Genomic DNA, 57,671 nt, shown 5'->3' on the forward strand with positions numbered 1-57,671 from the left:
TTGTATAAATACCTAACAACTCGCTGCAAAAACAATCTCGAAAGATCAACAGCCCCTCGCTTATTCGTGTCAGTCTTTGCTGGCGTTTAAACTGAAATAGTAATTCTTGGTAACGCTTCAGCTGAACTGTCAATTTTTGGTGTGCACAGTAATAAACGTGCAGACTCAATATTACCTTGTTCGATAAGGTAATCTTTTAATGCGCTGGCTCTTTCATTACCTAATGCGGTTAAACGCTTTTTATTGCCTTTGTCAGTAACTTTTTCACCGTTAGGTAAGCCAATGTCAGCTGGTATTGTTACTGCACATAGATTGACACGTGTGCTTTTTTTCTTCTGCATTAACTCAATAAATTGTGTTAAGTACACTTGTTGATCTTCACCGGGTGCTATTTGCGTTGCACTATAAGGTAAGTCGTCAAAGCGTAGCTTTAAGGCAAATTCTCCCGCAGTCATCGCGAGCGATACTATATTTGCATACGGCACAAAGGTTTTCACTAAGTAATCTTGGGTGGCACTCATAATTGCTTTTTGCGTAATTAAGGTCACGATACTACTAACACCAAATTTAGGGTCGTCGGTTGAGCCACTTAATGGTAAGCCAAGCTCTACATTACCGTCACCATCTTTTAACATACCCATCGCAATATTAAGCGGCAATGCACCTTGAGCCAATATACTGTCAACTTCATCGTCATCAACAATAGCTGTTTCTAAGCCTTGTAATAACAATGTGGTATCGCCTTCAAGTATATCGCCAGTTAATAGTACATCCAGGTTGATATTTAATTGTCCTGTTTTAACTTCTAAACCTGTTGAGTCTTTTAAGTAAGACGAGATAGTTGGTAAAGATAGCTCCTTAAAGTCACCTGAAATTTTATAGATTGGTGTTGTAGCAAAGGGTTGAATAAAGCCCGTTAAGTTGAAGTTGGTATATTTATTATTACGGCCTTTAAAAACAAAAGGGCTTGGCTGAGATTGTTTCTCTTGATCGTTACTTAAGTGCTCAAGAGTTAAGGTATCAATAAAAAAATCAGAGTTGTAATGAGGATCAACACTATGATCAATAAAGAATATTTCATTGGTATTAACGAGCTGAAATTTATTTAGGCTAAAGATAAAATTAGGTTGTGCTTTTTCTTCAGGCGAAGGTGTCGCAATGGTTTCTCCTTCAAGAGTATTTTCGTTAGGCGCTTCAATTGCGTGCGCTACTTCATCAACTTGCTCGCTACTGGCTAAATTAACGAGGTTTATTAGCTCTTTTTCTTTATTGATAATGACATGGCTTAGCAAGCTATCGAGGGTGATAGTGTCAATTGATAATCGTCGTTCATTAAGATTGATGTCATCAATTACTAATTGTTTTAGCTTAACAATTGGCGGTAATTTTTCGTTGTTAACAAGCTCACTAGTTTCATTAGTCGTTGAAAAAACTAAGTTATCGAAAATAATATCGGCTATTTTTATACTTGGGTGTTCTTCACGATGATAAATAATATTATCAATTGCAAGCTTCTCGGCGCTGAATACTTGCTGATGTTTAACGGTGTCAGCGGTTTTGCGTACCGTAAAGTGATTAAATGCGATAGACCCCGTACCGTCTAATTGCGCTATTTCACCATTATTGATTGTTAATATTAAATCAGTAATTGAATGCTGAACATTATCTAATGATACTCTTTGCTCTGGTAAAACAACGATTAAATTATTATTAGCAATATTTGCCTGCTCGATATGTAAAGCGATCCCTGACGCTTGTAAAGTAAGTTTTTGTTTAGCGTTTAATGAAAGCACGCCACTTAATTCGTTAAGTTGTGGTGCATAACGTAGTAGTCGTTCAATCGGGTAATTATCCAGAGTAATTTCACTGTTTATATCACCAAGGGCATTATCAAGGTTTGCATCAACTTTTAACTGTAAGGCAGTTGTATCTAACAATGCGTTGATAAATAGTTGCCCTTGTTGATGTTTTTCAGTGGCTTTTACATCACGTAAGGCAAAGTCGTTAATGGTAATTTCATGAGGAATATCGTTATTAATAATATCTAGATGAAATTGAGAAATTAAAAATTCGGGTAAAATGATTTGATAAGGTAGCGGTGCTGTTGGCTCTGAGGTTTCAACAGGCTCAACAGGGGTATTAGGGTCTGTTGCTGGTTTACTTTCGGGTAATTCCACGCCGGCTATTGTTAATTTCCCTTGATTATGAACAATCTTAATATAGCTGTCATTTAGGGTGAATTCTTCAATGAGTACATCATCAAATAGTACTTCCCACAAACGTAATTGTAGGGTGAGTGAGCCAATAGAAAATACCTTTTCTTGAGATGCTTGGGTAGTTAGTGTGAAGTCGCTGATATGCAGCTCAGTCATAAACGGGTTATAGCGGATACTACTGTCTTGTGAAAGCACCAAGCCGTATTCATGTAAAACAGGTTCAAGATAGTGTTTAGTAACGGGGGATGATATCGCCCAAATAAGAAAATAAAGAGAGAGATATAACGCTAAAATTACTTTGAATATAGTGTGAGTTAACACTGAACGTACGCTGGCCATTTTAACAATAGTTCCTTGATTGGTCGGGGCGGTAGAGTATGGCTTAAGGTGGTAAATATATTTACACATTTTAACAAAAAGCATACAATTGTAACTTGGTCGTTAGGTTGATTACTAACGTTAATTTAAAAAGTTAAGGATACCATTATCAATGGATATTAGCATCGAGCAAGTAGAAGGTTATGCCGCTACATTAAGTGAAATGGCAGTGCAATACGGCGTACAGCTTTTAATGGCTATTGTTGTCTATATTGTTGGCAACATTATTATCAACAAGTTAGTGAGCTTAGTTGAGTTAGCGTTAAAGAAAAAACAAGTAGAAGCGACATTACACCAGTTTTTATTAAGTATTTTACGTACTTTATTAAAAGCAATTCAAATTATCGTTTTTGCTTCAATGATAGGTATTGAAACGGCCTCACTTATTGCGATTTTAGGTGCTGCTGGTTTAGCGATTGGTTTAGCACTGCAAGGTAGCTTAGCTAACTTTGCTGGTGGCGTTTTAATTTTATTATTCCGTCCATTTAAAAACGGTGATGCGATTAAAGCACAAGGCCATGTTGGCTCAGTTGAAGAAATTCAAATCTTCAATACCATTTTAAAAACCTTTGATAACCAACGTATTATCATTCCAAATGCTTTATTATCTAATGGCTGTGTAACTAACATTAATGTTAATGGTACTCGTCGTGTTGATATGGTATTTAGCATTGGTTATGACGATGATATTGCTAAAGCAAAAGCACTATTAAAAGCGATGATTGACGCTGACGATCGTATTTTAAAAGATCACTCAAATGATATTTGGGTTGGTGAACATGGTGATAGCTCAATTAATTTATTCGTTCGCCCTTGGGCAAATGCTGCTGATTACTGGGGCATTTATTTCGACTTTATGGAAAATGTTAAACTTGCTTTCGATAAAGAAGGTATTTCAATTCCATTCCCTCAAAGAGATGTTCATCTTCATCAAGCACCGAGTGCTTAATCGTTGATAGCTATGATATAAATCATTTTATATCACATTTTAAAGCCTATTTTAGCCAATGAAATAGGCTTTTTTATTGGCTAAAATAAAGTGAAATAACGAGATTTTTGAATATGGTGGTTTTTTTTACCGCAACCATAAGTGATAGAAAAGTACCATAAGATGATTGAAAAGTGCACCAATAGCTTTTTTTTAAAGGCAGAATAGAGCAGAGTGAGGAAAAATCAAACTGGCTTCATAATGTAGACAAGCTCCCTATGACTTTAATAATGTGTGTAACATTATTTACTTGATAGTGTTTTGGTGATTCACATTAGAACTTCAGTTATTTGATATGCTAATAAATATAATAATCAGAGGCTTATATGAAAACCAATACCGTTGCTGTCATTTTAGTACTAGTGACATTCTTTGCGATTTCTTTTATTACCAATATTATGGCGCCAATATTTCCTGCGTTAGTGAAAGACTTTGATATTAGTTTAGCGCTTGCGGGGTTTTTACCTTTTTCATTTTTTGCCGCTTACGGCATTATGTCTATTCCTGCGGGGCTTTTAGTTGATAAATATAGTGAAAAACCTGTATTAGTCGGTGCTTTTGTATTGTCTGCTATTGGTTCATTACTGTTTGCTTTAGTGCCAAGTTTTTTAATGGCAATGGCATCACTATTTTGTATTGGTACAGGTATGGCGATGTTGCAAGTGGCAATTAATCCGTTATTACGTGTTAGTGCAGGTAAAGATAACTTTGCTTTTTATTCAGTATTAGCGCAGCTACTTTTTGGCGCTGCAGCAACGGTTAGTCCTTTAGTTTATTCAGGCTTAGTCAAAGGTATGAGCGAGTCAAACAGTACCGGTGTGATGGCACTTTTAAGTGACATTGTTCCTCGCAATATGACTTGGCTCTCTATGTATTGGTTATTTGCCCTCGTTTCAGTGGTAATGTTAGCGCTGATCTTTTTAATTAAGCTGCCTAAAGTTGAACGCAATGAAGCAGAGTCGGTTGGCGCGTTGGCGGTTTATCTTGAGTTATTTCAAAATAAAACGGTTATCTTATTTTTTATTGGTATTGCTGCCTATGTGGGAACAGAGCAAGGGGTAGCTAATGCAATTTCATTATTTTTAGAGCGCTATCATCGTTTAGATCCACTGACCGTAGGAGTAAGTACCGTCAGTGATTTTTGGCTAATGCTAACTTTAGGCTGTTTTTTAGGGTTGGCTTTATTAAAAGTACTGGATAGTCGTTTGGTATTAAAACTATTTTCAGCGGGCGCGGCAATTTCATTAACTTGCGCCTTATTCGGCAGTGCCAATGTTGCGCTTATTGCTTTCCCATTAGTCGGTTTCTTTTTATCTATTATGTGGTCAGTTATCTTCTCATTAGCGTTAAATTCATTAGCGGAACATCACGGTTCTTTTGCCGGTATATTATGTACAGGTATTGTTGGTGGCGGTTTAGCATCACCACTGGTTGGTTTACTTGCGGACTTTAGTGGTGACTTACGTGTTGGTATGGTGGTAGTTTATCTCACAATTGCGTATATTTTTGCTATTGGCTTTTGGGCTAAGCCACTAGTTAACAATAAAACCATTAATTTATTTAAAAAAGAGACTAAAGCCTCAGCATCGGTTACCAATAGTTAACCGTTTTCATTCACTTAATGTAGTACCGTATATGAATAATAAAAAGACACTATTAGCGTTAACATTAACCACAGTATTGTTAAGCGCCTGTGAAAAAGAACCTTCACAAAACCCTAATACTAGCACTGTTGAAAAACCTGAGGCTATGAGTCCGCAGCAACAGCTCAATGAATTAGCTAATAAGCTAGTGGTTAAATATAATTTTTTAAGTAATATCGAAACTGACTGTCCTGATTTTGAAGGTAAGCCTTTAGACACTTGCTATGGTGCTGAAATATTATTGAGTGTGCCAGAGGGTACAACTAACAACTTAACGATTGATACACCATGGCAGCTTAACTATTCACAGGTATATCCTGTATATGCTAGTGAAGGTAGTGATTTTGAGTTGGTGCATTTAAATGGTGATATTCATGTTATTTCGCCAAAAGATAGCTTCGCGGGCTTTAGTGCCGGAGAAACCCAAAAAATAAAACTATGGGTTAAAAGTACCTTAATTACTGAGTCGGAATTAATGCCTAATTACTGGCTTTCAGCTAATGGTTTAGCACCAGCGGTTGTTGAAAGTACTAAAACGTTAATTGATAAAGAGACTGGTTTAGAGGTACAGCCTTACGTAGTGCCTTTTAGTGATACTGTGAAACAAATTAAGTCTGCACCTGATGATATTAACCAATATGCGTCAGCCGCTTGGCTTTACCAAAATGAGCCTGAATTAGCACCAGCTGATAAAAAAGCGCTTGATTTTGCTATTATCCCTACACCTAAATCAATGCAGGTTATTGATGAGTCAGCGCGTTTGTCATTGGCTAACGGCATTAAATTGAACTTAGTGGGAGAAGTCACTTACCCAGAGTTATCGGCGGCACTTGAGCGTTTAGCTCTATTGGGGATCAACGAAAGTTCAGAGAGTAATAATGCCGTTTCGGTTAATATCAGCTTAAATGCTGAAAAACCAGCAGACTGGCAAGCTGGGCATTATCAATTGCGTGTTAGTGAAAACAGTATTGCTATCGCAGCGCAAGATGCCACAGGAGCTTTTTATGCTCTACAAAGTTTAGCGAGTTTAGTGACTTTAGGTAGTACTGATATTCCTTTAGTGGTTATTGATGATCAACCGCATTACGAATATCGCGGCCAGCACATTGATGTAGCGCGAAACTTTCAATCAAAAGAGTTTATTTTTTCGTTAATAAGGCAAATGGCAGCTTATAAAATGAATAAGCTACATTTGCATTTAGCTGAAGATGAAGGCTGGCGTTTAGAAATGCCAAGCTTGCCTGAATTAACGCAAGTTGGGGCTAAACGTTGTTTAGATTTATCTGATAAGAACTGTTTACAGCCACAATTAGGTGGTGCTGGTGCTACTGAGCGTGATGGTTACTATAGTGTGGCTGATTACCAAGAAATTTTGCAGCTGGCCACCAAACATCACATTCAAGTGATCCCTTCACTTGATATGCCAGGTCACTCTCGTGCAGCCATTAAAGCAATGGAAGCACGCTACCATCATTACATGAAACAAGAAAACGAAGCTGAAGCTTTGCGTTACTTGTTAACAGACTTTGATGACAAAACGGTTTATAGCTCAATTCAAAATTATAACGATAACACTTTAAATATTTGTATGGAGTCAACATACACCTTTGTTGATCGCGTACTTGAAGACTTAAAATTAATGCATCAGCAGGCAGGTCATCCACTAGCGCTTTATCATATTGGCGCAGATGAAACCGCAGGTGCGTGGGTTGACTCACCAGTATGTAAAGCGTTAATTGCCGATGACAGTAATGAATTTAATGACAGCAAGCATTTAGGTGCGCATTTCATTGAACGTGTCTCGAATATGGTTGTAGCCAAAGGTATTGCTGTTGGTGGTTGGAACGACGGTTTAAAAGAAACCCAAGTAGATAAAATGCCAAGTGGTGTGTACTCATATATTTGGGATGCGCTACCGTGGGGAGCTCATAAGCAAGTAAGTGAGCAAGCGCATAGAAACTGGAACATTGTTTTATCAACACCCGATGTACTGTATTTTGATTTTCCATATCAAATTGATCCTAAAGAGCGAGGCTACAAATGGGCCTCTAGACGTGTGACAGCAAGAACAATCTTCAACTTTATGCCTGACAACTTACCTATTCATGCTGAGTTTCGCCGTGACACTTTAGGTAAAACTTTTACTGTTAATGATGAAGTACAGCGCGATGAACAAGGTAAGGTAACCCACCAACCTTTACCTAAAAACTTTACCGTAAAAGGAATACAAGGGCAGATTTGGGGTGAAACCATGCGAAGCCGAGAGCAAGCAGAATATATGCTTTACCCGCGTTTATTCTCTTTAGCGGAGCGAGCATGGCATCAAGCAAGTTGGCAAGTGCCTTATAACTATCAAGGACAAAGTTTTAGTCCTACCTCAGGTGTTTTCACCGAGCAATTAAAGCAACAGCGAGATGAACAATGGTTGGCTTTCTCAGCGGCTTTAGGTGAAAAAGAGTTACCTAAACTTGAGCTAGATAATGTTTTCTATCGTGTTCCTACGGTTGGAGCAGTTATCGAAAACGGTAAGTTAATTGCAAATACCGCGATTAAAGGTTTGCCGATTGAGTACCGAGTTAACGGCGCAGCGTGGCAAATATATCAAGCGCCAGTGGAAGTTGATGGCAATGTAGAAGTGCGCGCACGTACTCGTGACTCAAAACGTGCGGGTCGTATTTTACCGGTTGTTGAATAGCCATTAAGTCTGTTTATTACAATATATTTTATTGTGATTTTCACGCCTATTAAGTTAAAGGCATTAAGCTAAACATAGTTATAGCTTAATGCCTTTTTTATTACTTTTCTAAACCTGTACCTACTCAGGTAAATATCACAATCAAAACTTTGTTCTTTTGTACTATTTTAAGGTGTCAACCCCGATAGAATAGTACTTTAATGTGATAGATAAATATGCGTATAGAATTGAATTTACGGCAGAATAGCGCACTATACTTATTGTTCTGCCTCTTATGCATATCAGTAACTTACTGTACGTATAAATAAATTTATGGTTTTTTATGAAGCAACTTTCTATCGTCGCAATTGATCTTGGCGGCACAAAAATTAACTTGGGTCTTTATCGAAATGGCGTTATTGAACGCAAAATTTATAAGCCATTCGATGCACAAATGAACTTGCCAGACTCAATAGCATTTATTAAAACCTGTATTGATGAAATTAAGGTTGAAGACACCTATGCCATTGCTATCGGTGTGCCTAGCATAGTCGATGTGAAGCAAGGCATAGTATTTGATGCCGTAAACATTAAGTCGTGGACCACTGTCACATTAAAGAGTGATTTAGAGGCTCTAACTCATTTACCCGTCTATGTTAATAATGATGTTAACTGTTTTGTTAAGGGTGAACACTTACTTAAAGTGTCAAGTGGTGTTGAGGACATGATTGGACTGTGTTTAGGGACAGGTCTGGGCTCGGGTATAGTTTTGCAAAACAAACTTTATGAAGGCCATAACGGCTGTGCTGGGGAAGTGGGTGGTATTCCCTACCTTGATGGCACATTCGATGAGTATTGCTCTGGTAACTTCTTCAAAACCCATTATCAAGAGTGTGGCAGTGTATTGGCAGAAAAAGCACGCCAAGGCGATACACAAGCACTACTTGCTTTTGATGAATTTGGTCGACATCTCGCAACAGCGATTAGCCATTTATTACTGCTTGTTGATCCACAAGTTATTGTTTTAGGCGGCTCTGTTGCTAAATCATTTGATTTATTCATTGAACCGTTATGGCGTAACTTGGCTGGATTTCAATACAAAAGTGTTATTGATAATTTAATCATAATACAAAGCACACAAGAAGATAGTGCATTAATTGGCGCAGCGCATTTATATATGGATAGCATTACAACGGCGCTGTTGTTAGAAGCGGTTTAACGAGCACAACTAATATAAATAATTAAAGCGCCATTATTGCACTTTGGTTGTTTATATTTGTTAAGTTGAGCGCAGGTTAATTAGCGTACTTGCTTAAGTGCGTTAGTTATTTCAAGTTCAAATTGCTTTTGTTTTTGCTGATTAAAACCAACATGTGAGCTGATTTTATTACCTTGTCGGTCAAATAAAAAGCTGCTTGGCATACCTTTGATTGCAAAAGGTTTGACTAAGCTACTTTTGGGGTCATAAATAATAGTGAATTTAGCGGGGACTTCCTGTAAAAATTTTTCAGCAAAAGACTTTTCGTTATCAAGATTAACACTTATCACCATAAATCCTTGTGAACTATATTTTTCTTCCATCTCATTTAACCAAGGGAAAGATTTTCTACAAGGAACACACCATGATGCCCAAAAATCTAAATAAATGACTTTACCTTGGTGCGTTAACATTAGCGCTTCTAGTTTATTTTCAACAGTTTCGCTTCTCGCGTTCTGACAAAAAACAAGTAAGCCGAAAGTTATCGCTAGCAATATATAAATATTTCGATTAATCATAGAGTTTCTAACATTTTTCCAACATAAGTTAACTATACTTAGCTTTATGCTTAATGCACAATACCCTTATTAAATTAAAAGAATTAGGGAGAAATCCTACTATGAATATACTTTCATTAATGTTGATCTTGCTATTGGTACTCTCGTCATTATCAGCTTTTGCATCAGCGAGCAGTCCGGCAGCAATAGGCAGTCAGCAAAGTGAAGCGGCGCATAATGCTTGGTTAAAAGACAGGTTCAAAGAACAGCACCGAGAAATCATTCCGGTTGTTGCCGTAGCTGATATATTTTTCATGTGTAATAAAGAGCGCAAAGTTGATAGTGCCGACTATAGCTTGAGTGACCTAGTTACTAAGCTTGACCGAGATACTTTAGCTGAAAAACTCATTCTTTGTTTACAAGAAGATACGATGCAGTCGGACACTGCCTTGAATTTTGGCTTACTGGGTTGTTTTCATGAACAGCTTTCTCACTTACCCGATGAAGAACGCCAACAAAAAATGCAGTTTGTTAGAAAAGCAATTAACAACTTGTCTCATGCTGAGCGCAAAAAAAGCTTCACGCAATGTGTAACTGAGCAAGCTATTCACTACCTCAAATAACCTTAGCTATGTTAAGTGTTGAGTAATTTGGCTGTTTTTCATGTTTAATTCATAAATTGTAACAAATGGCGGCTAGGATTTACTTTTGCGACTTTCTCTTTGTTAGCAATTTCACTTATAGTAACATTAATTTTTTAGCGTTTATTAAGCGTTCACTATTTTTAAACAGTGTGGCTTTAAGCGATTTTCATCATAAGTAAAGTGAGTAAAACATGATCCAAGAAACACCTAAAATTCTCGTTGTCGATGATGATATGCGTTTACGCTCTTTACTCGAGCGGTACCTAGTTGAACAAGGGTTTACGGTGCGTAGTGCAGCTAACTCAGAACAAATGGATCGCTTACTTGAACGAGAAAACTTTCATTTATTAGTGTTAGATTTAATGTTACCTGGAGAAGATGGCTTATCAATTTGTCGCCGTTTACGCCAAAACTCGAATAACATTCCTATTGTAATGCTTACTGCTAAAGGGGATGAAGTAGACCGTATTATTGGTTTAGAGTTAGGCGCTGATGATTATATGCCTAAGCCATTTAACCCGCGAGAATTACTAGCACGTATTAAGGCGGTATTGCGTCGTCGTGTTCAAGAGGCGCCAGGCGCTCCTTCCCAAGAAGAAAATATTATTAGCTTTGGTGGCTATGAACTTAATTTAGCAACACGAGAAATGCAAAAAGATGACGTGAATATGCCGCTCACCAGTGGAGAATTTGCGGTATTAAAAGCGCTGGTTACTCACCCAAGAGAGCCACTTTCTCGGGATAAATTAATGAACTTAGCGCGTGGTCGAGATTATTCAGCCCTTGAGCGTAGTATCGACGTACAAGTTTCTCGCTTGCGTCGTATGTTAGAAGACGATCCCGCTAAACCTCGCTATTTACAAACAGTATGGGGCTTAGGTTATGTCTTTGTGCCTGATGGCCTTACTGCGTAATAAGTAATCGCTAACGCCGTGAATATTTTTATTCATTCTCGGCGCAGACTTTTACATAAGTTCGCTTGAATTGAGTTGCAATGAAAATATTACCTCGTAGTGCTTTTGGGCAAACCGTTTTATTAATCGGTGTGCTTCTTTTTATTAATCAGCTGGTTTTTTATGGTGCCTTTGCTGCTTATGTTTTTGAACCACACCAACAACAAATCAATCAATTATTAGCCAAACAAGTACGTGTTGTATTTATTGATATTGAAGATGCAGAGTTGAGCCCTAAAATGGCTGAAGCATTTCATAATGAAACCGGTATTGGCGTTTATTATGAGCAAGATGCATTGCAGCTTGGTTTAGCCACTTCTGCTTATTACCCTTATCGTTCTGAGCAAATGTCTGCCTTACTCGGCGGCCCTACCGAAGTGAGAGTATCAATAGAAGATGAGCACCTTTTTTGGATTCGTGCGCCACAAGCACCACAATTATGGGTTAAAATTCCTTTATTAGGCACCGAAAAAAGTAACTACTCACCGTTAATTATATTTTTGGTTATTATTGGGCTGTTGAGTGTAATTGGTGGTTGGGTTTTTGTTCGCCAGCTGAATAGGCCTCTAAAATCATTACAAAATGCTGCTGAAGATGTTGGACGTGGTGATTTCCCTGAGCCTTTAGCGGAGCGTGGAACCTCTGAAATAATTGCGGTAACACAAGCCTTTAATCATATGTCAAAAGGTATTAAGCAGTTAGAGCAAGATCGAAACTTACTCATGGCTGGCATCTCTCATGACCTGCGAACACCACTGACTCGTATTCGTTTAGCAAGTGAAATGATGCAAGAACAAGATGCCTTTTTGAAAGAGGGGATAGAGCAGGATATTGATGATATGAATAATATTATCGATCAGTTTATAGACTACTTGCGTCACGACTCTAAAGACAAAGCTGAGCTTGGCGATCTTAATGTGTTAGTCGCCGAAGTGCTAAACGTAGAAACGCCGCCAGATAGAAACATTGCTTTTTATGATGGAGAATGTCCACAACTACCTCTTAAACATGTTGCAGTAAAACGTGCTATTGCAAATTTAGTGCAAAATGCGCTGCGTTATACCCAAGGTGATATTGAAGTTTACACAGGTGTTGCGAAAGAAAAAGGTTATGCACAAATCATTGTGAGCGACAATGGTGTTGGTATACCTGAAGCAGATATTGAGCGTTTATTTCAACCTTTTACTCAAGGTGATACTGCAAGAGGCACTGAAGGTAGCGGCTTAGGTTTAGCAATTATCAAGCGTATTGTTGACACTCATGGTGGTAAAATATCGTTATCTAATAAGGAAACTGGCGGCTTGCAAGCTAAAATACTATTACCTCTAAAGAATACCTTTAAAGCTTAAATAAGCCCCTAGCGATTCAGAAAAATAATTTTGTTGCTATTCAATTTGTTAAATCGCTCTTAAATTGAGTTTAGATTAGCTAAGTTTATTTATTGAAAAAGCCATCACTATCTTCAATGATGGCTTTTTATTATCAGCAATAGTTTTAATTCGCTGGATTGTGCTGACCAATAAATTGCTCAATGGCTTGAAGTATTTTTAATCTGCTTTGCGCTTTAAGCAAATTGTGCCCTTCATTTTCAAGTTCCACGTAAGTGACATTCTTATCTTCATCTTCTAACGCGCTATACATTCTTGAAGACTGCTTAGGGCTGACTACTTTGTCAAGCTCACTCGCAATTAATAAAACAGGTACCTTAATGTTATCAACAAAGTTAATGGGTGAAATCGTTTCGAAGTAATCATCGGGTAAGGTTTTAGTACGTAATACATCGTCCCAGTAAGCAATGACAGAGTGTTCTTTGCCATAAGTATCTCGGTCATTTTTCATCATAAAATCAATATCACTTACCCCATTGATGGCAATTGCACATTGATACACCTCTGGAGTAAAAGCCGCACCAGCTAGTGCGGCATAACCACCGTAACTTGAGCCAACGATACAAACTTTATTGGCATCAATCTCTCCCATGGTAATTAATTGATTAACCGCATCAGTCAAATCATCCTGCATTTTTTTACCCCACTCACCTCTACCTTTTAAGGTAAACTCAGCGCCAAAGCCTTTAGATCCTCTAAATTGTGGCTGTATTACTAAATAACCACGACTAGCAAAGTATTGGCTAAGCCAATCAAAATCACTAGTGTCATAAGACTCAGGCCCTCCATGAGGTAAAATAATTGCCGGTAACTTTTCGGTACTATTAACCGCACTGTTTGGAATGGTAAGCAAGGTTGGAATGACTAAGCCATCTCTTGCTTTAAATGAAAATTCAACAACATTATTGACAGCTTGCCAGCTGATATCTGGGCGAATAGAGCCAACATGTCCCAGTTGCCCGTCTTCTAAATAAAGATAGTCGCCGACCAGACCGTCACCTTCAACATGAAAAATAACCTTTTTCCAGTCGCTAGTGTAGTCACTAATATAAATAGAGCTGTTAGGGAGTTCTTGCTGTATTAGTTGTAGTTTTTTCTGGGTGTTTTCATCAAAAAAGGCATAGCTTGGTTTGAATCCAGCATATCGGACACCAGCCACTACTCTATTAATATCGCTTAAAGTTGCTGCGATTTCACTACCTTCTTTAAGAAAAAGTGGCTTAGAGAGTTTGCCAGTATTTAATGAAAGTAAATAATACGCGCTACCTTGAGTTGTACTATTTTTTAACATGACTAAAGACTTGCCGTCAGCGGTCACTCCAGTAAAGCTCTTTTTAGTGTATTCAGTACTTTCTTGAAAGACTACCTGCCACTTATCATCTTTGCGTACCTCAATGGTATGCAGGTCATCATCATTATTAAAACGCTCACGTGCCAGTACTTGGTCAGTATTTGGCTTTATAAAGTAATCTATGGTGTCCTCGGTGCCTCTAATATGCGTTCTGGGCTTTCTACCGGGGTTTTGTAAGTTTACCGCCATTAAATCATATCTAAGTACAGCACCAGTTTTACCTGTTAAAGCAGGCATGTAAGCCCAGTTACCATCAGTAGAAATACCAATGACATTGCCTAAATCTGTTTGGCCAGTGGCAATACCATCACCTGGGCGTAATAAAGGGCTTAGCTTTTCATTGGCAATGGTATAAATAAGAGCAGTGTTAACATTATACTTTCCTTGGTAACCGTAAAGCCTTCGGTGTTTAGATACTACAAACAATAACTGTTCATTATTAATAAAGTAAACTTGCTCAGGCTGAATTTCTGCGATATTCAAACCGCCGATGAGTTTTTGTTTTACGGTATCAACAATAACAAAGAGATCTTGTTTATCGTCAGTCATTCTATAAGCAAGCATTTTCCCGTTAGGGGATACAGTCAACATACTTTTGTGAGGGAGGGCACTATACACTTCTAAAGGCAGTGGCTTGTGGTTTTCTGCTGGTTTAGCGTGAGCGCTAGTGCAAACAGCTAAGATAATAAGTGTAAAAACAAACTTCATCGAGGTGATCATATTTATGTCCTTATAATTTATGGCGTTAACCTAAGGTAATTATCAAGGGCAGTCAAGTTTGCTTTATTTGTATTTAAGATAAGGGGTGTAAGTATGTGATTGAAGTATAATGATAAACTTCAGCCTACCGCTTAGAGTGAGTTTGTGGTATAAAAAAGCCACTAACTATAACGGTTAGTGGCTTACTTTTGCTCATGAAACTTACCGCAGTTTCATACAACTAATTACAGCTGCGGTCCTGCTGCAACTAATGACTTACCATTGTCTGTATCTGTAAACTTATTGAAGTTTTTAACAAAACGGTTTGCTAAATCGACTGCTTTGTTATGCCATTCGTTACTGTCTTCATAAGTATTACGAGGGTCTAAAATATCACCTTCAACACCGGCAACACTGTTTGGAACTTCTAAGTTAAACATTGGGATAATTGTGGTTTCTGCTTCATCAATTGAACCGTCTAAAATAGAGTCGATAATAGCGCGTGTTGCTTTAATAGAAATACGTTTACCTGAGCCATTCCAACCGGTGTTAACTAAATAAGCTTCAGCACCAACGGCTTGCATACGCTTTTGTAATACTTCAGCATATTGTGTTGGGTGTAAGCTTAAGAAAGCTGCACCAAAACAAGATGAGAAAGTTGGGGTTGGCTCTGTAATACCACGCTCTGTACCTGCTAATTTTGCAGTAAAACCAGATAAAAAGTAGTATTCAGTTTGCTCCGGCGTTAATTTTGCTACGGGTGGTAAAACACCAAAAGCATCAGCGGTTAAAAAGATAACTTTTTTAGCATGTCCTGCACGAGAAACTGGCTTAACAATATTATCAATATGATGAATAGGGTAAGACACACGGGTATTTTCAGTTTTTGAGTTATCGTCAAAATCTATTTTGCCATCAGCATCAACCGTTACATTTTCTAATAATGCGTCACGACGAATGGCATTATAAATATCTGGTTCATTTTCTTTGCTTAAGTTGATTGTTTTTGCGTAACAGCCACCTTCAAAGTTGAATATACCGTTATCATCCCAACCGTGTTCATCATCACCAATTAGTTGACGTTTAGGATCGGTTGACAGGGTAGTTTTACCCGTACCAGATAAGCCGAAGAAAATAGCGGTATCACCATCTTCTCCAACGTTAGCGCTACAGTGCATTGAAGCGATACCTTGCAATGGTAGGTAGTAGTTCATCATTGAGAACATACCTTTTTTCATCTCACCGCCGTACCAAGTACCACCAATTAATTGAATTTTTTCAGTTAAGTTAAATGCTACAAAGTTTTCAGAGTTTAACCCTTGTTCTTGCCACTTATCGTTAACTGTTTTCGCACCATTCATTACCACGAAATCAGGTTCGTATGTTTTCAATTCTTCATCCGAAGGGCGAATGAACATATTTTTTACAAAGTGCGCTTGCCACGCCACTTGTGTAATGAAACGTACTTTTAAACGTGTTGCTTCATCAGCACCACAAAAAGTATCAACAACAAATAAACGTTGACCTGAAAGCTGTGTGGTTACTAAACCTTTTAAATGATCCCAAGTTTCTGGAGTCATTGCTTTATTGTCATTTTTACCTTGATCAGACCACCAAACTGTATCGCGAGTTACGTCATCACGCACAATGTATTTATCTTTAGGTGAACGGCCAGTAAATATGCCAGTATCGACATTTACAGCGCCTAGTTCTGTGACTACGCCCTTATCAAAGCCGTCAAGGCTCGCTTTAGTTTCTTCACTAAAAAGTAACTCATACGATGGGTTATAAACAACTTCAGATACATCGTTAATGCCGTATTGCGACAAATCAATTGAGTTTTCTTGGGCGGTCATATCGAATTCACTCCTAAGTATGACAAATTTTACTTTTGGGTTATGGTGCTGAATGGTTTTTGAAAGTGCTTGTGAAAGTTTTCACTGGCTCTTTAGTGGGTATTTTAGGGGAATAGGAAACAAAACGAAAGTAAAAGTTAGTTTAAATTGAAAGTTTTCACTATAAATATCATGAATAGTGATAAAGAGAAGAGCTTTAAAGGAGTGTGTTTTTGTTAAGTTAATGTAATTTATGGGTATTTATTGTAGTCGATATTAATGTTTTTTTATTTTTAATAATTGCCTTTACCTTGCCCAGAGCAAAAAAATTGCTAAGAGAACACTAAATATAAAGGCAATTACTATGTTTTTTAATGCTTAACTTTCGAAATGAAACTTTCTAGGCTAGTTTCATCAAAGTCATAAGTCGTGACACAATAATCACAAGTCATCGAAATTTTACCTTGCTCAGCTAAAATAGCCTTAATTTCACTTGGCTCAATTTGCGCGATGGCAGATAAACATTTTTCTTCTGAACAACCACATAAATAGCTGACTTGTTGAGGTTCAAAAAGACTGACTTTCTCTTGGTGATACAAACGATATAGGAGCGCTTCGGCTTCTAAGTTGAAGATCTCTTCTTGTTTGATGGTATTTGTTAACTGCGACAAATGCTCAAAATCTGTTTGTTGCTGTGCTTTATTTTCAATACTACCATCACCGTCAGGTAATAATTGCACTAAGGCGCCAGCGACTTGTTTACTATCACTAAATAGCCATACTTTTGTATCTATTTGCTCAGATACCTCAAAGTAATGTGCTAAACAGTCGGCTAAGTTATCAGCTTCTAAAGCAACAACGCCTTGGTATGCTTCACCTTGCTTAGGTCTAATGGTTATTACCATGGTACCTTTGCCGATTAACTCGTGCAGTGTTGAACCATCAGTGGTCTGAGTGAGTTTGGCAATACCGCGCATTTGTTGATTATTATCGCCAGATACCGACATATAACCTACAGGACCATTACCTTGTAACTGTACGGTTATATCTCCTTCAAATTTTAAGGTTGCGGTTAAAAGGCAAGTAGCGGCAAGTAGTTCACCTAATAAACGTTGCACCCCTTCAGGGTAATTATGGTTTTTAATGATACTTTGATAGCTACTGCTTAATTGTACTAACTCACCACGGGCATGGGCATCAGTAAATAGGTAGCGGTTTAAAACATTAAAGTTGCTCATGGTGTTATATCCTTTCTTTAAATTCTCGTAGTTTACGGCGTTGCTTTTTGTCTGGTTTAGTGTCGCTAGCAGGGCTTAATAAAATCCCTTGCTTACGTGCTAAGGCATTTTTTTCACGTGTCGCTAAGCTGTTTGTGCTTTCTTCGTATAAGGTTTGTGCAAAATCAGCATCTTTGCGTTTATCAGCAAGGGCGATAACTGTAACTTCTTTTTCTTCGAAGCCTTGTCGTACTTTTATGGTATCGCCAATACTAACTGCTTTGCCTGATTTAGTGCGTTGACCATTATAAAATACCTTGCCGCCATCAATCATTTGTTTAGCAATAGCGCGGGTGCGATAAAATCGCGCTGCCCATAGCCACTTATCTAAACGTGTGGAACTGTTCTCTTTGTCTGTTGTCTTTAAATTAGTCATGGATTTATCTGTTTGTGAGTACACATTTTAAGACGCATACCGCGATGAATAATTACTTTGATCAAGCGCTGGAAATTTGTGCGCAAATTAACATAAGTGTCATTATTTCGCTATAGACTATGCTGGCTTTCTCTAAATAATAGTTTAATTGTTACATCTTTGTTAAGTTATGCCTTGTCTTGTTGTTGCATTGCTTGTAGCTTGTTATAGAGTCAAGTATCATCAGTGAGTTAAAGAGAATAAATTACATTTACATTTGACCTCATAAAGAAGTCACATTTTAAGTTACACGTAAACGTCACCTTTTGATTAAGAGTAGTATGCAATTTCCAACTAACATAACAGCCTTCACCGTCTTTACTTTTTTAAAAGCAACAAAGACACAGCGCAAGGTAGCGCAAATATGTCTACTTATTTTAGTCACCTATATTGCTTATTTAAGTGCTCAAATTACCTGGTTTTCATTACCCAATACAACCAGTAGTAGTGTTACTGTTCCGCCTAAAACTTCTTTTAAGGGACAAGCTTCAGAGCAAGATTTTGACTTATCACCACTACAGCAGCTTCATTTGTTTGGGCAATACAATAAAACTGAAGAAAAAGTTGAAGTTGTCGCAGTACAAGACGCACCTCAAACACGTTTGAACTTAACTCTCTCTGGTCTTGTTGCTAGTGATAACCCTGAAAATGCCGCGGCTATTATACAGTATCAAGGTAAGCAAGAAACTTACGGAATTGATGAGTTAATTAAAGGAACACGGGCGAGTTTAGCGCAAGTATTGATGGATCGTGTTTTAATAAAACACGCAGGTAAACTAGAAACACTCATGCTTGACGGCTTTGACTATAAAGAGCCGGCGCGCACTATTAGTCGCCGCGATGATATTACCGCTGAAAATAGTGTGGTTGATAATCGCAGTAACGCTAACTTAATTGCCACCGCGCAAGAGTTGCGCGATGAAATATCACAAGACCCGAGTAGTATTTCTGATTATTTAAATATACAGCCAGTGATGAAAGAAGGTGAAATTATTGGCTACTCATTACGTGCTGGTAAAAGCCCAGAGTTTTTTCAACAGGCAGGTTTGAAGTCTGGCGATGTTGCCCTGCAAATGAATGGTTATGATTTAACGGCGCCAGATGAAGCAATGCAGGCATTAGCCGAAATGAAAGAAGCGACTGATATCTCGCTTTTAATTGATCGTAACGGTAACACAGTAGAAATTATTTTTAGCCTTAACTAGACGTAAGTACTCAATCGGTACCAATGTCCTTAGTACTTAATTATCAAATTTTTGATTAGCACAACACCAGAAGAATATAGAGATAACATAATGATTAAACGTTTTTTACTGATATTAAGCACAGCCATTGCTTTTAGTGGTTTATGCTATGTAGGTCAGGTAAGTGCAACACAGTATTCACCTAATTTTAAAGACACTGAAATTACTGAGTTTGTGAATATTGTAGGTAAAAACTTAAAGAAAACGATGATTGTTGACCCGCAAGTTCGCGGTAAAGTTAATGTACGCAGTTACGACTTATTATCAGAAGATCAATATTATCAATTTTTTCTAAACGTGCTTGAAGTTTATGGTTTTTCAGCGGTAACTATGGATAACGGCATCATAAAAATTATCCGTAATAAAGATGCTAAAACTGCTGCTATTCCAGTTGTCGGTAGCAAAAGCAGCATTATTGGCGATGAAATGGTTACCCGTGTTGTTGAAGTTAAAAATGTTACTGTACGTGAATTAGTTCCTTTGTTACGTCAATTATCAGACCAAGCGGGTGGTGGTAATGTGGTTAATTACGACCCTGCTAATGTCATTATGTTGACTGGTACGGCTTCAACCGTTAATCGTTTGGTCAATATTATAGAGCGAGTTGACCGAGCAGGTGATCAGGCAGTACAAATTATTAAATTGAAATACGCCTCTGCTGGTGAAATGGTACGTATTATTGAAGCGATGAATAAAACCGCTACCGGTAAAGCAGGACAACCTACCTTTCTTATTCCAACTATTGTTGCTGATGATCGCTCTAATAGCGTTATTGTTAGCGGCGAAATTAAAGCGCGAGAACGTGTGGCTAACCTCGTTAAACGCCTTGATAATGAGCTAGAAACTAGCGGTAATACTCGTGTTTATTATTTAAAATATTCTAAAGCAGAAGACTTAGTAAAAGTGCTTGAAGGTGTTAGTGAGTCTATCGCCTCAGAAGAAAGTGCAGGTCAACCTAAAGCACGTAGCTCGTCAAAGCGTGAAGTAAGTATTGATGCGCATGAGTCGACTAATGCCTTAGTTATTACTGCCCAGCCAGATATGTTACGTTCACTTGAAGCGGTTATTCGACAGCTTGATGTGCGTCGTGCTCAAGTACTTGTTGAAGCGATTATTGTTGAAGTTTTTGAAAGTGACGGTGTTAGCTTAGGAGTGCAATGGTACAACGAGCAAGGCGGCTTTACTCAGTTTACTAATGGTCCTGCGAGTATTTCACAGGTCGCGGCAGGTGCGAAAGCTGCTGAATCTATACCAGGGGCTTATGTTCCACCTGTACTTAGTCCAAGTAACGGGGAAGTGGTGCAACCAGGTTATAATAAAGAAAGTACCAACGGCGATTACTCATTACTCGCGAAAACCTTAGGTACAGTAAGCGGTATGATGTTTGGTATTATGAAAAACGATTGGGGCGCTATTGTACAAGCAGTGAGTGCCGATACCAATTCAAATATTCTCGCGACACCAAGTATTACCACCTTAGATAACGAAGAAGCTTACTTTATTGTTGGTCAAGAAGTACCCATTATTACTGGCTCTGCAACGGGTGATAATAATGCTAACCCTTTCCAAACCGTAGACCGTCAAGAAGTGGGTATTAAATTGCGTGTTACCCCACAAGTCAATGAAGGTAATGCAGTCCAACTAATTATTGAACAAGAAGTTTCATCAGTTAGTGGTACTACTGGCGTTGATATTTCAATTAACAAACGTGAAATAAAAACCACGGTTATGGCCGATAATGGCGACACGGTTATATTGGGTGGTTTAATTGATGAAGATGTGCAAGAAAGCGTACAAAAAGTACCGTTGTTGGGTGATATCCCAATTATTGGTCACTTATTTAAGTCAACCAGTAATAGTACCCGTAAGCGTAACTTAATGGTGTTTTTACGTGCCACTATAGTGCGTGATGCTGCGTTAATGCGTGATATCAGTGAAAACAAATATAACTACATTCGTGCGGATCAAATTCGTAAACACGAAGAAGGCTTATCGCTGATGAGTGATGAAAATATGCCTATTTTACCTCAGTGGCAAGACGAGCTGACATTACCACCGTCATTTAAAGAATACCAAGACGATATTGAAGCTAAAAAAGCCGCAGCTGAAAAGCAAGCGCGTGAGCTTAGTGAAAAACTGTCAACCAAGGACGCGCAAGAATAATGACAGATAACGTAAATACTCCTTCTGACAATAGTGACAGCGTATTAGCTGATGATGGGTTAGCCGCTGTACTTGAGCAGGGTGATGTCAAAGTAGAGCTACGTGAGCAAGTAAGTGATGATGATGCGCCAATGGGAACTTGGTTGCTGCCCTTTGCTTTTGCTAAGCGCCATAGCGTATTGTTAACCGCTAACGAGTTGGATGAAAATAGTGAGCCTCGCGCAGAAAAGTACGTACTGCACTGCTTAGAGAATGTTGATTTCGATATTATTTTAGAAGTACGTCGTATCGTTAAAACAGCTTTTAGCTTTAATATTTTATCGGCGAATGCTTTTGAGTTGCTATTAACACAAACCTATCAACGCGACTCTTCAGAAGCACAGCAAATGATGGAAGATATTGGCAACGAGGTTGACTTGTACTCGCTTGCTGATGAAATGGTTGAAAGTGAAGATTTACTCGAAAATGAAGATGATGCGCCAATTATTAAATTAATTAACGCTATGTTGAGCGAAGCGATTAAAGAAAGTGCCTCTGATATTCATATTGAAACCTTTGAAAACGCACTGCAAATACGCTTTCGAGTAGATGGCGTTTTACGTGAGGTGTTAAAGCCTAACCGTAAATTAGCCTCATTACTGGTTTCTCGTATCAAGGTTATGGCTAAGCTTGATATCGCAGAGAAGCGTATTCCACAAGATGGTCGTATTTCATTGCGCATTGGTGGTCGTGCGGTTGATGTGCGTGTATCTACCATGCCAACAGGGCATGGCGAGCGTGTAGTATTGCGTTTATTAGACAAAAATGCCGCCCGCCTTGATCTTAAAGATTTAGGCATGACCGATATTAATCGCGTTAATTTCTCTAATCTCATTGAAAAGCCTCATGGCATTATCCTTGTAACCGGCCCTACTGGCTCAGGTAAAAGTACCACCTTATATGCTGGCTTAACGCAAATTGACGCTAAAGAGCGTAATATTTTAACTGTTGAAGACCCAATAGAGTTTGCCATTGAAGGTATTGGGCAAACGCAAGTAAATACTAAAGTTGATATGACTTTTGCTCGCGGCTTACGCGCTATTTTGCGACAAGACCCTGATGTAGTTATGGTTGGTGAAATTCGAGATTTAGAAACGGCGCAAATAGCGGTACAAGCGAGTTTAACCGGGCATTTAGTGTTATCTACTTTGCATACTAATACCGCAGCAGGCGCAATTACTCGTATGGAAGATATGGGGGTTGAGCCTTTCTTGTTATCGTCAAGTTTATTAGGGGTCTTAGCACAGCGTTTAGTAAGAACATTATGTCCACATTGTAAGCAAAGCCATTCTCCTGATGAAGAAGAGCGACACTTATTAGCCCTTAATACTGATAGCGACGCTGTTATTTATCGCGCGACAGGTTGTGAAAAATGTAACTTCAAAGGTTATCGCGGTCGTATGGGTATTCATGAATTATTACCGGTAGACGAACATGTGCGTGAGCTTATTCATAATGGTCATGGAGAACAAGCCATTGAGAAATATGTGCGTACCTCTGCAGCGAGTATTCGACGAGATGGTTTTGATAAAGTGCTTTTAGGGCAAACAACCTTAGAGGAGGTTTTACGCGTTACTCGAGAAGACTAACCGAAAACACTAATCATGGCAGCATTTGAATACCAAGCGGTTGATAGCCGAGGCAAAACTAAAAAAGGCGTTGTTGAAAGCGATACGCCAAGGCAAGCGCGTAATTTATTACGTGAGCAAGGGCTTATGCCAATTGAAGTTAATGCCACTTTAGCTAAGCACAAAAAACAAAACGAACAGTCAACACTGTTTTCAGGCAGTGGTGGCGGTAAGGTCTCGGCCAGTGAATTAGCGTTAATAACACGCCAGTTAGCGACTTTAGTTGAGTCAGGTTTGCCATTAGAAGAGTCATTGATTGCGGTCGCGGAGCAATGTGAAAAAAATCGTATCAAAAGTATGATTATGGGAGTTCGTACTAAAGTTACCGAGGGCTACGGTCTAGCTGAAAGTATGGGTGAATACCCTAAAATATTTAATCGTTTATATCGCGCTATGGTTGCGGCAGGTGAAAAGTCAGGTCATTTAGATAAAGTACTTAATCGCCTTGCCGATTACACCGAAAAACGCCAGCAAATGCGCTCTCAGCTGATCCAAGCGTTAGTTTACCCCATTATTATGACCGTGGTTGCCATTGGCGTTATTGCTATTTTATTAACTGCCGTTGTCCCTAAAATTATTGGCCAATTTGAGCATATGGGTGAGAGCTTACCAGGTACCACACAATTTTTAATTGCCAGTAGTGAGTTTTTACAAAATTACGGTTTGGTTATTGTCGTAATTATTGCTGCATTAATGCTGCTATTTTCACAATTAATGAAGAAACCAGCCTTTGAATTGGCATTTCATCGACGTTTATTAATTATTCCTGGGGTTGGAAAAGTAGCTCGCGGTATTAATACAGCACGTTTTGCCCGCACGTTAAGTATATTAACCGCAAGTGCAGTGCCGCTATTAGAGAGTATGCGTATATCAGGGCAGGTTTTAGATAATTTACATATTAAACAGCAGGTTAGTTCAGCCACAGATAAGGTTCGCGAAGGGGCAAGCTTGCGTGTATCGTTAGAGCAAACCAAGTTATTCCCGCCGATGATGTTGCATATGATATCCAGCGGTGAAAAAAGTGGTCAGTTAGAGCATATGCTTGGGCGTGCAGCGGATAACCAAGATCGAGAATTTGAAGCGTTAGTGGCGATATCGCTTAAAGCATTTGAACCTGCCCTTATGGTAGGAATGGCGGGTGTCGTACTGTTTATTGTTATGGCCATTTTGCAGCCAATTTTACAATTAAATAGCTTAGTTGGCGGTTAACTATTAACTAACAGAATATTGTGTAGTCACACTGTTTTTCAATAACAATTAAATTTTTCAAAAATAGTAATTAACGAGTAAGGAAATTTATGAATAAGCAAAAAAACCAAGGTTTTACCTTATTAGAAGTTATGGTGGTCATCGTGATTTTAGGTATTTTAGCGAGTATGGTTGTGCCAAATTTAATGGGTAGCCAAGAGCGCGCTAATATGCAAAAAGCTGTTTCAGATATTACAGCGCTTGAGACTTCATTAAGTCTTTATAAAATGGATAATTACGATTACCCAACAACAGATCAAGGTTTAGAGGCGCTTGTTGAGCGCAGTGATGTTGAACCTGAGCCACGTCGTTTTCCTGAAGACGGTTACATTAAACGTTTACCTAAAGATCCTTGGGGTAATGAGTATGTATTACTTAATCCCGGCGAAAATGGAAAAATGGATGTTTTCTCTGCAGGACCAGACGGTGAAGCAGGCACAGAAGACGATATTGGTAACTGGAATTTAGGTGACTTTCAGTAACCTGTAGCAATTAGGTTAAATGCACGGCAACAGATAATAAATATGATGGGTAAACTACAACGCAGAGCTATTGTCGCAAAAGGCTTTACCTTAATTGAAGTTATGGTAGTCGTAGCCATTATTGGTGTTGTGGCTACGCTAGTGCAATTTACTTTTGCCGGTAATCGTCCTGAAGACTTATTAAAAGAGTCAAGTGATCGCTTTAAAGCTATTTTTGAAGTAGCAAGTGACTATTCAATGCTTAACAACATTGAGTTGGGCGTAGTGATCAAAAAAAATAGTTATCAATTTTTAGGTTATGACGGCACGCGTTGGGCTGAAATTCCTGAGCAGAACTGGCTTAGTAATGTTGAGTTACCTGAAGGGGTCGAACTTAAAGTCGCTCTTGACGACTTGCCAATAGATGAGCCGTTATTGTTTAACGCAGACACCTTTAAAGAAAAAGCAGAAGATGAGTTCACGCTGCTATCAAAAGAAGAGCAAGAGCAACAAATTATTCCGCAAATTTATATTCTTTCTGGCGGAGATATTACCCCTTTTAGTGTTACTTTTCGTTTTGGCGAGCAATCCCCACAAGTGATGGCCGATGGTAATGTTCTTGATTTTGCGTATAAAGTTACAGGAATATATAGCGTACCGCTAACTACGCAAGGGCCGATGCTTGATGAATAAACTGCTCTTAAAGACACGCTTTAAACGTGGCTTTACTTTAATTGAAGTAATGTTGGCTATGGCTGTTTTTGCTATTGCAGGTGTGGCATTAGTTGGTGTTGCTGATAATAACGCCCGTCATGTTGCTTACCTTGAAGAAAAAATGTTTGCTGGTTGGGTGGCGTCAAACCAGTTGGTAAGCGCACACTTAAGTACTGCTTGGCCACCTAAAAACAACCTCAAAGGTGAGGTTGAAATGGCGGGGCGTAAATGGTTTTGGTTGCAAAAAGTGATTAAAACCGACAATAACGAAATGCGCGCTATTGTCATGGAAGTACGTCTTGATGTTGATGATGAGTCAGCGTTAAGTAGTGTTATGACTTACATTGCACAGGACGCGCCCTAAATGAATATTGTTTTAGGATGTTTGTCTGTTAATCAAAGCGCTACTCATCACAGTGCTGTGCTTAATAAAGCAGATAATAAAGGGTTCACACTGCTTGAGTTGATTATCGCCATTGCTATTTTCTCGGTGGTAAGTCTTGCTGGCTTTACTATTTTTGATACCGTACTAAAAGGCGATGCTAATTCAAAAGTGCGTAGTGAGCGACAAAATGAGTTACAACGCGCTTTTTTATTGATAGAGCGCGACTTTTTACAAATAGCCAAGCGTACTATGCGTATTGAAGGTGAAGCACCAGGTAATAGTTTTTTACTTAGTAGTGACGATAACTTTTTAGCGAATGAACAAGCTATTGCTTTTGTACGTCATGGTTGGACTAACCCAGGGTTATTGTTGCCGCGTAGTGACCTTCAAAGTGTTGCTTATCGACTAGTTGATAATACTCTAGAGCGTTTGCATTATAACTTTGTTGATGCAGTGGTTGGTGAAGCTCCGAAAATAAGGCCTTTGATTGCATTAGTTGAAAGTGTCGCTTTTGAATTTTACGATGGTAAAAAATGGCAGAATAAATGGTCAGGTAATAATTTACCTTTAGCGATAGCCATTGAAATTGAAACCAGTGATTTTGGTTTGATTCGTCGACAATTCTTAGTTGCAGGTGAAGCCCAAAGTACTGATGCAGGGGGCAATCCGTGAATAAGTTAGCGCCTAGTAAGACTATAAAAGCCACTGCTAAGTCGGCTTATTCACAACAAGGTGTTGCTTTAATTACGGTTATGTTGATTGTAGCGCTTGCTGCCATTATTGCTTCACAAATGACAACGCGCTTGCAAATGCAAATGCAGCGTAGTGTTAATGCTAGCTTTAACCAGCAGGCATATTGGTATGCGATGGGAGCCGAAGAGTTTGCTAAACGTATTCTCATCGCTTCGTTTAAAGGTGATGAAAGCGTAACTAACTTAAAACAACCCTGGGCGGCAGGCGCAACTAGTTACCCTGTAGCTTTTGGTAATATTGCCGGTGAAATTACTGATTTACAAAGTTGTTTAAACTTAAACGCATTACGTAAGCAGCAATCAGTAGATTCAGCTTCGCCAGCGGCTAAAACGCCTAATGATAAATTACCTGCGCGTATTGCTTTAGAAAAGTTATTGGTGGCATTAGCTATTGATGGGGTAAGTAGTTATGAAGCCGAAGCCATGGCTGATTCATTAAGTGATTGGCTTGACGATGATGGCTTTATCAGTGATTACGGTGCAGAAGATGATGACTATGCCAGTCGAGAATTTTCATATTTAGCGGCGAATAATTACTTAGCGAGTGTCAACGAATTACGTTTAATTGAGCATTTTACGGTGCCTGCTATTTTAGCGCTAAAACCGTATGTTTGTGTTTTGCCGCAAAGCAGCACACATAAAATTAATATTAATACCTTAGATGTTGAAAAAGCAGAATTATTACAAGCATTGCTCGGTTCAACGCTAGATGAAGCACAACAAATATTATCTGCACGAGATGAAAAAGGCTTTGAAAAAATTGAAGATTTTTATAGCTTGCCAGAGTTTAGTAAAATAGCGCTGGAAGATTGGCAAAAATCACAATTTACTATTGATAGTGAATACTTTTCATTAAAGGGTCATGCAGACTTTAGTGATAGTTTTTTCTATTTAACCTCTATCATGCAAGTAAAAAGCGATCAAAAAATTCAAATTATTAGTCGTACAATAGGACGTAACTAGTGGCAGAAACTTTATTTATACGCCTTGGTAGTCAAGCGCATAACACTATTCATTGGTTGATCTTAGCTAATGCAACGCATAATGAGCCTGAAATAATTGCCAGTGGTGAATTGGCAAATGCCGAGCAATTAAGCCAATTAACTGAAAAAGCTCAACAGCGGACAGTAAATATTATTGTACCCAGCTGTGATGTACTACTTAAAGCTCTAACCGTACCGGCTAAATCAACTCGTGCGATGCGTTTAGCTGCGCCTTATATGCTTGAAGATGCACTTGCGCAAGATGTTGAGCAATTATTTTTTGCTTATCACGAGCAAGCTAATGACGTGGCAGGGCATAACTGTTTTACAGCGGTGGTAAGTCACAAGCAAATGGCACTATGGCTAACTTGGTTGGCTGAAGCCAATATTGAAAGCCGCACTTTTTTACCTGAAGTACTGGCAATGCCACTGGCTGAAAATAATTGGTCGGCCATAACCTTAGGTAACAATCAACATGAACAAGTTATTGTTCGACAAAGTGCTTGGCAAGGCTTCACCGCTGACTTAGCTACGTGGCAATTGCAATGCCAAGCATTTAGTACGCTTAAGCAAAGCGAAGGTGGTGAGGAATCTTCAGGTGACAATGATGATTCAGATGAAGTGATTATTGAAAATTACTCACCTTTGCCAACCAGTGATGACTTAAGGTTAAGTCCAATGCCTGAAGAGTTACCGTTGGCATTATTGGCACGCAATTTTCACAAAGCTAAATTTAATTTATTGCAAGGGCAATACAAAGTAAAAGACGCGCGCAGTGGTGATGCTAAACAATGGCTGTGGGTAGCGGGTGTTGCAATGTTTGCCTTATTACTCAACTTAGGGTTTAAGGGCGTGCAATTATGGCAAATTAACGCACAACAAGTGGCAGTAGAAGAAGAGATTATCAACACCTATAAACAGGCTTTCCCTAATACTAAGCGTGTTCGTCTCTCTACTATAAAGTCGCAATTAAATCAGAAACTAGCGCAGTTAGGTGCAGCTAATAATGGTGAAGGTTTTTTAGCGTTATTTGTGAAAGTACAGCCAGCGTTTAATAGCGTACCTTCCTTAAAGCCTGATACGGTTAAGTTTGATGGTAAACGCCAAGAGCTACGTTTACAAGTAAACGCAAATAGCTACCAAGCATTTGAGCAATTTAAAAATGCGCTTGAGCAACAAAACTTATCAGTAAAGCTTGGTGCGCAAAATGCTCAAGGTGACGTGGTCTCTGGCTCATTTATTATTCGGAGCAAAGGCTAGTATGACTTCAATAAACATAGCTCACATCAATAAGAGTTGTTTGGTACTTTGCTTCGCGCAAAGTGAAATAAGCGTAAAGGAAACATCATAATGAAAGCATGGTGGCAACAGCTAAATAGTCGTGAGCAGGCGTTGATCGCAGCAATGGCAGCAGTGATTACTATTTTCATATTTTACAGTGCGATTTGGCAGCCGCTTAATAGCAACTTAATTAATGCGGATAAAAAGCTGGTAAGGCAACAGGCATTGTTGACTTGGGTTAATGAAAATACACAACGTTATAAACGTGCACAAGGTGTAGGCGGCTCAAGTCAAAGTCAGGGCAGTTTGTCAGGCATTGTTAACCGTAGCGCTAATTCATATCAATTAACCATAACGCGTGTTCAACCTCAAGGTGATGATATTCAAGTATGGTTAGATAGCGTTCCTTTTACCCAACTGCTGTTTTGGTTAGAACATTTAGTGAATAATGAAAAAATACACGTAGAGTCAATCGACTTAGCGCGTGCTGATCGCTCAGGTGAAGTGAAAGTAAGACGGTTGCAGTTAAGTAGGCATTAATCACAGTGCTAATGGTATTGTTCATCGCAATGTTATTACAATATATACAATAAGCTTTAGAATTTAAGCATAATAATTGAGAGTGTTAATGAAAAAGTGGTTTGCCCTTGGGGCGTTTTTTTTGATGAGTTATCTAGTTTTTATTATTGCGACATTACCGTTAGCATTTGTTATTAACAGCGTTAAATTGCCTAATCATATTAATGTGCAGGGTGTTTCGGGTACTGTGTGGCAAGGTGAAATAGCGCAAGTGGTGGTTAATCAAAATCATATTCAAAAAATCAACACAAAGCTCAGCTTTTGGTCTTTATTTACCTTAACACCCAAGGTAAATATCCACTTTGGTAATGATATTTTACCTGGACCACAAGGTGAACTGACGTTAGCAATATCACAAAGTACGCTTGAACTCTCTGATGTTACTTTATATGTTAAAGCTAATGATATTGCTCAGCAACTAAAGTTGCCATTACCTGTTACTGCAAAAGGCGATGCTGAATTACAGCTATCTTCAATAGCTATCTCTTTAAGTACTTATGAGTGCCAGCAAGCGCAGGGCAATGTGAATTGGATACGAGCCGGTGTTATTGCCATGAAACAAAATATCAAGTTAGGCCAGTTTGCGGCAGACTTAAGTTGTGAACAAGGAAAGTTAGCGGCGACAGTGTCATCTAACAATGATTTAGGGTTAAGCTTTACTGCCTTAGTAAGCGCGCAGCGTGGCAAAATTGCCGCGACAGGGCAAGGGCACTTAAAACCTGGGGCTAAATTTCCTGAACAATTAAAGTCGGCGTTACCTTTTTTAGGTAGGGCGGATGCACAAGGTCGCTATCGTTTACAATTTTAGTAAGTGATCATTAGGTGATCATTCGGTGAGCGTTAAGGGAGCGGTAATTTAGGCCAATCATTCGCGCGCAAGCGTTGTTGCTCTATCATGCCCCCTAAACCTTGTAAGCCGCCAGTGTGTAATAATACTATACGTTCATTCGTCTTGAAGTAACCTTGTTCAAGTAAGTCGAGTAACGCGAGCAACATTTTACCTGAATATACCGGTTCAAAGGTTAATTGGCTTTGTTCATTAAAGCGAATGATACGGGTAAGATCTTCAGGGCTAAATTTGCCATAACCACCGCGATGAAATTGCGTCATTAACTGCCAGTTTTGGTGGGTTTTTCCTTGTTCACTCAACAGTGCCTTTATTTCATTACTTAAATATTCTGCTTGTTTTAAAACCGCAATACCTAATAACTTATGCTGACTTTTAGTTTCAAACAATTGGCTATCGCCATCGATAAGCCCTGCTAAAGTGCCACCACTGCCAACAGGTGTTAAAAGAGTATCAAACTGTGTTTGTTGTGCTAGCTCGGCTATTACCTCACTTACGCCTTCAACAGCTAATTTATTACTACCCCCTTCTGGAATGATAAAAAAATTAGGATACTGTTGGCTTAATTCTAATAAAAAATCATCATCGAAACGGCGGCGGTAAGTTTTTCTATCAACAAAGTGACATTGCATGCCCCAATGTTTTGCCCAGCTTAAGGTGTAGTTATTTTCATATTGTGCTTCGCCTCGAATAATGCCCAAACAAGGCAAGCCTAATTGGTAGCATGCAAAGGCAAAAGCATGAATATGATTTGAGTAGCTACCACCAAAAGTTAAAGCGCCACTATAACCTTGTTTTTTTAGGTGTTCTAAGTTGTATTTTAGTTTGCGCCATTTGTTTCCTGAGATAATTGGGTGAAGTAAGTCATCTCGTTTAATTTCTACTTGCACTTTATGTTGAGTGAACAGTGGGTGATTAATTTTTTCTAGTGCTGAAAAGTTGTTCTTTAGCTTCATGGTGACTATGCTTGTGTTGATGTAACTTGCTTGTTAACAAGGAAAAATAGGAAATCACTTGCACCTTATGGGTAATTAAGGATAATGGATTAATGCTAATTTTAGCTGTTTCAGCTTAAATTTAATAGAATTGGTATAAAACAGATAAATGTCATTATTAACACATATAAGTAAATTATTCTCCAAAAAACAACCTGCTCAGGTTATTGGTATTGCCTTGCAACAACAGGTGATTTCACTGTGTTCAATACCTCAAAGCCAAAGCCAAAGCCAAAGCCAAAGCGAGGCGCAAACGCCTGAGCAGAGTAATACTGTTTTATTTGATGAAGGTAAGGTTGCTAATTCAGACTTTATTCTGGCTATTGAACAACTTGATAATAAACATAATTTAGCTGGGCAAGCTCATTTGGTGTTAAATGCTAGCCAAACGCAAATCGTACAAGTAGATAAACCTAGCGTTCCCGACAGTGAAATTTGCGCTGCACTGAAGTGGCAAGTTAAAGATCTTGTTTCTGTTTCACCAGAAAATATGGTGCTTGATTACTTTGATGGACCTGTGCTTTCAGGCGGCGTAGAAAAAATTAATGTTGTTTGTGCTGCTGTACCTGAACTTAAAAAATTAGTCGCAACTATAAACGATGGTGATATGAGCTTAATTAGCATTACTACGCCAGAATTTGCGTTTGCTAATTTAGTCGCCAAACAAAATGATGCGTGTTTATTAGTTTGTCAGCAGCCGAATGAGGAAATTCTGATACTGATTGTTAAACAAGGGCAGTTATTTTTTCATCGTCGACTACGCGGGTTTGCGCAGCTTGCTAATAACACAGAAGAAGAGTTAGCGGGTCATATTATTGATAATCTGAGTTTAGAAATACAACGTTCAACGGATTATTTTGAGCGACAATTAAAGCAGGCTCCTATTAAAGAGCTAAAAGTTTTAGTCCCGATAAAATTAGAAGCCTTTTTTGCTCGTAAACTAGCCGAAAACACTAATGTGCCTGTAACCTTATTAGCTTTACCTAAGCCTTATCATGAACAAAGAGAGTATGCGGCGGCATTAGGTGCAGTATTCGGAAGTATCGTTGATAATACGGCAGCTGTCGAACTTGAAAAAGCAACAATATCTGAACCACAGGCTCACAAGCTAGAAGGTGGTGTGTAATGGCGGGTAAATATAGCGTAAATTTACTGCAAACTGAGCTACTACCTGAACAAGTGTTATTGACGTTACCGCGAGTAATTGCTTTATGGGGGGTAAGTTTACTATTTATGCTGCTTTGGGCAATTATCGTCAATGTACAGTACGCTGCCCTAAGTGAAAAACATGGTGCTTTAGCGTTAGAAAAAAAACACCAAACTAAAGTCATGGAAGACTTAGAGCAACGATTAGTAAACCGTAAAGCGGATCCTTTATTAGAAGAAAAGTTAACAACCGTTAAATTATTATTACAACATAAAGATACATTGCTAACTAAGCTTACCGACACTAAGCAAATATTTGTTAGTGGTTTTTCTATGGCTATGACTGAACTAGCTGAATTGCATCATCGTGATATTCGTTTGCAGCATATTACTATTAGTAATGATGATATGAGCTTTGCTGGTATCGCTAAAAAACCAGAAACAGTACCTGCTTGGTTGTCAGGTTTTGAAAAATCTACCTTATTATCGGGTAAAGACTTTGTTCATTTTAGACTTGCAAAAAATGATGAAAATATGACAACGTTTATTGTTAGCTCTAGCGCAATTGCAGCAGGTGAATAATGAAAAAACAATGGCAAGAATATAGTCGAAAGTATTTAGAAATTACTCCTCGCGAGCAAATATTGATAATGTTAACGGGGTTGGTTGTGATTACTTTGGTAATATTTCACTTCTTCATCGATAATAAAATGGTTTCTAATAATGTATTTACTAATGAAATAAAACAGTTAGAAATAAATAACCGCACTTTGGTTTTATCTATTAATGAGTATAAACAAGCGTTAAAGCAAGATCCTAATCGCCTTGTACGTGAAAAAATATCAGCATTTGAACATAAATTGGCGAAAATTGATGAACAGCTACTCGCGCTTACGTCAGAACTTATTAACCCAATACAAATGCGCTATGCCTTACTTGACCTACTTAATGTTGCTAAAGGGGTTGAGTTATTGTCTTTTGAATTAATAGGTGCTGAGCCGCTACTAACTGTTGTTAGCGAACAAAATGATAAGTCATCCACTGCTCAGTTAACTTCAACCGTGAGTAATGGCGATGAGAAAATTGATAATAAAGCCCCTCAAAACATTGGTTTAAATTTATATCGACATGGCATAAAAATAAAGTTGGAGGGAGATTACTTTGCACTACAACAATATTTACATCAGCTAGAGCAACTTTCGTGGAAGTTTTTTTGGCAAGAGTTTGACTTTAAAGTAAAAGACTATCCGTTAAATGAACTATCGATAGAAATATATAGCTTAGGCTCTAAAAAGGAGTTTGTGGGTGTATAAACGTTTATTATTGCTTTGTTTGTTAATATCGCTCAATTTTTTTGAGGTGGCTCACGCAACCAGCGATCCAACAAAACCGTTTGCCAGTGAAGCGGCGTCTACTATTACTGAAAATAAACTGGTATTACAGTCGATTATTCACCGTGATAATGTGGCTATGGCAATTATTAATGGAAAAGTAATTAAGCAGGGAGCCGCGTTAGGGCAGTATCAAGTAGCACAAATTAATGATGATAATGTCGTTTTACATAGTGATGACGAAAATATAAAACTTTATATTTTTAAAAACAAAGTGTTAAGGTAGATTTTGATCTACCTTTTAGGTTTAATGCTTTTAAAAAAGTGACAAGTTAATAATGACAAAAACAGCAACTTTTATAAAAAAATCTACTTTAAGTACAGTGCTCTCAAGCTTGTTATTAACCTTGGTTGGTTGTCAAAGTGTGCCAAAAGAACCAAGTGAATTCAAAAATAACCTTGATCAAGCGATTAATGAAACCGCGACTTTACACGCGCCTAAACCGTTGGAGTCTGTTCCTAACTCAGTACAACAAGAGTTAATGCAACAAAGCATGCAACAAGCTAAAGATAGTTTGTTATCGGAAAAAAGGTTGCAAGTGTCGGCCAGTGATGTTGCCGCGAAAGACTTTTTTGGCGCTATTGTTGAAGGTTCAAATTATAGTGTTGCTATTCACCCTGATGTTGTCGGGCAAATATCTCTTAACTTAACTGATGTTACCTTAAGTGAGGTTTTGGATGTTGTTCAAGAAATTTACGGATTTGAAATAGTTAAAAGAGAAAATATTATTCAGGTTTACCCTGCCGGTATTCGCACCGAAACTATTGCTTTAAATTATTTATTTTTAAAACGCTATGGCACTTCTAGCACCAGTATCAATTCTGGAGGGGTTTCAGAAAACGATCCTAATAGCGGGAATAACAACAATAATAATGGCAATAATAACAGTAACGGAAATAGTGGCAGTAATAACAACAATAACAATCAGAATAATCAAAATGCAACGAGCGGCATTAACATTTATACCGAAAATGAATCTGATTTTTGGCAAGAACTAAAAGATACGTTAACTAGCTTTGTTGGTACTGAAAATGGCCGTTCAGTGATTGTTTCACCATTAGCGGGTTTAGTAACTGTTAGTGGTTTGCCATCAGAAATTAATGCAGTGAAGAAATTTATTCACGATACGGAAGCGCATCTGCATCGCCAAGTTATTATTGAAGCAAAAATCATGGAAGTAACTTTGAATGATGATTACCAACAAGGAGTTCGCTGGGATGAAGTATTAGGTAGTCTAGGTAATACCAACTTTACCTTTAATACTGCGGGTCAAATAGCGGGCAACTCTATATCATCAAAAATAGGTGGAAGTACGTCATTAAGCTTTTCGGGACCAGATTTTAGTGGTGTGATTGACCTATTGCAAACCCAAGGTAATGTTCAGGTGTTATCTAGTCCTAGAATTACCGCTACTAATAACCAAAAAGCGGTTATTAAAGTGGGTGAAGATGAATATTTTGTCACTGAAATTTCAAGCACTACTACCACTGGAACGGCAACCACAACAACCCCAGAGGTGACATTGACGCCTTTCTTTTCTGGCATAGCTTTAGACGTTACCCCGCAAATAGATAAAGATGGTGGGGTGATTTTACATGTTCACCCGTCAGTGACGCTAACAGACGAACAAAATAAATCGATTAAACTCGGTAACGAACTATTAGTGCTGCCATTAGCGTTAAGTAGTGTTCGTGAGTCAGACACTATTATTAAAGCGAAGTCAGGTGAAATTGTGGTTATAGGTGGTTTAATTGAAACCTATACTATTGATAACGAATCAAAAACGCCATTGTTAGGCGACATTCCATACTTAGGGGAACTCTTTAAAAGTAAGAGCGTTACTAGCCAAAAACGAGAGTTAATTATATTACTTAAGCCAATGGTTGTTGGCCAAGATACCTGGAAAACGCAATTACAAGATGCCCGTGACTTACTGAAAAAGTGGTATCCAGAAAATAAAGAAAGTTGCCAAGGTGACCAACAAGCGTGTAATTAATTTATAACGCTGCATTAATTCACTAGAGCTAACTTAGGCACATTTAAGCTTAGCTCTCTTAACTTTTTAAGTAATCATCGTGAAAATAGCGTAATAAACAGAGATAACTATGTACCTTTATCATTTTGGTTTAAGCGAATTACCTTTTACGCTAACACCAAATACCAACTTTTTTCTGGGTGTTACTCCGCATAACGAAGCTTTAGCTGTGTTAATGACGGCACTTAAAACTGGCGAAGGGTTCATTAAAGTTATTGGTGAAGTAGGTACAGGAAAAACCCTGCTATGTCGTAAGCTCTTAAATGAAATTCCCGAGCACTTTGTTACAGCTTATATACCTAACCCTTATTTAAATCCTGATGAATTAAGACGAGCCGTTGCGTTAGAGCTAGGTGTAAAACAAGCACAGCGTATGAATTCTCAACTGCTAACTCAACGGATTCAAAGTCGCTTACTGGAGTTGCATGGTCAAGGTCGTTCCGTTGTACTTATTCTCGACGAGGCTCAAGCCTTACCTGATGAAAGCTTAGAAGCATTAAGGTTATTTACGAACTTAGAAACAGAAACACGTAAATTATTACAAGTGGTGTTATTTGCTCAGCCCGAGTTAGATACTAGGTTGAATGAAAATAATTTTCGCCAATTACATCAACGAATTACATTTTCTTATACATTACGGGCGATGAATGAAACCGAAGTTAATCATTATATTCAACATAGAATGCAAGTTGCAGGATATAAAGGTGCTTCGTTATTTTCGAAAAGTCTATGTAAAAAAATTACTAAGGCAAGTCAAGGAATTCCAAGATTGGTAAATATTTTATGTCATAAAATGTTGATGCTAAGTTATGGGCAAGGGCACTATCAAATGAGTGTTCAGCAGCTAAAAGTTGCTATCAAAGACACTGAATCTATTAACCGCTCATCGTCCCACTTCTTTCGCTTTAGTATGATTTTAAGTTTTATATTATGTGTGAGTGTATTACTTGTGGCTGGTTTTAGTTATTACGGATGGGATATGAAGCTGTGAGTGTTATCAATCAAATGTTAAAAGATTTACAAGACAGATCGCCAGAGCCAGGAGCACCTAATGCTACCCCAGTAATGACGCCTGCGCCGCGCTCTTCGGTAAAACTTATCGCTATTACTTTAGCAGTAATCTTGCTTTGTAACGCTGTAGGTTTATATGTTTGGTTTTTAGTGAGCGAGAATAACGCCTTAAAAGCTGAAAATATTGAAAATTATACCGCCAAAGTACTTGCTGTTACTGCACCTGAAACCGTAAATGAAGTTCAGGTTGCTCATACTAAAAAAATTGAAAATACCAGCGCCGAAAACACCAGCGCCGAAAAAGCCATGGTGAGTAGTACAGATGAAAGTACACTGAGCAACGAAAGTACAACCCAAAGAGCATTGCCTAGTAAGCAAGAGATAATGAAATATAAGGAAGAGCAAACTAGTGTTGAAGACGTTGCGGCTACTGAGCAACCCGTAATACCTCCTCACAGAGTCAAAGCAATAGAGCCTAAACCTAAAGTCGATAAGCCAGTAATAACTCAACCGGCTAATAAAGCAAAAATGTTAGTGTCGAGTCGGCATTTTACTTCTGCTGAGTTGGTACAACAAAAGTTAACACAAGCAGAAGCTGCGATTAACCGTAATGAAATAGCTAAGGCTGAGCAATTATTTGAAGATATTTTGATTATTGATGCCACACAAGTGCTAGCGCGAAAAAAACTTGCTGCGTTATGGTTTGGTCGTCAAGCGTGGCAAGAAGCGATAAATTTATTGGCGCAAGGTATAGCGATAAGCCCGAATAATAGTGGTTTACGTATGCTACAGGCACAAATACTACTCAAACAGAATAAAGTCTCTTTAGCGTATCAAGCATTAATACCGCTAAGAAAACTAGAGCAGCAAGACTATCAAATACTTTTAGCTAATACCGCACAGCAAGTAGCTCAATATGAGGCAGCAATTAACGCTTATAAATTATTACTTAAAATGCAACCTAATAGTGCCCGTTGGTATTTAGGTTTAGCTATTGTTTACGACCAAAATAGTCAATTTGATTTAGCGATAGCGCAATATAAATTAGCACTACAGCGCGGTGAACTATCAACAGATTCGGCAAGCTTTGCGCAGCAACGCATTGTAGCTTTAGGAGAATAAATACATGGCTGCCCCTAAATTAAAAATGCGCTTAGGCGACTTATTAGTTCATGAAAATATCATTTCTGATGAGCAGCTAATGGAAGCGCTTAATAGCCAAAAAAGCACAGGTCGAAAACTCGGTGACACCTTAATTGAGTTGCAGCATTTATCCGAACGCCAACTATTACAGTTTTTGGCACAGCAGCTTGAAGTACCTTTTTTAGATATAAGCCAAAGAAAAATTCCTAGTAGTGTTGCAGCTCTATTACCTGAAGTGCATGCTCGGCGTTTACGCGCGTTAATTATTGAAGATCGAGGTGACTCGGTTTTACTAGGTATGAGTGACCCAGCCGATTTAAGTGGCTTAGATCAGCTTGAACGCATGTTGGCACCGAAAAGTATTGAGTTAGCTGTAGTGATGGAGTCGCAGTTATTCTCAGCCTTTGATGGTTTATATCGCCGTACAGCCGATATCGAATCTTTTGCTAGTCAGCTTGAAGAAGAATATGAGCAATCATCGACGTTTGATGTTTCAAGTAGCTTTGTTGATGAAACCGGTGATGCAACAGTTGGTAAACTATTGCAGTCAGTATTTGAAGATGCCGTGCAAATGCGTGCTTCAGATATTCATATAGAGCCAGACGAAAAGCAATTGCGTATTCGCCAACGTATTGATGGTGTTTTACAAGAGAGTATTTTAAAAGAAAATAAAATAGCCTCAGCGATGGTACTGCGTTTAAAGCTAATGGCAGGATTAGATATTTCTGAAAAGCGTATACCGCAAGATGGTCGCTTTAATATTCAAATCTCAGGTCATAGTATTGATGTGCGTATGTCTACTATGCCAGTGCAATATGGTGAGTCGGTGGTTATGCGTTTGCTTGACCAGTCAGCAGGTTTATTATCCTTTGAGCAAACGGGTATGCCAGCCGATTTAATTAAGCGAATTCGTCATCAAATATCACGCCCTCATGGTATGGTTTTGGTAACCGGACCAACCGGTAGCGGTAAAACCACCACACTTTATGCGGCATTAAGTGAGCTTAATCAGGCTAGTAAAAAAATTATTACCGTAGAAGACCCTGTTGAGTATCGTCTATCACGAGTCAATCAAGTACAAGTTAACCCTAAAATAAACTTAACTTTTTCAAGCGTTTTACGTACCGCGCTTCGCCAAGATCCCGATATTATGATGGTGGGTGAAATGCGTGACCAAGAAACGGTTGAAATAGGTTTACGTGGCGCATTAACGGGTCACTTAGTGCTATCAACATTGCATACTAACGATGCTATTACTAGTGCCTTACGCTTAATTGACATGGGAGCTGCTGGCTTTTTAGTTGGCAGTTCATTAAGAGCGGTTATTGCGCAGCGATTAGTGCGCAGAGTATGTGATTCATGTAGCGAAAGCTACCAACCCGATGCACAAGAGCTATTATGGTTAACCCATTTAGCGGGTGACAAAGCAAATCAAGCCGAGTACTTTCATGGTAAAGGTTGTCAGTCTTGCCAATATACCGGTTATAAAGGGCGTATTGGTGTTTTTGAGCTACTTGAAATGAATGAGGCGATGATGTCGGCATTAAAACGTGATGATAGCGACGCTTTTAGTCAATTAGCAAAAGCTAATCCTACGTTTAAGCCGTTAGCACACGCAGCATTTGATTATGCGCTGCAAGGAATAACTACTGTCGAAGAAGTGCTACGCTTAGTTGAAACCGTTGATATTAACGCCTAATGAAAAGCAGCAGCTAAGGTCTATTTATAATGGCAACATTTAATTATACAGGTCGTAACAGTGCAGGTAGTCAAGTTTCAGGAACTATTGATGCGGCAGACTCTACCAGCGTTGCTGAGTTGCTGTTTCGCCAAAGTATTACGCCAATTGCTATAGTTGCTGCTAATAAAAAAACGGATAGCACCAACCAGAGTTCGGGCAATCAAGATGTAATGGAATTACTTGGTTTTAATAAAGTTTCTCTTGATGAACTCATTATTTTTTGTCGACAAATGTATGCTTTAATGCGCTCAGGTGTGCCGATTTTACGAGCAATTAAGGGCATGGCAGAGTCGAGTACTTCAGTGAGTTTAAAAAAAGCGTTAACTGAAATTACCAAGCAACTTGAAGGGGGCTATGCCTTATCATCTGCATTTAATCAGCACCCTAATATTTTCAACTCTCTTTTTGTCTCTTTAATACACGTTGGTGAAAACACTGGGCAACTTGATGAGTCTTTTTTAAAGCTTACTAATTATTTAGAGCGCGAACAACAAACCCGAAAACGTATTAAAACCGCGTTACGTTACCCGTCTATGGTTGTTATTGCTCTCTCTGCTGCTATTGTTATTTTAAATATTTTTGTAATTCCCACTTTTGCTAACATGTTTGCCAAGCTTGGTGCAGATCTTCCACTTGCAACACGTTTTCTTATTGCCAGCTCTAATCTATTTCTTAATTATTGGCCTTATATGCTGCTGGTGTTAGTTGTTACTTTTTTGGGTGTTAAACGCTATTTAAAAACACCTGTAGGGCGTTTTCATTGGGATAAGCGAAAAGTTAAACTACCTATTATTGGCAGTATAATTGAGCGCTCTGTTTTAGCACGCTTTTCTCATAGCTTTGGTATTGTATTAAAAGCGGGGGTGCCAATGACTACCGGCTTGAATTTAGTCGCTGATGCTGTTGATAATAGCTATATGCAAGAAAAAATTATTGCGATGCGTGTCGCCATTGAAAGCGGTGAAAGTCTTTTACGCTCAGCCATTGCCAGTACTTTATTTACACCGCTTGTTTTACAAATGGTGGCAGTAGGCGAAGAAACTGGGCGTGTGGACGACCTACTTAAAGAGGTTGGCGATTATTATGAACGTGAAGTTGATTACGACTTAAGCACCTTAACCGCCCGAATTGAGCCGCTATTGTTAGTTATCGTTGCTGTGATGGTGTTGGTGTTAGCATTGGGGATATTCACACCAATGTGGGATATGGCGTCAGCAATGCAAGGTAAGTAATAGCTCTAACATATATATTTTAATGTTCCATTAACGTTAACTAAGTGCAAGCATACTATTATGCAAACATCTAAAAGCTCAGAAAAAAGAGAAAAGTCAGTTGCAGAGTTTATTCTGGTGATTATTCTATTGGGCTTTTTAATGAAATTATTTATTGGCTATTATTTTTCTCAAGAAGAAAATATCACCAAAGCGGGCTTTAAAACCCTAGCGCAAAACTTTAAAAATACTGTGGTTGTTGTACATGCTCAATGGCAAATGGATAACCGGCCGCCTGTTGTGAGTTTGTCAGGTGTTGCTAAGCAAGATAAAGCAGCAAGTGTTGTGCGCGTAAGTGTAAACGAAAAAGGCTGGCTTGATACCGAAAGAAGCAGCCTAGTTAAGCATAATATTACGGCATGTGAACATATTTGGCAGTTAGCGATGAGTATGCCAATGTCATTAATGAAGTTTTCTGTTGCCGCAATAGAAATACACAATGAGCGCTTGAGTAATTATCATCAATGCCGATATATTTTATCAACAGGCGATTATTTTGAATACTACAGTGCGACGGGTCAGGTGACTCAGGTGTACGGTAATGATAATTAATTTGGTGTTAACAACTAATTAATTGCTAATAAGTTGATTTAATTTGTAATATGCACTACAAATATACAATTAAATGAATGAATTTTATTATAAATTGTTGCTACAATAGTTTATAAGACATGGTAGATAGGCTACTGATTTATAGCTGTTTACTGTAATTTTTGAGTGTTTGTGAGGTAAGTATGCATATTTATTCAAAGGGTTTACCTAAAGAAATGAGTAAACAAAAAGGTTTTACCTTAATTGAATTAGTGATTGTGGTGGTTATTCTAGGCTTGCTAGCGGTTACTGCTATTCCAAAGTTTATTGATCTAACTGAACAGGCACAACAAGCTAATATTGAAGGTATGGCGGGTGGCTTCGCTACAGGTGTTTCGTTAGTACGTTCACAATGGGAAGCAGAAGGTCGCCCACAAACAGGAACCAATAATACAGTGTCGTATGACGGTACTCAGTTAATTTTAACTTTAGAAAATACAACAACAACTCCACAAATAAGACCTGGCTATGTCGTTGGTTTAACTGACGGTGGCGGTTTAGGTGGTGGTTTTGGCGTAGAAAATTGTATTGAAATTTGGGAAAATATTTTACAGCAACCACCAACAATTACCTCTAGCTTAACGACTTTGAATAGTGCTACTGGCGACGGTATTAATTACTTTGCCAGTAAGTCGGGTAGTAGTTCTACTTCATTGTGTCATTACTATTTAAAAGATACCTTAAATAGAGATGCTAATGGTTTATATGTAGACCCTGCAAATCTTGTTGTAGGTAATAGTTTCACTTACCAACCAGCAAACAGTTCTGTCTTGGTATTAATTGAATAGTTAGTCGTGTCATAAGGGATGAATTGCTACGGGTTTTATTGGCGCTATCGCCTAAAACTCTTAGCAATATAAAGTGAATGGAATATCAACTCGTTTTTAATTTTAACTTTTATATAAGTAGTAGGTATACATAATGAAAAAGCAACAAGGCTTTACTTTAATCGAATTAGTGGTAGTTATTGTTATTTTAGGTATTTTAGCGGTTACCGCAGCACCTAAGTTTATTAATCTTAATGCTGATGCACATGAAGCAACACTAAAAGCTATTAAAGCGTCAATGCAAAGTGCATCAACACTCGTTCACTCTAAGTCTTTAATTGCTGGCGATCAAGATGCACCATTCTCAGATGGTAAAGAAGTTTCTGTAGACTCAACAAATGATGTGGCGATTAGTTATGGGTATCCAACAAACGATAGTACGGATTGGGGAAATATGTTAGATATTGATACAACCAATGATTTTACTGTTGCACAAATAGGTACAGAGGGTGATGGAGCTACAGCAATTTATGCAGTATATGCTAACGGCAAAGAACCAGCTAGCCCAGCAGCTGGTGATGCATGTTCTGTTCAGTATATTGAAGCAACTGCTGTTGGTGCCAAACCAACCATAACGGTGTTTACTGGTTGTTAGTCTTTATTCTTATTAAAAAAGGAGAGCCTAGCTCTCCTTTTTTGTCTAAAAAAATCAATTTATGAGAAATAATCTAGGCTTTACTACCATAGAATTAGTCACCGTTATTATTATAGTGGCGATTTTGGCTATTAATATATTGCCTAAATTTGATGGCACTAACAGCTATCAAGCACATACCCATCGCGCACAATTAATTTCGGCGCTGCGCTTAACTCAACAACGCGCTATGCAGCAAACTGATTCAAATAGTCATTATTGCCATCAACTTATTATTGAAGCGCAACGTTACGGGGTTGATGATAGAACCGATTGTACAAAGCAAAATATTATGCGGGCTAGCTGGCAACCTGACTTAACTGGTCATATTGTTGAATCAGGTAATAATATTACCTTTTCAATTGGCGGTAATTCTTCCGTTATTGTTCGTTTTGATTGGTTAGGTCGCCCTAGCGATCCCACTAGTAATTGTAATGGTGGCTGCACTATTACGGTTACAAGTGCTGTTGAAAGCCTAGACATTAAAATTGAAGCTGAAGGTTATATTCATGGGCTTTAAATCTTCATTATCTACCTCTTCAGTAAGCTTAGTTAAACAGCGTGGTTTTACTCTAGTTGAAATTATTATTGGCATTGTTGTGTTATCTATTGCATTGGCGATAGTTTCATCATTAATTGCGCCAACCGAAGAAAAGAGCGCAGATAACATTTTGCAAATTAAAGCCGCAGAATTAGGGCAAAGCATGTTAAATGATATTAGTAGCCGAGCTTTTGATCACAAATCAGATATGGCGGGTGGACGTATTCGCTGTGGTGAGCCAGGTGACGGTACTAACTCCTGCACCGATGAGGCCGATTTAGGTTTTGAAGCAGCAGCAGGTGAAACCGCGAACGATAGTAGTACTTATAATGATGTTGATGACTACAATGGTTATAACGAAAAGAGGGATGTGCAAGGGGTTGCACTCGATAATAGTTACAGCAGTTTTATTATCAGTGTAGAGGTTAGCTATGCTGGCGAAGACTTAGGCTTAGCGCATACTTTAGCTAAGCGTATTGTTGTCACTGTTACTACTCCGTTAGGTACAGAAATAAAATTTGCTACCCATAAGGCAAACTTTTAATGGCGATGTTTAATGTAGCTAAAGCGCGCGTAAAAGCTAACCGCAATCATATTAAGCACAAAAATAACGGCTTCACTTTAATGGAGCTGATTATCGTTATTATTATCTTAGGGGTTATGTCGGTTGGTATTGGCGGTTTTATTACTCTAAGTACCCAAACCTATGTGAATGTTACTGAACGCGATGAGCTGACTTCAAGCGCCCGTTTTGCTATTGAGCGTTTAAATCGAGAGATTCGTAATGCGGTACCTAACAGTATTAGAGTTGCTGTTGATAACTCGACAAATCCTACTAAGCAATGTCTTGAATTTGTACCTATTGTTGCTAGTACCGTTTATACAAAGCTAGCGGTTATACCAGATGCCCCTGTCAATAACTTAACGGTTATTCCTTTTTTAACCTTAAAAAATGCCAATTATGTCTGTAATAGTTGTGGCGACCGAGTTATCGTTTATCCACTTTCGCCCGAAGATGTTTATCAAAACCATAATGATAATATCAGTAAGGTTTTTACAATTGCTAGTTATCTTGACCCTGTTATTAATTTAACTGCGGGTAATGTTAATTTTGCGGAATATTCGCCAACAAGTAGGGCATTTATTTTTAATGAGCCAGTAAGTTATTGTGTAGAACATGGCGTACTCAATCGCTATTCAAGTTACAATTTCAACCAGAATCAAGAGTTACCACCAAATAGTAATATTCTAAATGGTAACTACAGCTTAATGGCACAAAATGTTTTTTTTAATAAAAATAACCTACCATTTACAGTGTTACCAGCTTCATTACAACGTAATGCGGTAGTGCAAATGAAGCTCAACTTTACCCGTGATACAGAAACCGTTATTTTTGATCATGCGATTCATATTAATAATATTCCGTAAATTGAAGTGCTAGTACTAATGGAGTTTATTCGTGGTTAAACAAGTAATTTTACTAAGTAGACAAAAGCAACGCTCACAAGGGAGTGCGTTAATTTTGGCATTATTTATTATTATTGTTTTAACCTTATTAGGGGTTGCTTTGATGCGCGTTTTATCAAGTAGTAGTGAAACAATAGCTCAAGAAGTTATTGGCAGTCGAGCATTGATGGCGGCAAACTCAGGTATGCAAGCGCATTTACAAAAACTATTTCCATTAAACCCTAACCCTGCGGTAATTATTATTGATAACTGCCCAGTAGATAAAACATATAACTTACCTGAAACAGGTATAGATATACCAGGCTTGTACCACTGCAAAGCAGTCGCGACTTGCCAATTGTACTTTAGTGACCCAGATACACTCATTAAGTATTATCGTTTAACCAGTACGGGTGAATGTGGTAGCGGTGCTATAACCAGTGATACTAAAGATGTAGTACTAAGTAGCCGCACTATTCAAGTTGAAGCGAGGAGCTTATAAATGCTTCGTATTGTAAGCTTTATCTTTCTCATGGTATTTTCTGCGCCTTGGCTTTATGCAGCTGAGTGCCTTGATATATTTCCGAGTTCACCAATGCCTCATGATTTATTGCCCCCTGATAAGGTATTCATCAATGTCCCTCACTTTAGTGGTGCCGATGGGTTTCTTGCTAATCCTCAAACGTTAAATTTGGGTAATGGGCAGTATCAAAGTAATGCTGCGCAACAAGAAATATTTGTATCATCATCACCTGCCAGTGAAACTACAGCAAGACTCTATATTGCTAACGGGGTTAATTGGGTCAATGCTCAAATAAATGTTGATGGGAACCCTGAAGATTTAATTATTATTGCTAATGGTAGTATGTCTATTAGTGGTAACGACACTAAAATTAACGCCATTATTTATGCTAGAGGCGCAATTAGTCTATCAGGAAATCCTGATGACCCTCACGATAGTAATAGCCCCGGTGGTATTGAAATTAATGGTGCGGTGGCTGCAGAGGGAAGTATTTCAACTAATGCAAGAGTCACGATTAATTACGATGAAGATGTTATTAATAACGCTGACTTTAACGGTATGTGCGACAATACTCCTGTAATAACGCCTGAGCCAATACTTGATTACCACTTTGATGAGTGTAGTTATACTGGCGCTGTCGGTGAAATAATTGATAGTACAGGGAACTTTTCGGGTAGAACTTTTAATGGGGTTGAGCGTGAAAGTACAGGGCAAATTCAAAGTGCGGTAAACCTATCAAATCAAAGGCACTATATAGAAACAGCCGTCCCCTTACCGACAAACTATTCTGTTTCAGTTTGGTTTAAAAAGCCAACAATAACTTCTGGTAGCCGTTATTACATTTTAGGCTCTATGAGTGGTGGTGGTGATTTATTGTATTTAGACCGCAATAATAGTTGGCGTTGGGGAGTTTATAATTTGTCGGGAGCGACTAATGGTAGTTATTCTTTTGCCAGTTTAGATAATTCATGGCACCACTTAACTTTGGTATACAACGCTGGTCAAACTCAGCTTTATATTGACGGTGTTTTAGTGGACACCATTAACCGCTCTGTAACCGGCACGCTTAAGTATATAGGTACATCATACGATGCAGTAAACACTAATAATGCTCAAGGCTTTAGAGCACCTTTAGATGAGTTCATGGTTTTTGATGGCCCGTTAAGTGCGAGCAATGTCGACGAAATATATAACTTTCAAGCAAGTCAATTTAACTATGATGGCAGTATTCGTACTCCTGTTAGCTGCCCTTTATTGGTGGGTTTATATCAATTTGAACAAAATAACTTTAATAGTCAAATTGATGATACCAGCGGTAACGATAATCACGCTAGCAATATAGGTGGGCAATCGGTTGCTCAAGGTAAATATTGTCGAGGATTTGATAGTAACGGTACTAATACAAGCTCACAAACTAATAATGCCTTTTCATCTAATGTTAATTTAGTTGATGATGTAGGTAATATGGGGACTATTAGTTTTTGGTTTAATGGTAATACTCATTGGGATCAAGGAGGCTATAATGGTGGCGAAAGGACACTATTTGACGCCTCATTAAACCTTGGCTTGGGAGTTGGTAACAAATATTTCGCCTTAAATATTATGAAGAACGGCTTGTTGCGCTTCTCGTTTGAGGATGATGTTGACGGTGACTTTTTTATTGAGGAGCCAATGATATCACCAAGAAGTAGTAATACTTGGTACTACATAACGGCTACTTGGAATTTTAATACCAACCAATTTGAGTTATATGTTGATGGCACTCTACGTATTAATGCAAATAGAAATACTTCAGGTGCTATTAAAGATTTAGGTAATGTTATCTTTGGTGATAACTCATCGACTTATAGTGGTAATAATAATGGAGCTCTTGCATCAAATTATTCGGCTAATGGCAAGTTTGACGAAGTTCGTATTTACAACTTTGTTTTAGCCCAAAGTGAAATTACAGCCGATATGAATGAAAGTTTTGGCTGCCCTACCTTTGATCATTTTCAAATTGATACCATTGATGCGCAAGGGTTAACTTGCCAAGCAGATAATATCATCATTAAAGCCTGCGCAGACTCAGCATGTAGTACTCTAAATACTGACAATTTCAATGTTGAATTATTGGTTAATGGCGTAAGTAATCGTAGTTTAACCGTTTCGGGTGGTAGTACTAATATTAGTTATGCTTACACATCGGTTGGCAATGCGGCGTTAAGTTTAGATCAAGCTTATCAATGTAAAGGTAGTGCAACAACGCCATGTAATGTTGCCTTTAGTGATAGCGGTTTTATTTTTGGTAATACAGTTAATACTTACCCTGTGATCCCAATACAGTTATCAGGTAAACCCTCTAATGAAGGTTTTAAAGCGAGGTCCTTATACTTACAGGCGGTAAAAACAAGTGATAATGCTGCGAGCTGTGTTGCGGCATTTCCTGAGAATAGCAATGTTGATGTTAATCTTTCTTATAGCTGTCATGGTGACAGTAGCTCATGTAACAACGCTGTCCAACTCACTAATAATGGTAATACCTATGCTATTGCTCAATCTGCAGCAGGGAGAAGCTTGCGTTTTGGTGCAGACTCTAAAGCGTATTTCTCCATACAATACCCCGATGCAGGTAAGTTAATCCTGAATGCGCAAAAATTTGTTGAGGTAGAAGATGATGCAGGTAATAAAAAAATATTGGACTTTAAAGGCAGCTCTAATGCTTATGTAGTGCGTCCTTTTGCCTTTGCTTTAAACTTTAATAACGACAGCAATAGTGCTAACGCCTTTGCGCAAAATGCTAGTGAGAGCGCTTTTAAAAAAGCTGGCGAGGCATTTACGATGACTGCCACTGCGGTGCAATGGCAAAATGGTCAGGATGACAATGCTGATGGTGTTCCTGATAATTTTACTGCAGTAAATGGTAATAGCGTAGCAGAACATTTTGTAGCTCCTGCATTGGACGTTACGCATAACTTATTACTACCTAATGATGCTGGTGCAGCGCCAGGAGATTTATCCACCGAAACAAGCAATAGTTTTAGTGGTAGCACGGTTGATAATTCTTACACATATAGTGAAGTCGGCATCATTGAGCTGTTGGCTAATTTAAGCAGTGGTAATTATTTAGATGCCTGTGATAATGGTGGTAATGTCTGTTCAGACGGCAATATTCAAGGACAGGTAGTAAATGTTGGAAGGTTTACCCCTGATCATTTTGAGTTAAGTATTGTGAATGACGGCATTCTTGCTTCTGTTTGTACAGGCGTTGACCCCGATATGCCATTCGTTTATAGCGGGCAAATGAGTGATTTAACAGCTACAGCTAAAGGTACATTGCAATATTTAACGCAGCCACAATTGTCAATAACCGCTAAATCCTCGCTATGCCCAGCAGGTGTTTGTAGTACTACAAAAAATTATCGTGGTGACTTTATGAGATTACCACTTTCGGGTATAAATCGTTATCAAGTTGATGATGGGAGCGGGACGAATACTAAGGTTGATTTTCCTATTAGTGATGCATCACGATATGGTGTTGATACTACTAATAAAGTGCGCTTAGTAGCTACTTATAGTAATGGTGAGTTAATTGAGCAAGCAGCGCCACTAGGAACATTAACTTACCGCTACAGTGTTAATGATCATTTTGTCTACTTACATGAAAAAAATTCAGAGATACCACCGTTCACATCGGATATAAATTTAAGTTTAGCGTCGATAATTGATGACGATCTTATTAGTGCAAATGATGCCGATGGCGATCCTGATGCATTAGGGCCTATTTTAAACGCTGATACTGTCATTACCTTCAACCCAGCAGGAAAAGAAGTACGTTTTGGTCGTGCAATACTTGAAAATAGTTTTGGCCCTGAAACTTCAAACCTGCCACAACCATTACATCTACAATATTTGGCAACAACAGGTAACTATGTTGTCAACTCTGACGATGAGTGTACTGTTTGGGATAGCAGCAAAATTGACTTAAACACGATAACTTTAAATAAAAATAAAACGAGTGCTGAGGGCGGCAGTGGTAGCTTTGTTGAGGGGTCAACGCGCGATATTTATTTAACGGCGCCTACTGGTAATGGCATTTTGCAAGGCAAGGTTGGAGTGGAGTATTCTATTGCGCCTTGGTTGCAATATGACTGGGATGATGACGGTTTGTTTACCAATAACCCTACTGCTGTTGCTACCTTTGGTGTTTTTCGTGGTAATGATCGTATTATTTATCAGCGAGAAGTTGAACGCTAAAAGCAATATATTCTTCCCTCGCTTTGTTACTGTAGCCTAAATTTGTATTTAGGCGCGTTAACTTTTGACAAATCATCAGTGATTTTAGTTCGTTAAGATCTTTTAAAAAAGTGATGTTTCTTAGCTATTTTTCTGTAAAAAAGCAACACATTATCGTAAGACTAAGGTATGATTGACTGATCTGTATAAGAATAATTTTTCGGTCAAATTAACTCTCCATTTTTTATAGGACATTTGAACGCTATGTTTAAAAAATTGCGCGGTATGTTTTCTAACGATCTTTCTATCGATTTAGGAACCGCTAACACCCTTATTTATGTTAAAGATCAAGGTATTGTTTTAAACGAACCTTCAGTTGTTGCTATTCGACAAGACCGCTCCGGTGGGTCAAAAAGTGTTGCAGCAGTCGGTACTGCAGCAAAGCAGATGTTAGGTAGAACGCCTGGCAATATCGAAGCAATTCGCCCGATGAAAGATGGTGTTATTGCTAATTTTTTTGTCACTGAAAAAATGTTACAGCATTTCATTAAACAAGTGCACAGTAATAACTTCTTACGTCCTAGTCCACGTGTTTTAGTTTGTGTTCCTTGTGGTTCAACGCAGGTTGAGCGTCGAGCTATTCGTGAATCAGCCTTAGGCGCTGGTGCTCGTGAAGTGTATTTAATTGATGAACCAATGGCGGCTGCAATTGGTGCAGGTATGCCTGTATCAGAAGCTACTGGCTCTATGGTTGTTGATATCGGTGGTGGTACTACCGAAGTTGGTATTATTTCATTAAATGGTGTGGTTTATTCATCGTCGGTACGTATTGGCGGCGATAAATTTGATGAAGCTATTATCAATTACGTTCGTCGTAACTTTGGTAGCCTAATTGGTGAAGCTACGGCTGAAAGAATTAAGCATGAAATTGGCTCTGCTTATCCAGGTGAAGAGTTAATTGAAATAGAAGTGCGTGGTCGCAACCTTGCAGAAGGTGTTCCTCGTAGTTTCACTCTTAACAGCAATGAAATTCTTGAAGCTTTACAAGAGCCATTATCAGGCATTGTTAGCGCTATTATGGTGGCATTAGAGCAGTCACCACCAGAATTAGCGTCAGATATTTCTGAACGAGGTATGGTGTTAACAGGTGGTGGCGCATTATTAAAAGATCTTGATCGTTTATTAATGGAAGAAACCGGTATTCCAGTAGTTGTTGCTGAAGACCCACTGACTTGTGTAGCACGTGGCGGTGGTAAAGCCCTTGAAATGATTGATATGCACGGCGGCGACTTATTCTCGTATGAGTAATACTGATAATAGATGTATTGCTTAGCTATTAATTTTATTCTATGAATCCAATTTTTAAACATGGACCCTCTCCTCAGCACCGACTTGTCTTGGTGCTTTGTTGTTCTATTGCCTTGATATTTTTTGATCATAAAATGGCGAGTTTTGATACAGTACGTGGTTATTTGCAGTCGTTAGTTAGTCCACTGCAGTTTATGGCTAACGCACCTAAACAAATGATTACATGGGCAGCAGATAACTTAGTCACTCGCCAACAATTGATGGCTGAAAACCAAGCGTATCAAGAAAAAGAATTGCTTTTTAGCGAGCAGAAAAAGCAACTCGCTATTATTAAGCAAGAGAACGAGCGCCTACGCTTATTGTTGTCTTCTCCTATTCGCAGTGAAATAAAAAGAATGGTTGCGACTATTCTTTCTGTTGATAGTGACCCATATAGCCACCAAGTTGTGATTAACCGAGGTGCTGAGGATGGTGTCTATGAAGGGCAACCAGTACTTGATGAAGAAGGCATTGTTGGGCAGGTTTTATTAGTTGGCGCACACAGTTCACGCGTTATTTTAATTACAGATCTTACCGTTGCTGTACCTATTCGAGTTCAGCGTAATGGTATCCGGTTGACCGCTTCAGGTAGTGGCAGAATAGACCGACTTGTTCATAATTTTGTACCTCATAGTGCTGACATTCAAGTAGGTGATTTATTGGTAACTTCAGGTTTAGGAGGAAAGTACCCTGAAGGTTACCCTGTTGCTAAGGTTATTTATGTGAAAGCGGATGAATCAGGCGAGTTTGCGACAATTTATAGTGAACCTGTAGCGAAAATAGATCGCTTACGTTATTTACTATTACTATCGGAAGATAAAGCTACCAGTATTTTTGCACCAAAAAAATCTAATGTAACAGGTGATAAGTCTTAATGTTTTCTCATAACGGCATTATTATTATTTTTAGTTTGTTGATCGCATTGATGGCTAGCATTATGCCAATGCCACTAGCATTCGATGCTTTTCGTCCTGATTGGGTTTTGATTGTTTTAGTTTATTGGTGTTTAGCGTTACCGAGTAAAATTAACATTATTACCGCATGGTTGATGGGGTTCTTACTTGATGTATTGCTAGGGTCTACATTAGGAATTCACGCGGCAGCCATGGCATTAACTATGTATATTGTTGTGGTTAACTTTCAAAAAATTCGAAACTTTTCAGTGTGGCAACAGGCTTTAATTATTGGTGTATTGGCGGCTCTTTATCACTTAATTGTTTTTTGGTTACAGCGCTTTTTAAGTGATGCGGTGTTTTTGCCGAGTTACTTATACCCCGTTATTACCAGTATTATTTTATGGCCTTGGGTATTTTTATTATTACGCCGAGTACGTCGCCACTTTAAGATTAAATAGTAGAACATTAGTTTAATAGATTAGAAATTATGACAGATAAAAAGCTTGTTTTAGCGTCACAATCACCAAGGCGACAGAAGCTGTTAGCGCAGCTAGGCTATCAATTTGCAATACAGATAAGTGATATTGATGAATCGGTACAACAATCTGAACAAGCAGCTGACTATGTAGTGAGGCTAGCTACTGAAAAAGCGGAAGCTGTCTTCTCAACGTTGTCATCATTTACGCAAGCACAAAGTCTGGTTTTAGGCTCAGATACTTGTGTGGTTATCGATAATGCAATTCTTGGTAAGCCTGCTGATTTAGCTGACTGTATTCATACATTATCTTTGTTGTCAGGTAAAAAACATCAAGTATTAACGGCTATTGCCGTTGTTGCTGCGGATAAAATTGTAACGAAATTAGTAACAACCGACGTACAGTTCAAAGTACTAAGTGTTGCAGAAATGACCGCTTATTGGCATACAGGTGAGCCACAAGATAAAGCGGGAAGCTATGCAATTCAAGGTATTGGAGGACAGTTTGTTACTTCAATGACCGGAAGTTATTCAGCAGTGGTTGGTTTGCCTTTGTACGAAACTGCTGAATTATTAAAAACAATGGGGTTACCTTCAGCAATACAACAAAACTAGCTACCGGTTATTACGTAAAGCTTGCTCGATAACTGGTATAGTTAATATAGATTTAAAGCAATGATAACGTATACCTATAAAGTAAGTGCAGTTTAAGTTTACAGATAATCTCATTACCTTCAACGAGCAATAAAGGATATTCATGAGCGCAGAATTATTAATTAATATTACCCCGAGTGAAACTCGCGTAGCGCTTATTGAAAATGGCTCTTTGCAGGAAGTTCATATAGAACGAGAAGCCAAACGAGGGATTGTTGGTAATATTTATTTAGGTAAAGTCATTCGTGTTTTACCAGGTATGCAAGCCGCTTTTGTTGATATTAACCTTGATAAAGCTGCATTTTTACATGCTTCCGATATTAACTCCAAGCTGATTTTAAATGAAGAGACTGATCAAGTGCCTGATATTAGGGCGCTTGTTCATGAAGGCCAGCAACTTATGGTACAAGTGGTGAAAGATCCTCTGGGTACTAAAGGCGCACGTTTAACAACAGATATTACTATTGCCTCCCGTTATTTAGTGTTAATGCCAAATGCTAGTCATGCAGGTATTTCTCAACGCATTGAAGATGCGAATGAACGTAAGCGTTTAAAGTCGGTTGTTAGTCCTTATTGTGATGATAAACAAGGGTTTATTGTACGTACTGCTGGTGAAGGGGCAGGTGAATTGGAATTAAAACACGATGCCGAGTTTCTTCGTCGTGTATGGCAAAAGGTACTTGAACGTAAAAAACGTAAGCAAATGAAGTTACCTTTATATCAAGACTTGTCATTATCGCTACGCGTCTTAAGAGACTTTGTTGGTATTGAGTTAGAACGTATTCGTATTGATTCTAAACTTACTTTTGATCAACTTGTCGTCTTTACTAAAGAATTCGTTCCAGAGTTAACACCGCTATTAGAATACTACCCAGGCGAACGCCCTATCTTTGATTTGTTTTCTGTTGAGCGAGAAATTCAACGTGCTTTACATAGAAAAATAGAATTAAAATCAGGTGGTTATTTAATCATTGATCAAACCGAAGCCATGACCACTATTGATATTAATACTGGGGCTTTTGTTGGGCACCGCAATTTAGAAGACACTATTTTTAGTACCAATGTTGAAGCAACACAAGCGATTGCGCGTCAATTGCGACTGAGAAATTTAGGCGGCATTATTATTGTCGATTTTATTGATATGCACGATGAAGATCATAAACGACGAGTACTACACAGCCTAGACATGGCTATGAGCAAAGATAATGTCAAATATAGTATTCATGGCTTTTCTTCATTAGGGTTAGTAGAAATGACCCGTAAACGCACTCGCGAAAGTTTAGAGCATATACTTTGTGGTGAGTGTCCCGTTTGTACAGGACGCGGTAATTTAAAAACGGTTGAAACGGTTTGCTTTGAAATATTGCGTGAAATTGTACGGGTAAACCGTGCTCACGATGCAGATAAGTTTATTGTTTATGCATCAAATGCTGTTTGTGAATTTTTAGCTAACGATGAATGTCATAATTTAGGTGAAGTCGAAGTATTTATTGGTAAGCAAATCACAGTAAAAGCAGAAACCATGTATAATCAAGAACAATTTGATGTCGTGATGATGTAGCGATATGAGGTTATAATGCTATTAGATGTTGTGATTATCCACAATACAGAAAAAATTAGAGGAAAGTACACCGTTTCATGAGTATTGCTCGCACATCCAACCGTTGGTTAAACCGACTTTATAAAGCCGTTGCCGTTTTGGTGGTATTAGTGGCTGTGTTGATCAGTGCTTTTCGTTTATTCCTTCCCTATGTCCCTCATTACAAAGAGGACTTTCAAAATTATATTAACAATCAAAACCAAACTAAGCTAACGATCGGTTCGTTAGCAATGACTTGGCAAGGAGTAGGCCCTACCTTATTAGTTGGCGATGTAATTGTACTTGATAGTGAGCAAGCACAATTTAAAATTACAGAGTTAGCTGTGCAAATTGATTTTTGGCGTTCGGTTACTACAGGGCGACTCATTTCCGATAATTTAGTATTGTCGGGTGCTCATGCTGTTTTTGACCAGAAATTGTTGCAAGAAAGCTCTTCTGCTGATGCAAGTAATCATAATTTTGAAATCATAGCGAACCTTTTTCTAAATCGTATTAACCAATTCTCTTTACGTAATAGTCAAATTATTGTTCGAGACGATAAAAAAGACCGCCATTTTCATATTAATAAACTTAATTGGTCAAATGAAGATGATCGTCACCAGGCTGAAGGTACGGTGGTAGTTAATGGCTTAAGTAGTAATAACTTACAAGTAAAGGTTAACTTGCAAGGTGATAATATTAATAATTTAACGGGGCCGCTGTATTTACAAGCGAATCATATTGATATTACGCCATGGTTAAACAAAGTATTAGCATTAGAAGGTGAAAAAGCAGCAACAGATATTAACTTTTCTGCTTGGCTTAACGTAGAACGTAGTACGTTAAACAGTTTACAGGTTGAGTTAGGCGATAGCACTATCAGTTGGTTGCTTGAAACAGGCGATAAAACTCTGACCTTTGAAAAAGGGCAGCTATTATTGAGTAGAGGCTCAACAAAAGATCATTTCGACTTATTCAGCACACCGCTTGTTATGCATATCAATGACGAGGTAACGCAAGAGATAAAAATAAACCTCGCGAAACAAGGAGATAGTTTTAGTGCACACCTTTCAAGTATTGATTTAGCGCTATTTAGTCATTTACCTCCCTTATTTTTACAAGATAAAAATCAACATGCCTTATTAGAGAAGTTAGCTTTAGTCGGTAGTTTAGACGATGTTTTTATAAAGTACTCCCAAGGAGGGCTTTCGCTTTATAGCGATTTTTCTGGCGTCTCTAATCATTTTAGTCAAGGTATTCCAGGGCTTGATAATGTTTCAGGTGATTTAAGTTTTGTTGATAATTATTTGACAGTAAACCTATTAGCAGAGCAAGGTTCTTTAGATTTTGCGGAGCATTTTGTTGCTCCTTTCCCTTATAAAACGTTAACGGCACAGGCTAATATCGACTTTAGTGATGTAGGTTGGTCATTACAGGTTAATCAATTGGACTTTGTTTCTAGTGCGATTAATCTTTCAGCACAAGTGCGTGTTACCGCTCCTCAAAATGAGGGTGTCACTATGGCTTTATTAGCTAATGTTAGTGATGGTGATGCCGGTATGGTAGGTAAGTACTTACCATTATCAATCATGAGCGAGGATCTCGTTAGTTACTTGAATAACGCTATTATTGCTGGGCAGTTAACACAGGCACAAGTTTTACTTAATGGGCCTTTAAAAAGTTTTCCATACACAGACGGTAGCGGAATTTTTGTCGTTGATGCCGAGTTAACAAATAGTACTTTTAAATTTGCCGAGCAATGGCCAGCAATAACTAACTTTGCCGCCAATTTAAATTTCACTAATAATGCTATGTTAATTACAGGAAGAGAAGGAAGCCTAAGTGGGCTTGATGTAGAAGGCGTTAAAGTTGGCATTAATGATTTAGCCCACAAGCAAGTGCTTACGGTAGATGCACCTATTAGTTCAGTTGCCGCAAAGCATGTTAACCAGCTAATTACGCAGAGCCCCTTAAAAGATAGTGTTGGTAGTGCCTTAAGCTACCTTGGAGTTAGTGGTGATATTTCAGGACAGTTTGAGTTAATGTTACCGTTAAATGCACTGGATGACGTTGTTGCAAGTGGCTTAATTAACTTTTCAAATAATAGTATGAAGCTCGCCGCACCAGAAATACCACTGCACAATATTGTTGGCCAGTTAACTTTTGTTAACGATAAAATTAATACCGAAGCATTATCATTAACATGGCAAGATCTACCGCTGAATATTGCGGTGACAGGTGCAAATAAGCCTGATTATTATGATACTGATATCATGCTGTCGGCACACTGGCAACCCAAAGCATGGCAACAGCATATACCTGAATCACTCACGAAATATCTAAGTGGTGATATAGACTGGCAGGGGAAGTTATCGCTCCATCAGCACAATCAAGGGGGCTTTTCATATGACTTCAATCTGAAATCAGATTTGACTAACACGGCGCTTGATTTACCTGCCCCTTATCATAAAAACCTGACCACTATCAAAAACTTTACTGCTCAGGTGAGTGGACAATTAGACAAGTCACAAATCGCAGTCGATTATAATGAACAACTTAGCTTTTTTGGGGTTCTAGATCACGACTCTAGCGCTTTTTCTCGTGCGCACCTAGTGGTAGGTGACGATACTATGTTGCTACCTATGGATGGCTTTCATATTACCACTAAG

49 protein-coding genes (1 of these 49 running past the window's edge) are annotated in these 57,671 nt (G+C 38.4%); 42 read left to right on the plus strand and 7 right to left on the minus strand.

What is annotated here, in order from left to right:
* Positions 1-86 precede the first annotated feature (86 nt).
* Entirely contained in the window at positions 87-2,555 is a 2,469-nt protein-coding gene (locus KO495_RS00145) for a DUF748 domain-containing protein (protein ID WP_215978367.1), read from the minus strand.
* Positions 2,556-2,706: 151 nt separating this feature from the next.
* On the opposite strand from KO495_RS00145, the gene KO495_RS00150 reads away from it, so the two are divergent.
* From KO495_RS00150 to KO495_RS00165, 4 genes are all read left to right on the plus strand, one after another.
* On the plus strand, positions 2,707-3,543 hold the full coding sequence (locus tag KO495_RS00150) for a mechanosensitive ion channel domain-containing protein (RefSeq protein WP_215978368.1): 837 nt from the start codon (positions 2,707-2,709) through the stop codon (positions 3,541-3,543).
* Positions 3,544-3,908: 365 nt separating this feature from the next.
* Positions 3,909-5,186: an MFS transporter gene (locus KO495_RS00155; protein ID WP_215978369.1), complete on the plus strand. Its 1,278-nt coding sequence runs from the start codon at positions 3,909-3,911 to the stop codon at positions 5,184-5,186.
* Positions 5,187-5,217: 31 nt separating this feature from the next.
* A complete protein-coding gene (locus tag KO495_RS00160; protein WP_215978370.1) occupies positions 5,218-7,920 on the plus strand; it encodes a family 20 glycosylhydrolase in 2,703 nt (900 codons plus the stop codon).
* 322 nt (positions 7,921-8,242) lie between these two features.
* A complete protein-coding gene (locus tag KO495_RS00165) occupies positions 8,243-9,118 on the plus strand; it encodes an ROK family protein (protein WP_215978371.1) in 876 nt (291 codons plus the stop codon).
* Between the two features lie 80 nt (positions 9,119-9,198).
* Here KO495_RS00165 and KO495_RS00170 read toward each other — a convergent pair whose 3' ends face one another.
* Positions 9,199-9,675 carry a TlpA disulfide reductase family protein gene (locus KO495_RS00170; RefSeq protein ID WP_215978372.1) on the minus strand — a complete coding sequence of 159 codons (477 nt, stop codon included), beginning with the start codon at positions 9,673-9,675 and terminating at the stop codon, positions 9,199-9,201.
* A gap of 101 nt (positions 9,676-9,776) precedes the next feature.
* Here KO495_RS00170 and KO495_RS00175 point away from each other — a divergent pair, with 101 nt between their 5' ends.
* From KO495_RS00175 to envZ, 3 genes are all read left to right on the plus strand, one after another.
* A complete protein-coding gene (locus KO495_RS00175) occupies positions 9,777-10,277 on the plus strand; it encodes a hypothetical protein (protein ID WP_215978373.1) in 501 nt (166 codons plus the stop codon).
* Between the two features lie 212 nt (positions 10,278-10,489).
* Positions 10,490-11,212, plus strand: a complete 723-nt coding sequence (gene ompR / locus KO495_RS00180) for a two-component system response regulator OmpR (RefSeq protein ID WP_215978374.1) — start codon at positions 10,490-10,492, stop codon at positions 11,210-11,212.
* Positions 11,213-11,292: 80 nt separating this feature from the next.
* Positions 11,293-12,600, plus strand: a complete 1,308-nt coding sequence (envZ, locus tag KO495_RS00185; RefSeq protein ID WP_215978375.1) for a two-component system sensor histidine kinase EnvZ — start codon at positions 11,293-11,295, stop codon at positions 12,598-12,600.
* A gap of 145 nt (positions 12,601-12,745) precedes the next feature.
* On the opposite strand, the gene KO495_RS00190 is transcribed toward envZ, so the two are convergent.
* From KO495_RS00190 to KO495_RS00205, 4 genes are all read right to left on the minus strand, one after another.
* Positions 12,746-14,710 (minus strand): alpha/beta fold hydrolase, encoded by a 1,965-nt coding sequence (locus KO495_RS00190; protein ID WP_215978376.1) that lies wholly within the window; start codon positions 14,708-14,710, stop codon positions 12,746-12,748.
* Between the two features lie 224 nt (positions 14,711-14,934).
* A complete protein-coding gene (gene pckA / locus KO495_RS00195; RefSeq protein WP_215978377.1) occupies positions 14,935-16,545 on the minus strand; it encodes a phosphoenolpyruvate carboxykinase (ATP) in 1,611 nt (536 codons plus the stop codon).
* A gap of 350 nt (positions 16,546-16,895) precedes the next feature.
* Positions 16,896-17,762: an Hsp33 family molecular chaperone HslO gene (gene hslO / locus KO495_RS00200; RefSeq protein WP_215978378.1), complete on the minus strand. Its 867-nt coding sequence runs from the start codon at positions 17,760-17,762 to the stop codon at positions 16,896-16,898.
* A gap of 4 nt (positions 17,763-17,766) precedes the next feature.
* The gene (locus KO495_RS00205) at positions 17,767-18,177 is read right to left on the minus strand and encodes a S4 domain-containing protein (protein WP_215978379.1); all 411 of its coding nucleotides are present in this window, start codon (positions 18,175-18,177) and stop codon (positions 17,767-17,769) included.
* Between the two features lie 320 nt (positions 18,178-18,497).
* Between KO495_RS00205 and gspC the strand changes: the two genes are divergently transcribed.
* The 12 genes from gspC (at position 18,498) to KO495_RS00265 (ending at position 30,501) form a co-directional block, all read left to right on the plus strand.
* On the plus strand, positions 18,498-19,421 hold the full coding sequence (gene gspC / locus KO495_RS00210) for a type II secretion system protein GspC (RefSeq protein ID WP_215978380.1): 924 nt from the start codon (positions 18,498-18,500) through the stop codon (positions 19,419-19,421).
* 90 nt (positions 19,422-19,511) lie between these two features.
* Entirely contained in the window at positions 19,512-21,623 is a 2,112-nt protein-coding gene (gspD, locus tag KO495_RS00215) for a type II secretion system secretin GspD (protein ID WP_215978381.1), read from the plus strand.
* Between the two features lie 131 nt (positions 21,624-21,754).
* Positions 21,755-23,251 carry a type II secretion system ATPase GspE gene (gspE, locus tag KO495_RS00220; RefSeq protein ID WP_215978413.1) on the plus strand — a complete coding sequence of 499 codons (1,497 nt, stop codon included), beginning with the start codon at positions 21,755-21,757 and terminating at the stop codon, positions 23,249-23,251.
* Positions 23,252-23,266: 15 nt separating this feature from the next.
* Positions 23,267-24,499, plus strand: coding sequence for a type II secretion system inner membrane protein GspF (gene gspF, locus KO495_RS00225; RefSeq protein ID WP_215978382.1), 1,233 nt, complete (start codon positions 23,267-23,269; stop codon positions 24,497-24,499).
* A gap of 89 nt (positions 24,500-24,588) precedes the next feature.
* Positions 24,589-25,020 carry a type II secretion system major pseudopilin GspG gene (gene gspG / locus KO495_RS00230; protein ID WP_215978383.1) on the plus strand — a complete coding sequence of 144 codons (432 nt, stop codon included), beginning with the start codon at positions 24,589-24,591 and terminating at the stop codon, positions 25,018-25,020.
* 42 nt (positions 25,021-25,062) lie between these two features.
* Complete coding sequence (gene gspH / locus KO495_RS00235) at positions 25,063-25,692, plus strand: type II secretion system minor pseudopilin GspH (protein ID WP_252738716.1); 630 nt, start codon at positions 25,063-25,065, stop codon at positions 25,690-25,692.
* A complete protein-coding gene (gspI, locus tag KO495_RS00240) occupies positions 25,685-26,077 on the plus strand; it encodes a type II secretion system minor pseudopilin GspI (protein ID WP_215978384.1) in 393 nt (130 codons plus the stop codon). Before gspH ends, gspI begins: the two co-directional genes overlap by 8 nt.
* Positions 26,078-26,770, plus strand: coding sequence for a type II secretion system minor pseudopilin GspJ (gene gspJ / locus KO495_RS00245; RefSeq protein WP_215978385.1), 693 nt, complete (start codon positions 26,078-26,080; stop codon positions 26,768-26,770).
* Positions 26,767-27,813: a type II secretion system minor pseudopilin GspK gene (gspK, locus tag KO495_RS00250; protein ID WP_354668349.1), complete on the plus strand. Its 1,047-nt coding sequence runs from the start codon at positions 26,767-26,769 to the stop codon at positions 27,811-27,813. Before gspJ ends, gspK begins: the two co-directional genes overlap by 4 nt.
* Positions 27,813-29,093, plus strand: coding sequence for a type II secretion system protein GspL (gene gspL, locus KO495_RS00255; RefSeq protein WP_215978386.1), 1,281 nt, complete (start codon positions 27,813-27,815; stop codon positions 29,091-29,093). The genes gspK and gspL overlap by 1 nt, the downstream gene beginning before the upstream one ends.
* Positions 29,094-29,183: 90 nt before the next feature.
* Positions 29,184-29,654, plus strand: coding sequence for a type II secretion system protein M (locus tag KO495_RS00260; RefSeq protein ID WP_215978387.1), 471 nt, complete (start codon positions 29,184-29,186; stop codon positions 29,652-29,654).
* 88 nt (positions 29,655-29,742) lie between these two features.
* Positions 29,743-30,501, plus strand: coding sequence for a type II secretion system protein N (locus tag KO495_RS00265; RefSeq protein ID WP_215978388.1), 759 nt, complete (start codon positions 29,743-29,745; stop codon positions 30,499-30,501).
* Between the two features lie 32 nt (positions 30,502-30,533).
* On the opposite strand, the gene KO495_RS00270 is transcribed toward KO495_RS00265, so the two are convergent.
* Positions 30,534-31,496, minus strand: coding sequence for a pyridoxal-phosphate dependent enzyme (locus KO495_RS00270; RefSeq protein ID WP_215978389.1), 963 nt, complete (start codon positions 31,494-31,496; stop codon positions 30,534-30,536).
* Between the two features lie 148 nt (positions 31,497-31,644).
* Between KO495_RS00270 and KO495_RS00275 the strand changes: the two genes are divergently transcribed.
* The 23 genes from KO495_RS00275 to KO495_RS00385 form a co-directional block, all read left to right on the plus strand.
* Positions 31,645-32,661 (plus strand): hypothetical protein, encoded by a 1,017-nt coding sequence (locus KO495_RS00275; protein WP_215978390.1) that lies wholly within the window; start codon positions 31,645-31,647, stop codon positions 32,659-32,661.
* Positions 32,661-33,263 carry a PilN domain-containing protein gene (locus KO495_RS00280; protein ID WP_215978391.1) on the plus strand — a complete coding sequence of 201 codons (603 nt, stop codon included), beginning with the start codon at positions 32,661-32,663 and terminating at the stop codon, positions 33,261-33,263. The genes KO495_RS00275 and KO495_RS00280 overlap by 1 nt, the downstream gene beginning before the upstream one ends.
* Positions 33,263-33,994, plus strand: coding sequence for a hypothetical protein (locus tag KO495_RS00285; RefSeq protein ID WP_215978392.1), 732 nt, complete (start codon positions 33,263-33,265; stop codon positions 33,992-33,994). The genes KO495_RS00280 and KO495_RS00285 overlap by 1 nt, the downstream gene beginning before the upstream one ends.
* Complete coding sequence (locus KO495_RS00290) at positions 33,987-34,298, plus strand: hypothetical protein (protein ID WP_215978393.1); 312 nt, start codon at positions 33,987-33,989, stop codon at positions 34,296-34,298. Before KO495_RS00285 ends, KO495_RS00290 begins: the two co-directional genes overlap by 8 nt.
* Before the next feature lie 52 nt (positions 34,299-34,350).
* Positions 34,351-36,069, plus strand: a complete 1,719-nt coding sequence (gene mshL, locus KO495_RS00295) for a pilus (MSHA type) biogenesis protein MshL (RefSeq protein WP_215978394.1) — start codon at positions 34,351-34,353, stop codon at positions 36,067-36,069.
* 109 nt (positions 36,070-36,178) lie between these two features.
* Positions 36,179-37,099, plus strand: a complete 921-nt coding sequence (locus KO495_RS00300; protein WP_215978395.1) for an AAA family ATPase — start codon at positions 36,179-36,181, stop codon at positions 37,097-37,099.
* Positions 37,096-38,241 carry a tetratricopeptide repeat protein gene (locus KO495_RS17715; RefSeq protein WP_215978396.1) on the plus strand — a complete coding sequence of 382 codons (1,146 nt, stop codon included), beginning with the start codon at positions 37,096-37,098 and terminating at the stop codon, positions 38,239-38,241. The genes KO495_RS00300 and KO495_RS17715 overlap by 4 nt, the downstream gene beginning before the upstream one ends.
* A gap of 4 nt (positions 38,242-38,245) precedes the next feature.
* Positions 38,246-39,961, plus strand: a complete 1,716-nt coding sequence (locus tag KO495_RS00310) for a GspE/PulE family protein (RefSeq protein ID WP_215978397.1) — start codon at positions 38,246-38,248, stop codon at positions 39,959-39,961.
* 29 nt (positions 39,962-39,990) lie between these two features.
* Positions 39,991-41,235, plus strand: coding sequence for a type II secretion system F family protein (locus KO495_RS00315; protein ID WP_215978398.1), 1,245 nt, complete (start codon positions 39,991-39,993; stop codon positions 41,233-41,235).
* A gap of 60 nt (positions 41,236-41,295) precedes the next feature.
* A complete protein-coding gene (locus tag KO495_RS00320; protein WP_215978399.1) occupies positions 41,296-41,826 on the plus strand; it encodes a hypothetical protein in 531 nt (176 codons plus the stop codon).
* A 215-nt stretch (positions 41,827-42,041) separates the two neighbouring features.
* The gene (locus tag KO495_RS00325) at positions 42,042-42,653 is read left to right on the plus strand and encodes a type II secretion system protein (protein ID WP_252738717.1); all 612 of its coding nucleotides are present in this window, start codon (positions 42,042-42,044) and stop codon (positions 42,651-42,653) included.
* 133 nt (positions 42,654-42,786) lie between these two features.
* Positions 42,787-43,287: a type II secretion system protein gene (locus KO495_RS17640; RefSeq protein WP_215978401.1), complete on the plus strand. Its 501-nt coding sequence runs from the start codon at positions 42,787-42,789 to the stop codon at positions 43,285-43,287.
* Between the two features lie 61 nt (positions 43,288-43,348).
* Positions 43,349-43,846 carry a type II secretion system protein gene (locus KO495_RS00335; RefSeq protein ID WP_215978402.1) on the plus strand — a complete coding sequence of 166 codons (498 nt, stop codon included), beginning with the start codon at positions 43,349-43,351 and terminating at the stop codon, positions 43,844-43,846.
* Positions 43,836-44,411 carry a prepilin-type N-terminal cleavage/methylation domain-containing protein gene (locus tag KO495_RS00340; protein ID WP_215978403.1) on the plus strand — a complete coding sequence of 192 codons (576 nt, stop codon included), beginning with the start codon at positions 43,836-43,838 and terminating at the stop codon, positions 44,409-44,411. The genes KO495_RS00335 and KO495_RS00340 overlap by 11 nt, the downstream gene beginning before the upstream one ends.
* Positions 44,411-45,295, plus strand: a complete 885-nt coding sequence (locus tag KO495_RS00345; RefSeq protein WP_215978404.1) for a prepilin-type N-terminal cleavage/methylation domain-containing protein — start codon at positions 44,411-44,413, stop codon at positions 45,293-45,295. The genes KO495_RS00340 and KO495_RS00345 overlap by 1 nt, the downstream gene beginning before the upstream one ends.
* 31 nt (positions 45,296-45,326) lie before the next feature.
* A complete protein-coding gene (locus KO495_RS00350) occupies positions 45,327-45,815 on the plus strand; it encodes a pilus assembly PilX N-terminal domain-containing protein (protein ID WP_215978405.1) in 489 nt (162 codons plus the stop codon).
* Complete coding sequence (locus tag KO495_RS00355; RefSeq protein ID WP_215978406.1) at positions 45,816-50,072, plus strand: LamG domain-containing protein; 4,257 nt, start codon at positions 45,816-45,818, stop codon at positions 50,070-50,072.
* A 243-nt stretch (positions 50,073-50,315) separates the two neighbouring features.
* A complete protein-coding gene (locus tag KO495_RS00360; protein ID WP_215978407.1) occupies positions 50,316-51,359 on the plus strand; it encodes a rod shape-determining protein in 1,044 nt (347 codons plus the stop codon).
* Positions 51,360-51,400: 41 nt separating this feature from the next.
* The gene (gene mreC, locus KO495_RS00365; protein ID WP_215978408.1) at positions 51,401-52,273 is read left to right on the plus strand and encodes a rod shape-determining protein MreC; all 873 of its coding nucleotides are present in this window, start codon (positions 51,401-51,403) and stop codon (positions 52,271-52,273) included.
* On the plus strand, positions 52,273-52,752 hold the full coding sequence (gene mreD, locus KO495_RS00370; RefSeq protein ID WP_215978409.1) for a rod shape-determining protein MreD: 480 nt from the start codon (positions 52,273-52,275) through the stop codon (positions 52,750-52,752). The genes mreC and mreD overlap by 1 nt, the downstream gene beginning before the upstream one ends.
* 29 nt (positions 52,753-52,781) lie before the next feature.
* The gene (locus KO495_RS00375) at positions 52,782-53,384 is read left to right on the plus strand and encodes a Maf family protein (protein ID WP_215978410.1); all 603 of its coding nucleotides are present in this window, start codon (positions 52,782-52,784) and stop codon (positions 53,382-53,384) included.
* Positions 53,385-53,526: 142 nt separating this feature from the next.
* Positions 53,527-54,984: a ribonuclease G gene (gene rng, locus KO495_RS00380; protein ID WP_215978411.1), complete on the plus strand. Its 1,458-nt coding sequence runs from the start codon at positions 53,527-53,529 to the stop codon at positions 54,982-54,984.
* Positions 54,985-55,061: 77 nt separating this feature from the next.
* Positions 55,062-57,671, plus strand: the 5' portion of a protein-coding gene (locus tag KO495_RS00385; RefSeq protein WP_215978412.1) for a YhdP family protein. The gene runs 1,455 nt beyond the window's last position; the window shows 2,610 of its 4,065 coding nt (coding positions 1-2,610); it begins with the start codon at positions 55,062-55,064; its stop codon lies beyond the right edge, outside the window.

This window comes from Colwellia sp. D2M02 (assembly GCF_018860755.1).
GTDB lineage: Bacteria > Pseudomonadota > Gammaproteobacteria > Enterobacterales > Alteromonadaceae > Colwellia > Colwellia asteriadis.

Excerpts from the sequence above, each read along its gene's own strand:
- envZ (WP_215978375.1), top strand. The coding sequence starts at position 11,293 with ATGAAAATATTACCTCGTAGTGCTTTTGGGCAAACCGTTTTATTAATC.
- KO495_RS00270 (WP_215978389.1), bottom strand. The coding sequence starts at position 31,496 with ATGAAGCTAAAGAACAACTTTTCAGCACTAGAAAAAATTAATCACCCA.
- KO495_RS00155 (WP_215978369.1), top strand. The coding sequence starts at position 3,909 with ATGAAAACCAATACCGTTGCTGTCATTTTAGTACTAGTGACATTCTTT.
- KO495_RS00275 (WP_215978390.1), top strand. The coding sequence starts at position 31,645 with ATGTCATTATTAACACATATAAGTAAATTATTCTCCAAAAAACAACCT.
- KO495_RS00360 (WP_215978407.1), top strand. The coding sequence starts at position 50,316 with ATGTTTAAAAAATTGCGCGGTATGTTTTCTAACGATCTTTCTATCGAT.
- KO495_RS00285 (WP_215978392.1), top strand. The coding sequence starts at position 33,263 with ATGAAAAAACAATGGCAAGAATATAGTCGAAAGTATTTAGAAATTACT.
- gspH (WP_252738716.1), top strand. The coding sequence starts at position 25,063 with ATGATGGGTAAACTACAACGCAGAGCTATTGTCGCAAAAGGCTTTACC.
- KO495_RS00145 (WP_215978367.1), bottom strand. The coding sequence starts at position 2,555 with ATGGCCAGCGTACGTTCAGTGTTAACTCACACTATATTCAAAGTAATT.
- KO495_RS00190 (WP_215978376.1), bottom strand. The coding sequence starts at position 14,710 with ATGATCACCTCGATGAAGTTTGTTTTTACACTTATTATCTTAGCTGTT.
- KO495_RS17640 (WP_215978401.1), top strand. The coding sequence starts at position 42,787 with ATGAAAAAGCAACAAGGCTTTACTTTAATCGAATTAGTGGTAGTTATT.
- KO495_RS00375 (WP_215978410.1), top strand. The coding sequence starts at position 52,782 with ATGACAGATAAAAAGCTTGTTTTAGCGTCACAATCACCAAGGCGACAG.
- KO495_RS00335 (WP_215978402.1), top strand. The coding sequence starts at position 43,349 with ATGAGAAATAATCTAGGCTTTACTACCATAGAATTAGTCACCGTTATT.
- KO495_RS00205 (WP_215978379.1), bottom strand. The coding sequence starts at position 18,177 with ATGACTAATTTAAAGACAACAGACAAAGAGAACAGTTCCACACGTTTA.
- gspF (WP_215978382.1), top strand. The coding sequence starts at position 23,267 with ATGGCAGCATTTGAATACCAAGCGGTTGATAGCCGAGGCAAAACTAAA.
- KO495_RS00160 (WP_215978370.1), top strand. The coding sequence starts at position 5,218 with ATGAATAATAAAAAGACACTATTAGCGTTAACATTAACCACAGTATTG.
- gspJ (WP_215978385.1), top strand. The coding sequence starts at position 26,078 with ATGAATATTGTTTTAGGATGTTTGTCTGTTAATCAAAGCGCTACTCAT.
- gspD (WP_215978381.1), top strand. The coding sequence starts at position 19,512 with ATGATTAAACGTTTTTTACTGATATTAAGCACAGCCATTGCTTTTAGT.
- hslO (WP_215978378.1), bottom strand. The coding sequence starts at position 17,762 with ATGAGCAACTTTAATGTTTTAAACCGCTACCTATTTACTGATGCCCAT.
- mreC (WP_215978408.1), top strand. The coding sequence starts at position 51,401 with ATGAATCCAATTTTTAAACATGGACCCTCTCCTCAGCACCGACTTGTC.
- KO495_RS00340 (WP_215978403.1), top strand. The coding sequence starts at position 43,836 with ATGGGCTTTAAATCTTCATTATCTACCTCTTCAGTAAGCTTAGTTAAA.
- KO495_RS00325 (WP_252738717.1), top strand. The coding sequence starts at position 42,042 with ATGAGTAAACAAAAAGGTTTTACCTTAATTGAATTAGTGATTGTGGTG.
- KO495_RS00355 (WP_215978406.1), top strand. The coding sequence starts at position 45,816 with ATGCTTCGTATTGTAAGCTTTATCTTTCTCATGGTATTTTCTGCGCCT.
- KO495_RS00315 (WP_215978398.1), top strand. The coding sequence starts at position 39,991 with ATGGCAACATTTAATTATACAGGTCGTAACAGTGCAGGTAGTCAAGTT.
- KO495_RS00310 (WP_215978397.1), top strand. The coding sequence starts at position 38,246 with ATGGCTGCCCCTAAATTAAAAATGCGCTTAGGCGACTTATTAGTTCAT.
- KO495_RS00260 (WP_215978387.1), top strand. The coding sequence starts at position 29,184 with ATGAAAGCATGGTGGCAACAGCTAAATAGTCGTGAGCAGGCGTTGATC.
- KO495_RS00280 (WP_215978391.1), top strand. The coding sequence starts at position 32,661 with ATGGCGGGTAAATATAGCGTAAATTTACTGCAAACTGAGCTACTACCT.
- gspI (WP_215978384.1), top strand. The coding sequence starts at position 25,685 with ATGAATAAACTGCTCTTAAAGACACGCTTTAAACGTGGCTTTACTTTA.
- ompR (WP_215978374.1), top strand. The coding sequence starts at position 10,490 with ATGATCCAAGAAACACCTAAAATTCTCGTTGTCGATGATGATATGCGT.
- KO495_RS00265 (WP_215978388.1), top strand. The coding sequence starts at position 29,743 with ATGAAAAAGTGGTTTGCCCTTGGGGCGTTTTTTTTGATGAGTTATCTA.
- mshL (WP_215978394.1), top strand. The coding sequence starts at position 34,351 with ATGACAAAAACAGCAACTTTTATAAAAAAATCTACTTTAAGTACAGTG.
- KO495_RS00320 (WP_215978399.1), top strand. The coding sequence starts at position 41,296 with ATGCAAACATCTAAAAGCTCAGAAAAAAGAGAAAAGTCAGTTGCAGAG.
- KO495_RS00345 (WP_215978404.1), top strand. The coding sequence starts at position 44,411 with ATGGCGATGTTTAATGTAGCTAAAGCGCGCGTAAAAGCTAACCGCAAT.
- mreD (WP_215978409.1), top strand. The coding sequence starts at position 52,273 with ATGTTTTCTCATAACGGCATTATTATTATTTTTAGTTTGTTGATCGCA.
- KO495_RS00165 (WP_215978371.1), top strand. The coding sequence starts at position 8,243 with ATGAAGCAACTTTCTATCGTCGCAATTGATCTTGGCGGCACAAAAATT.
- gspG (WP_215978383.1), top strand. The coding sequence starts at position 24,589 with ATGAATAAGCAAAAAAACCAAGGTTTTACCTTATTAGAAGTTATGGTG.
- KO495_RS00150 (WP_215978368.1), top strand. The coding sequence starts at position 2,707 with ATGGATATTAGCATCGAGCAAGTAGAAGGTTATGCCGCTACATTAAGT.
- pckA (WP_215978377.1), bottom strand. The coding sequence starts at position 16,545 with ATGACCGCCCAAGAAAACTCAATTGATTTGTCGCAATACGGCATTAAC.
- rng (WP_215978411.1), top strand. The coding sequence starts at position 53,527 with ATGAGCGCAGAATTATTAATTAATATTACCCCGAGTGAAACTCGCGTA.
- gspE (WP_215978413.1), top strand. The coding sequence starts at position 21,755 with ATGGGAACTTGGTTGCTGCCCTTTGCTTTTGCTAAGCGCCATAGCGTA.
- KO495_RS00170 (WP_215978372.1), bottom strand. The coding sequence starts at position 9,675 with ATGATTAATCGAAATATTTATATATTGCTAGCGATAACTTTCGGCTTA.
- KO495_RS00300 (WP_215978395.1), top strand. The coding sequence starts at position 36,179 with ATGTACCTTTATCATTTTGGTTTAAGCGAATTACCTTTTACGCTAACA.
- gspC (WP_215978380.1), top strand. The coding sequence starts at position 18,498 with ATGCAATTTCCAACTAACATAACAGCCTTCACCGTCTTTACTTTTTTA.
- KO495_RS00175 (WP_215978373.1), top strand. The coding sequence starts at position 9,777 with ATGAATATACTTTCATTAATGTTGATCTTGCTATTGGTACTCTCGTCA.